Source organism: Corynebacterium sp. MSK041 (assembly GCF_030232265.1).
GTDB lineage: Bacteria > Actinomycetota > Actinomycetes > Mycobacteriales > Mycobacteriaceae > Corynebacterium.
Genome location: NZ_JASPJK010000009.1, coordinates 1 through 57,671, shown reverse-complemented (window position 1 = coordinate 57,671; position 57,671 = coordinate 1). Strand labels below are relative to the sequence as shown.

At 60.6% G+C, this 57,671-nt stretch carries 49 protein-coding genes and 1 riboswitch (1 of these 50 running past the window's edge); of the genes, 26 read left to right on the top strand and 23 right to left on the bottom strand.

The genetic code is table 11. The annotated features are described in order from the left end of the window. The 5 genes from QP968_RS08145 to QP968_RS08125 all read right to left on the bottom strand — a co-directional run. Nucleotides 1-225, bottom strand: the 5' portion of a protein-coding gene (locus QP968_RS08145) for a VanZ family protein (protein ID WP_284855905.1). It extends 309 nt beyond the left edge of the window; the window shows 225 of its 534 coding nt (coding positions 1-225); its start codon is at nucleotides 223-225; the stop codon falls past the left edge of the window. A gap of 16 nt (nucleotides 226-241) precedes the next feature. Continuing rightward, on the bottom strand, nucleotides 242-3,103 hold the full coding sequence (gene leuS, locus QP968_RS08140; RefSeq protein ID WP_284855904.1) for a leucine--tRNA ligase: 2,862 nt from the start codon (nucleotides 3,101-3,103) through the stop codon (nucleotides 242-244). A gap of 96 nt (nucleotides 3,104-3,199) precedes the next feature. Next, nucleotides 3,200-3,724, bottom strand: a complete 525-nt coding sequence (locus QP968_RS08135; RefSeq protein ID WP_257997254.1) for a flavodoxin domain-containing protein — start codon at nucleotides 3,722-3,724, stop codon at nucleotides 3,200-3,202. Nucleotides 3,725-3,735: 11 nt separating this feature from the next. Next, complete coding sequence (locus QP968_RS08130; protein ID WP_284855903.1) at nucleotides 3,736-5,193, bottom strand: DUF5129 domain-containing protein; 1,458 nt, start codon at nucleotides 5,191-5,193, stop codon at nucleotides 3,736-3,738. Nucleotides 5,194-5,279: 86 nt separating this feature from the next. Further along, nucleotides 5,280-6,509, bottom strand: a complete 1,230-nt coding sequence (locus tag QP968_RS08125; protein WP_102723592.1) for a dicarboxylate/amino acid:cation symporter — start codon at nucleotides 6,507-6,509, stop codon at nucleotides 5,280-5,282. 98 nt (nucleotides 6,510-6,607) lie between these two features. Between QP968_RS08125 and QP968_RS08120 the strand changes: the two genes are divergently transcribed. The 9 genes from QP968_RS08120 to QP968_RS08080 all read left to right on the top strand — a co-directional run bounded on the left by QP968_RS08120 (nucleotide 6,608) and on the right by QP968_RS08080 (nucleotide 14,730). Beyond that, nucleotides 6,608-7,045 (top strand): SdpI family protein, encoded by a 438-nt coding sequence (locus QP968_RS08120; RefSeq protein WP_284855902.1) that lies wholly within the window; start codon nucleotides 6,608-6,610, stop codon nucleotides 7,043-7,045. A 30-nt stretch (nucleotides 7,046-7,075) separates the two neighbouring features. Then, on the top strand, nucleotides 7,076-8,620 hold the full coding sequence (locus QP968_RS08115; protein ID WP_284855901.1) for an anthranilate synthase component 1: 1,545 nt from the start codon (nucleotides 7,076-7,078) through the stop codon (nucleotides 8,618-8,620). Then, nucleotides 8,617-9,297, top strand: coding sequence for an anthranilate synthase component II (locus tag QP968_RS08110; protein WP_284855900.1), 681 nt, complete (start codon nucleotides 8,617-8,619; stop codon nucleotides 9,295-9,297). Before QP968_RS08115 ends, QP968_RS08110 begins: the two co-directional genes overlap by 4 nt. Next, nucleotides 9,290-10,318, top strand: a complete 1,029-nt coding sequence (gene trpD, locus QP968_RS08105) for an anthranilate phosphoribosyltransferase (RefSeq protein WP_284855899.1) — start codon at nucleotides 9,290-9,292, stop codon at nucleotides 10,316-10,318. Before QP968_RS08110 ends, trpD begins: the two co-directional genes overlap by 8 nt. Continuing rightward, nucleotides 10,308-11,813, top strand: a complete 1,506-nt coding sequence (gene trpCF / locus QP968_RS08100; RefSeq protein WP_284855898.1) for a bifunctional indole-3-glycerol-phosphate synthase TrpC/phosphoribosylanthranilate isomerase TrpF — start codon at nucleotides 10,308-10,310, stop codon at nucleotides 11,811-11,813. Before trpD ends, trpCF begins: the two co-directional genes overlap by 11 nt. Before the next feature lie 32 nt (nucleotides 11,814-11,845). Further along, the gene (gene trpB, locus QP968_RS08095) at nucleotides 11,846-13,126 is read left to right on the top strand and encodes a tryptophan synthase subunit beta (protein ID WP_284855897.1); all 1,281 of its coding nucleotides are present in this window, start codon (nucleotides 11,846-11,848) and stop codon (nucleotides 13,124-13,126) included. Continuing rightward, entirely contained in the window at nucleotides 13,126-13,968 is an 843-nt protein-coding gene (gene trpA / locus QP968_RS08090) for a tryptophan synthase subunit alpha (protein WP_284855896.1), read from the top strand. Before trpB ends, trpA begins: the two co-directional genes overlap by 1 nt. A gap of 65 nt (nucleotides 13,969-14,033) precedes the next feature. After that, nucleotides 14,034-14,387: a Rieske (2Fe-2S) protein gene (locus tag QP968_RS08085; protein WP_284855940.1), complete on the top strand. Its 354-nt coding sequence runs from the start codon at nucleotides 14,034-14,036 to the stop codon at nucleotides 14,385-14,387. 7 nt (nucleotides 14,388-14,394) lie between these two features. After that, the gene (locus QP968_RS08080; RefSeq protein ID WP_284855895.1) at nucleotides 14,395-14,730 is read left to right on the top strand and encodes a hypothetical protein; all 336 of its coding nucleotides are present in this window, start codon (nucleotides 14,395-14,397) and stop codon (nucleotides 14,728-14,730) included. 12 nt (nucleotides 14,731-14,742) lie between these two features. On the opposite strand, the gene QP968_RS08075 is transcribed toward QP968_RS08080, so the two are convergent. The 7 genes from QP968_RS08075 to QP968_RS08045 form a co-directional block, all read right to left on the bottom strand. Further along, nucleotides 14,743-16,233 (bottom strand): HNH endonuclease signature motif containing protein, encoded by a 1,491-nt coding sequence (locus tag QP968_RS08075; RefSeq protein ID WP_284855894.1) that lies wholly within the window; start codon nucleotides 16,231-16,233, stop codon nucleotides 14,743-14,745. A 162-nt stretch (nucleotides 16,234-16,395) separates the two neighbouring features. Beyond that, nucleotides 16,396-16,728, bottom strand: coding sequence for a hypothetical protein (locus QP968_RS08070; protein ID WP_284855893.1), 333 nt, complete (start codon nucleotides 16,726-16,728; stop codon nucleotides 16,396-16,398). A gap of 220 nt (nucleotides 16,729-16,948) precedes the next feature. Then, nucleotides 16,949-17,314, bottom strand: a complete 366-nt coding sequence (locus QP968_RS08065; protein ID WP_284855892.1) for a hypothetical protein — start codon at nucleotides 17,312-17,314, stop codon at nucleotides 16,949-16,951. A gap of 140 nt (nucleotides 17,315-17,454) precedes the next feature. Further along, a complete protein-coding gene (locus QP968_RS08060; protein ID WP_284855939.1) occupies nucleotides 17,455-17,772 on the bottom strand; it encodes a branched-chain amino acid transporter permease in 318 nt (105 codons plus the stop codon). 38 nt (nucleotides 17,773-17,810) lie between these two features. Then, the gene (locus tag QP968_RS08055) at nucleotides 17,811-18,539 is read right to left on the bottom strand and encodes an AzlC family ABC transporter permease (RefSeq protein WP_284855891.1); all 729 of its coding nucleotides are present in this window, start codon (nucleotides 18,537-18,539) and stop codon (nucleotides 17,811-17,813) included. After that, a complete protein-coding gene (locus tag QP968_RS08050; RefSeq protein WP_284855890.1) occupies nucleotides 18,529-19,137 on the bottom strand; it encodes a YqgE/AlgH family protein in 609 nt (202 codons plus the stop codon). Before QP968_RS08050 ends, QP968_RS08055 begins: the two co-directional genes overlap by 11 nt. Further along, entirely contained in the window at nucleotides 19,130-20,617 is a 1,488-nt protein-coding gene (locus QP968_RS08045) for a CCA tRNA nucleotidyltransferase (RefSeq protein ID WP_502870929.1), read from the bottom strand. Before QP968_RS08045 ends, QP968_RS08050 begins: the two co-directional genes overlap by 8 nt. Before the next feature lie 122 nt (nucleotides 20,618-20,739). Between QP968_RS08045 and QP968_RS08040 the strand changes: the two genes are divergently transcribed. The 7 genes from QP968_RS08040 (at nucleotide 20,740) to QP968_RS08010 (ending at nucleotide 30,558) form a co-directional block, all read left to right on the top strand. Next, complete coding sequence (locus QP968_RS08040; RefSeq protein ID WP_284855889.1) at nucleotides 20,740-21,552, top strand: NUDIX hydrolase; 813 nt, start codon at nucleotides 20,740-20,742, stop codon at nucleotides 21,550-21,552. After that, a complete protein-coding gene (locus QP968_RS08035) occupies nucleotides 21,552-24,071 on the top strand; it encodes a DUF6049 family protein (RefSeq protein ID WP_284855888.1) in 2,520 nt (839 codons plus the stop codon). The genes QP968_RS08040 and QP968_RS08035 overlap by 1 nt, the downstream gene beginning before the upstream one ends. Nucleotides 24,072-24,100: 29 nt before the next feature. Further along, nucleotides 24,101-27,181: a murein biosynthesis integral membrane protein MurJ gene (gene murJ / locus QP968_RS08030; protein WP_284855937.1), complete on the top strand. Its 3,081-nt coding sequence runs from the start codon at nucleotides 24,101-24,103 to the stop codon at nucleotides 27,179-27,181. Between the two features lie 159 nt (nucleotides 27,182-27,340). Continuing rightward, on the top strand, nucleotides 27,341-27,964 hold the full coding sequence (locus QP968_RS08025) for an RNA polymerase sigma factor (RefSeq protein ID WP_284855887.1): 624 nt from the start codon (nucleotides 27,341-27,343) through the stop codon (nucleotides 27,962-27,964). 10 nt (nucleotides 27,965-27,974) lie between these two features. Further along, nucleotides 27,975-28,910, top strand: coding sequence for a thioredoxin-disulfide reductase (trxB, locus tag QP968_RS08020; protein WP_284855886.1), 936 nt, complete (start codon nucleotides 27,975-27,977; stop codon nucleotides 28,908-28,910). 66 nt (nucleotides 28,911-28,976) lie between these two features. Further along, a complete protein-coding gene (gene trxA / locus QP968_RS08015) occupies nucleotides 28,977-29,300 on the top strand; it encodes a thioredoxin (RefSeq protein ID WP_284855885.1) in 324 nt (107 codons plus the stop codon). Between the two features lie 79 nt (nucleotides 29,301-29,379). Beyond that, nucleotides 29,380-30,558 carry an N-acetylmuramoyl-L-alanine amidase gene (locus tag QP968_RS08010; protein ID WP_502870928.1) on the top strand — a complete coding sequence of 393 codons (1,179 nt, stop codon included), beginning with the start codon at nucleotides 29,380-29,382 and terminating at the stop codon, nucleotides 30,556-30,558. A gap of 131 nt (nucleotides 30,559-30,689) precedes the next feature. Here the strand turns inward: QP968_RS08010 and QP968_RS08005 are convergent, their stop codons facing one another. The 7 genes from QP968_RS08005 to rpmH all read right to left on the bottom strand — a co-directional run bounded on the left by QP968_RS08005 (nucleotide 30,690) and on the right by rpmH (nucleotide 35,116). Beyond that, complete coding sequence (locus QP968_RS08005) at nucleotides 30,690-31,760, bottom strand: ParB/RepB/Spo0J family partition protein (protein ID WP_284855884.1); 1,071 nt, start codon at nucleotides 31,758-31,760, stop codon at nucleotides 30,690-30,692. Nucleotide 31,761: 1 nt separating this feature from the next. Continuing rightward, nucleotides 31,762-32,637, bottom strand: coding sequence for a ParA family protein (locus QP968_RS08000; RefSeq protein ID WP_284855883.1), 876 nt, complete (start codon nucleotides 32,635-32,637; stop codon nucleotides 31,762-31,764). Between the two features lie 64 nt (nucleotides 32,638-32,701). Beyond that, nucleotides 32,702-33,343 carry a 16S rRNA (guanine(527)-N(7))-methyltransferase RsmG gene (rsmG, locus tag QP968_RS07995; RefSeq protein WP_284855882.1) on the bottom strand — a complete coding sequence of 214 codons (642 nt, stop codon included), beginning with the start codon at nucleotides 33,341-33,343 and terminating at the stop codon, nucleotides 32,702-32,704. A gap of 7 nt (nucleotides 33,344-33,350) precedes the next feature. Beyond that, nucleotides 33,351-34,367, bottom strand: coding sequence for a membrane protein insertase YidC (gene yidC, locus QP968_RS07990; RefSeq protein ID WP_284855881.1), 1,017 nt, complete (start codon nucleotides 34,365-34,367; stop codon nucleotides 33,351-33,353). 6 nt (nucleotides 34,368-34,373) lie between these two features. Next, nucleotides 34,374-34,616 carry a membrane protein insertion efficiency factor YidD gene (yidD, locus tag QP968_RS07985; protein ID WP_284855880.1) on the bottom strand — a complete coding sequence of 81 codons (243 nt, stop codon included), beginning with the start codon at nucleotides 34,614-34,616 and terminating at the stop codon, nucleotides 34,374-34,376. Beyond that, nucleotides 34,609-34,968: a ribonuclease P protein component gene (gene rnpA, locus QP968_RS07980; RefSeq protein ID WP_284855879.1), complete on the bottom strand. Its 360-nt coding sequence runs from the start codon at nucleotides 34,966-34,968 to the stop codon at nucleotides 34,609-34,611. The genes yidD and rnpA overlap by 8 nt, the downstream gene beginning before the upstream one ends. 10 nt (nucleotides 34,969-34,978) lie before the next feature. Further along, complete coding sequence (gene rpmH, locus QP968_RS07975; RefSeq protein WP_084576676.1) at nucleotides 34,979-35,116, bottom strand: 50S ribosomal protein L34; 138 nt, start codon at nucleotides 35,114-35,116, stop codon at nucleotides 34,979-34,981. An 840-nt stretch (nucleotides 35,117-35,956) separates the two neighbouring features. On the opposite strand from rpmH, the gene dnaA reads away from it, so the two are divergent. The 10 genes from dnaA to QP968_RS07925 all read left to right on the top strand — a co-directional run bounded on the left by dnaA (nucleotide 35,957) and on the right by QP968_RS07925 (nucleotide 54,667). Beyond that, on the top strand, nucleotides 35,957-37,627 hold the full coding sequence (gene dnaA, locus QP968_RS07970) for a chromosomal replication initiator protein DnaA (protein ID WP_284855878.1): 1,671 nt from the start codon (nucleotides 35,957-35,959) through the stop codon (nucleotides 37,625-37,627). A gap of 745 nt (nucleotides 37,628-38,372) precedes the next feature. Further along, complete coding sequence (gene dnaN / locus QP968_RS07965) at nucleotides 38,373-39,563, top strand: DNA polymerase III subunit beta (protein WP_284855877.1); 1,191 nt, start codon at nucleotides 38,373-38,375, stop codon at nucleotides 39,561-39,563. A gap of 43 nt (nucleotides 39,564-39,606) precedes the next feature. Then, entirely contained in the window at nucleotides 39,607-40,791 is a 1,185-nt protein-coding gene (gene recF, locus QP968_RS07960) for a DNA replication/repair protein RecF (protein WP_284855876.1), read from the top strand. After that, complete coding sequence (locus QP968_RS07955) at nucleotides 40,788-41,402, top strand: DciA family protein (RefSeq protein ID WP_284855875.1); 615 nt, start codon at nucleotides 40,788-40,790, stop codon at nucleotides 41,400-41,402. The genes recF and QP968_RS07955 overlap by 4 nt, the downstream gene beginning before the upstream one ends. Nucleotides 41,403-41,496: 94 nt before the next feature. Beyond that, nucleotides 41,497-42,750, top strand: coding sequence for an ATP-binding protein (locus QP968_RS07950; protein ID WP_284855874.1), 1,254 nt, complete (start codon nucleotides 41,497-41,499; stop codon nucleotides 42,748-42,750). 175 nt (nucleotides 42,751-42,925) lie between these two features. Further along, nucleotides 42,926-45,013, top strand: coding sequence for a DNA topoisomerase (ATP-hydrolyzing) subunit B (gene gyrB / locus QP968_RS07945; RefSeq protein WP_284855873.1), 2,088 nt, complete (start codon nucleotides 42,926-42,928; stop codon nucleotides 45,011-45,013). A gap of 82 nt (nucleotides 45,014-45,095) precedes the next feature. Beyond that, a complete protein-coding gene (locus tag QP968_RS07940) occupies nucleotides 45,096-45,974 on the top strand; it encodes an alpha/beta fold hydrolase (RefSeq protein WP_284855872.1) in 879 nt (292 codons plus the stop codon). Between the two features lie 318 nt (nucleotides 45,975-46,292). Next, nucleotides 46,293-52,661, top strand: coding sequence for a G5 domain-containing protein (locus QP968_RS07935; protein ID WP_284855871.1), 6,369 nt, complete (start codon nucleotides 46,293-46,295; stop codon nucleotides 52,659-52,661). 257 nt (nucleotides 52,662-52,918) lie between these two features. After that, the gene (locus tag QP968_RS07930; RefSeq protein ID WP_284855870.1) at nucleotides 52,919-53,695 is read left to right on the top strand and encodes a hypothetical protein; all 777 of its coding nucleotides are present in this window, start codon (nucleotides 52,919-52,921) and stop codon (nucleotides 53,693-53,695) included. Between the two features lie 72 nt (nucleotides 53,696-53,767). Next, the gene (locus tag QP968_RS07925; RefSeq protein WP_284855869.1) at nucleotides 53,768-54,667 is read left to right on the top strand and encodes an alpha/beta fold hydrolase; all 900 of its coding nucleotides are present in this window, start codon (nucleotides 53,768-53,770) and stop codon (nucleotides 54,665-54,667) included. A 5-nt stretch (nucleotides 54,668-54,672) separates the two neighbouring features. On the opposite strand, the gene tenA is transcribed toward QP968_RS07925, so the two are convergent. The 4 genes from tenA to QP968_RS07905 form a co-directional block, all read right to left on the bottom strand. After that, nucleotides 54,673-55,338, bottom strand: a complete 666-nt coding sequence (tenA, locus tag QP968_RS07920) for a thiaminase II (protein WP_284855868.1) — start codon at nucleotides 55,336-55,338, stop codon at nucleotides 54,673-54,675. Between the two features lie 3 nt (nucleotides 55,339-55,341). Continuing rightward, the gene (locus QP968_RS07915; protein WP_284855867.1) at nucleotides 55,342-56,001 is read right to left on the bottom strand and encodes a TenA family protein; all 660 of its coding nucleotides are present in this window, start codon (nucleotides 55,999-56,001) and stop codon (nucleotides 55,342-55,344) included. Next, nucleotides 55,994-56,848: a bifunctional hydroxymethylpyrimidine kinase/phosphomethylpyrimidine kinase gene (gene thiD, locus QP968_RS07910; protein WP_284855866.1), complete on the bottom strand. Its 855-nt coding sequence runs from the start codon at nucleotides 56,846-56,848 to the stop codon at nucleotides 55,994-55,996. The genes QP968_RS07915 and thiD overlap by 8 nt, the downstream gene beginning before the upstream one ends. Next, nucleotides 56,837-56,941: riboswitch (TPP riboswitch) on the bottom strand. It overlaps the preceding gene by 12 nt. Before the next feature lie 59 nt (nucleotides 56,942-57,000). Then, nucleotides 57,001-57,441: a DUF6918 family protein gene (locus QP968_RS07905; protein WP_284855865.1), complete on the bottom strand. Its 441-nt coding sequence runs from the start codon at nucleotides 57,439-57,441 to the stop codon at nucleotides 57,001-57,003. Nucleotides 57,442-57,671 lie beyond the last annotated feature (230 nt).

Below are 57,671 nucleotides of genomic sequence, written 5' to 3'. Positions count from 1 at the left end.
GGGCACGAAGAATGCGATATTCCCGCCGTACTCAAAGACGGGCCCGAACCATGAGCTGGCATTGATCAGGTCATCGAACGGGGCGAGGGAGAGTCCCCGCCGCATTTGGTTGGCGGGGTCCCACAGGTAGCCGATGCGATAAAAGGCTTTTAGCATGGTCAGGGCGATGACCACGCCCGAATAGCCAACGAGGGCGCCAATCGTGGCAGTGCACTGCTTCGACATCGACGCCCTTTCCAACCTACTTGACCACCAAGTTGACCATGCGGCCTGGCACCACGATGGTCTTCACCACGTTCTTGCCTTCGATGAGGCTAGTGACACGGTCGTCGGCAAGCGCGATCTGTTCGATCTCGTCCTTGGACGCCTCGGTCGGTACGTCCACACGCGCGCGAACCTTGCCGTTGATCTGGACGGGGATTTCCACCGTGTCGTCCACAAGCAAGCTCTCGTCGAAGGTCGGGAACGGCTCGAACGTGATGGTGCCTTCATGGCCGAGGCGCATCCACAGCTCTTCGGCGATGTGCGGCGCAACGGGGGAGACCATCTGCACGAGCGGTTCCACTGTTTCACGTGAAACATTGCCGGTCGCCTCGCGGGTCTTGGTCAGGTAGTTCACGAACTCGATGAGCTTGGCCACGACGGTGTTGTCGCGGAGGTGCTCGTAGTCCTCACGCACACCAGCGATGGTGCGGTGCAGCTGCTTCGCATCCTCCTCACTCATCGGCTCGTCGCTGACGGTGACCTCACCGGTCTCCTCGTCGACGACCAGGCGCCACAGGCGCTGAAGGAAGCGGTGGGAGCCCACAACGTCCTTGGTCGCCCATGGACGCGAGGTGTCCAGCGGTCCCATGGACATCTCATAAACACGCAGCGTATCGGCACCAAAGTCCCGTGCGATGTCATCCGGAGCAACGGCATTCTTCAGGGACTTGCCCATCTTGCCGTACTCCTGGTTGACCTCTTCGCCGTTGTAGTAGAACTTGCCGTCCTTCTCCTCAACCTCAGCGGCCGGCACGTACACACCACGGGAATCGGTGTAGGCGTACGCCTGGATGTAGCCCTGGTTGTACAGGCGACGGTACGGCTCCTTGGAGCTGACGTGCCCCAGGTCAAAGAGCACCTTGTGCCAGAAACGTGCATAGAGCAGGTGCAGCACCGCGTGCTCAACACCACCGACGTAGAGGTCCACACCGCCCGGGTCATTCGCGCCGTGCTTGTCCGGTTGCGGTCCGGTCCAGTAGCGCTCATTTTCCAGGTCGCAGAACTTGTCCGCATTCGTCGGATCGATGTAGCGCAGCTGGTACCAGGACGATCCTGCCCACTGCGGCATGACGTTGGTGTCGCGGGTGTACTGCTTCTCACCATCGCCAAGATCCAGCGTCACGTTCACCCAATCGGTGGCCTTCGCCAGAGGGGGAGCGGGCTCGGAGTCAGCATCCTCCGGATCGAAGGAGACCGGGTTGTAGTCCTCCACATCCGGCAGCTCGACCGGCAGCATGGACTCAGGCAGCGCGTGCGCCACACCGTTCTCGTCGTACACGATCGGGAAAGGCTCACCCCAGTAGCGCTGACGCGCAAACAGCCAATCGCGCAGCTTGTACTGAATACGCTCCTCACCAGCCCCTTCGCTGACTAGCCAGGCGATGGCCTTCTCAATGCCCTCGTCCTTGCCCAGACCATTGATGTCCAGGCCACGGTCATTCGCGGAGTTGATGTGCGGGCCGTCCTCAGTAAAGGCCTCTTCCTCGATGTTCGCGCCGTCGAGCACCGGCACGATCGGCAGACCAAAAACGGAAGCGAACTCGTAGTCACGCTCATCGTGCGCCGGCACCGCCATGATCGCGCCCGTGCCGTAGCCCATGAGCACGTAGTCCGCAATGAACACCGGCACCTTCTCGCCGCTCACCGGGTTCACGGCATACGAGCCCAAGAAAACACCGGTCTTTTCCTTATTCTCCTGTCGCTCCACGTCAGACTTCGCCGCGATCGCGCGCTTATATGCGGCCACAGCGTCCTTCGGCGTCGCTTCGCCAAAGGTCCATCGCTTATCGACGTCCCCCGCATACTCCCCAGCCACCAACTCATCCACGAGCTCATGCTCCGGCGCGAGCACCATGTAGGTGGCACCAAACAGGGTGTCTGGGCGGGTGGTGAAGACGTCGATGCCGAATTCCTGACCTGCCGGGCCCTGGGCACGGAAGGTCACTTCCGCACCACGGGAACGCCCGATCCAGTTGCGCTGCATTGCCTTGACCTTGTCGGGCCAGTCGAGCAGCTCCAAGTCGTCTAGAAGCCTGTCCGAGTACGCGGTGATGCGCATCATCCACTGGCGTAGACGCTTGCGGAAGACCGGGAAGTTGCCACGCTCCGAGCGACCATCAGCGGTGACCTCCTCGTTTGCCAGCACCGTGCCCAGGCCCGGGCACCAGTTGACCATGGAGTCAGACAGGTAAACGAGGCGGAATTCGTCGATAGCCTTCTGCTTCTCCGTCGTGTCGAGCTCGGCGTACACGCGGCCATCCTTGGTGGTACGGGTACCTGCCTCAAGCTCGCTAACAAGCTCCGCGATCGGGCGTGCCTTCTGCTGATCCTCATCGAACCATGCGTTGAAGATCTGCAGGAAGATCCACTGCGTCCACTTGTAAAACTCCGGGTCCGTGGTGGCCACCGAACGGCGCCGGTCGTGGCCCAGACCCAGCGCGTCCAGCTGACGCGTCATGTTCTCAATATTCGCCATCGTGGTCGTGCGCGGGTGCGTACCCGTCTGGATGGCGTACTGCTCCGCTGGCAGACCAAATGCGTCGTAGCCGAGCGTGTGCAACACGTTCTTGCCCAGCATGCGGTTGTAGCGTGCGAAGACATCCGTCGCGATGTAACCCAGCGGGTGCCCCACGTGCAGGCCCGCGCCGGAGGGGTAGGGGAACATGTCCTGGACATTGAGCTTGTCAGCCGGCAGCTCGCCCTCACCCGTAGCTAGATCGCCCACCGGGTTCGGGGCATTAAACGTCCCGTTGTCGATCCAGTACTTCTGCCACTTCTGCTCAATCTCATTAGCAATACCCGCCGTGTAGCGGTACGCCGGTCCAGTCGCGTTAGTCATGGTTAGCCAGTGTAATAGGTCACCCCCACCAGCACAGCGCCCGGACGCCTCTAGCGATGTTTCACGTGAAACATCGGGGTGCGAATGACCAAACCTCTACTTTTTCGCCCACTCCACGATCGCGTCGAGCCTACCCAGGTCGACGCGATCAGTGTTTGTGCCGTAGGTATCAATCATCATGCGCTCGTTCTCGGTTTTGCCGGGCTTGAGCTTCAACATCGTGATCAGGCCTTTCATGATGTTGCGATGTTTGGGGCTCAGCTCGGAGTAGTTGAGCCGGCCGGGCAGGTAGAAGCGCTCGACATCCCCAGCCAGGTCGCCGAGCAGCGCACGAGCCGGGTCCTGCGCCTCCACCACGTGGTCGAGAGTCATGCCGACTGTCACGAGGGCTACTTTTCGCTTCTCGACGCCCTCCTGACCCACCTCCTTCACCACCTTCACGCCGGGATGGGATGGCCCGTGAATAGGGGAGAGGATGATCAGGGGTTCATCAGATGCGCGGATAGTAGACGCGCTGCCCTCGGTGATCTCCTCGGCAGTGGTACCGAGGCGCGTGGCGAGTTCCTCAGCGTATTGCTTGGTGGAGCCATAGAAGCTGGCGTAGTAGATAGCGGCGGTCAAGATGTCTCTCCCTAGAACGATGAGGAGCTACCCGAGGCGCTGAAGCCGGAGGAGGAAACGCCGGGGCTGGTACTGGAGGACTGGGCCTGTTCGTGGGCGCGAACGTTGCTGTCGTGCCAGCTGCTCATGGATGCGTAGGTGACGTAGCCGGGGAAGTAGTAGTAATCGCGGTCGTAGACGGCAGGGCGACGGAGTGGCTCGTATTCCTTCACGTCGGAGAACTCTTCCTTCTTAACCTGCTCGAGGAGCAGCCGGTAATCCCCCAGCACACGGACGAATTCGTCCATGAAGTTCGGGGCCGTCGGGTTGGCATCGAGCCAGTTGATGCTCTCTAGCAGCTGGCCGAGCTCGTAGTTCAGCTGGTTATTCTTCACGCCGACGCGGGCGGCCATGACATCCTCGCGCAAGTCCGTGAGGCTGGTGCGGCGGGTGGCGGCGTCGCCATTGTCGATGTTGAACATCCGGTTGATGTTGTTCTCGGCGTTGGAGACATGCTCGACGGACTCAGCGGCCTGGCGTAGCTTCTTGCTGTTCTTCAGCACCTGCTTGTCATTGGTCATGTCAATGTCCCCGATCCCGCCGGCACCGCTGACGGTCTCGTGGTAGCCAAGGAAGTGATCACGGACCTCAGCCCACTGTTTGCGCATCTCCGCATCGGCGAAGGCGGAAGACAGGGAGTTGGCGCGAATGTCCACTTCGTCGAGGCGGCCAGAGAGCGCCGCGTACTCACCTGTCACGGCCTTGTAGTCCTCATGTGCTTGCTCTAGTTTCCGGCGGCGGCTCCACCGGGAGACGCCGGTGCCAACAGCGATGAAAGTGCCAACACCAACAGCACCCATGCCGCCACCAATAGCAAGGCCGTCCCGGTCACCCTTTGCTTGGTCGAAGCCATATTCCTCGGCGGCTTCAACGTCGAAAGCGGTCTTGGCAGCTGCGAAGAGGCCGGCCGGGATGTTGCCGTCACGGACGCCGGGCTTCATGGCGTCGAGCACCTCTTCATCGCGCTGGCCGTAATCGACCTGGAGCTGCGCGGCTACGTCATCACCGTAGTAGGCGAAGGCTTGGCGGGGATCAAGGCCAACGCCGATGATGGCGGTGCCATCGGCGAAACGGGCATCGTCGTTAGACGCATTGCCAATGAGCTCCGGGTAGGTGTCACGCACGTACTCCTCCACAGAGTCGAGAACATTCTCGTGGTTCGTGGCGAAGACGAGGTAGTGGAGTTCCTTCACCACGGCGGGGTGGTCTAGACGCTCCGCGTCGCGAAGCATACGGGCTTCGTCCTCTGGGGAGAGGACGTCCTGGGGGTCGTCGATAGTCACGGTGGGTGCCTGGCCAACCTCAACAACGAACTGCGCCGGGTCGGGCGCGTCCGTCAAAGCGTAGGTCAGTCCGGCACCGCCAGCCCCGGCGAGGGCGACGACGCTGAGTGCGCCGAGGGTGAACTTCTTTGTTGATCCCAAAGCCATGCGCCCCATCCTAGGCGCACAAAGAAAAACCGATGTTTCACGTGAAACATCGGTTTTGGCTAAAGCCAAAAGGGGATTAGACGGTGCTACGCGCTTTCGTCGATAAGCTCCTGCTTCTCAGCATCCTCTGTGGAGGTGCGCTCCATCTTGCCGGCGGCGAAACGGTTGACCACAAGCGCAATCGCGCCGTCGCCGGTGACGTTGGCGGCGGTGCCGAAGGAGTCGATGACGATGTAGGCGGCGATCATGAGGGCGACCATGTCGTCGTTGAAGCCGAGCATAGAAGCGAGCAGACCGGTTGCCGCCATGATGGCGCCACCGGGGACACCCGGCGCGGCGATCATCATGATGCCGAGCAGGAGGATGAAGCCGAGGGAGAGACCCCAGGAGATGTCCATACCCGCCATGTAGATGACGGCGAAGGCGTAGAGGCCGATCTTCATCATGGAGCCGGACAGGTGGATCGTTGCGCACAGCGGGACGACGAAGCCGGCGACGTTCTCATCCACCTTGTTATTCAGCGTGGACTTGAGGGTCACCGGGATGGTTGCTGCAGACGACGAGGTACCCAGGGCGGTGAAGTAGGCCGGCAGCATGTTGCGCAGGGCGGTCACCGGGTTGACGCCAGCGATGGCGCCGGCAATGAGGTACTGGAGGATGAGCAGCAGGATAGTCATGATGACGGCCAGGGCTAGCACCTTGCCAAAGGCGGTGAGGGTGGCGCCCATGTTGTCGTTCATACCCAGGTTGAGGAACATGCCGAAGATAAACAGCGGCAGCAGCGGGATAACAAAGGACGTAACCACCTTCATAATCACGCCCTCAAACTCGGTGGCCAACTTGTACATCGTGTCGGACTTCACGGCGGTCATAGCAATACCCACGCAGAAGGCGAGCACCAGGGCAGTCATGACAGCGAACGGCGGATCAATCTCCACGGAGAAGAAGGGGGACAGGGCGCCCTCCTCCACGTCATCCACAGCCGTGATGAGCTTCTGGTCACCCAACAGCCACGGGTACAGCGCCACGGAGAGACCCCAGGCGATGAGACCGGAGATGATGGTGGAGCCGTAGGCGATACCGGCGGTGAGGCCGAGCCACTTGCCGGCACCCTTGCCCAGACCGGCGATGGCCGGGGTGATCAACGCGAAGATGAGCACCGGGACGAAGAAGCCCAGGAAGTTAGAAAACAGACCGTTGAAGGTGATGAAGATGCGGGCGAGCCACGTGGGGAAGAAGAAGCTGCATGCGATGCCGAGGACTATCGCCACGACGATCCAGAACAGCAGCGACCGGGTGATCGGCTTAGAGTTCATAGTTGAAACCTTTGTACGGGAATTGACATGTACTCCTGCATTGTCCAACACGGAACCCCGCAATACGAAACTGTCGCCCTATCGGTAGACTTCCAGGCATGACTGCTGGCGCCATCATCGGAACTATTTTCATCGTTTGTGCTCTTGCTTTGCTGGTTCCCGGCGCGCTCGCCACCGCGGGTCGCCTGCCGGGTAACAGCATCGTGGGTTTGCGCGTGCCGGAGGTGCGTAAGGATGAAGGTATTTGGGTGCAGGCTCACCGCGTTGTGGGCCCGTACTTGATCTTCGGGGGTGCCGCGCTGGCATTCGGTGGCGCGTTTTCATTCATCGCGTCCGGGTGGCTGTGGGTTGCGCCCGTCCTGCTCGCGGTGCTTGCGGTAGTCGCATGTGCGCTCGGCGGGAACATGGGCGCGCGTGCTGCACGGCTTATCGACGATGCGCAGGCTGCCAACGCCACCACTGCCGACGAGGCCCCGGCTCCCGCGGTGAACCTGGATGCGCTCCGCAATGCAGCGCGTGAGGCGGATCAGAATTAAATGGCTACCCACCGGCCTAAGCTTGACGGCATGACCAATCCTGCACCCCGTGTTCAACACAGGGACGTGGCGTATCACGCTGATGCCTCCGCATTGTTCGCGCAGCTTGGCGGGACCTCGCTCACGGATACGGTTCTGTTGGAATCGGCGGACATCACCACGAAGTCTGGTTTGCAGTCCGTGGCCGTGCTCGGCGCGTCCGTGCGTTTGACGTGTAGTGGCCACGAGGTTGTGGCGGAGCCACTGAGCCCGGCGGGGGAGCAGATCATTGCGCGTCTGACGGAGCAGCTCGCTTCCTACCTCACCTCACGCGAGCCGGTCACGTTCAGCTTCCCACCGTCCACGGCCGCGGATGAGCGTGAGCGCCTCACCGCCCCAAGCACCGTCGAGGTGCTGCGCGCTCTCACCCGCGATGCGGGTTACACCGACTCCGAGGACATCCTCCCCATGGTCGTGGGCGGTTTCGCGTTTGATTACCTGGCCACGTTCGAGAATCTCCCCGATGTCGCCGAAAGCACGAACACGTACCCGGATTTCCAGTTCATCCTCGCCGAGATCGTGCTCACCATTGATCACCGCGCGTCGACGGCGCGGTTGTCGGGGGTTGATTGGGGGGCGGGGGACGTCGATAAGCGAATGCTTGAGCTTGCTGAGCTGATCCGCACCGCACACACCCCCACGCCCGCAACCCCGCAGGGCGAGGGCACGTTGCGCGTGGAGGCGAGCTTGGCGGATGATGAGTTCCGCCGCGATGTAGACAAGCTGAAAGACAATATTTATAACGGCGATATTTATCAGGTCGTCCCGGCGCGTGCGTTCACGACCGAGTGCCCGGATGCTTTTGCGGCGTACCAGCAGCTGCGCGATTCTAATCCGTCGCCATACATGTTTTATGTGCGAGGGCTCGATCGGGCGGGGGAGCCGTACGAGCTTTTCGGTGCCTCACCGGAATCTAACTTGAAGTTCTCCGCCGCCACCCGCGAGGTGCAGCTCTATCCCATCGCTGGCACCCGCCCGCGTGGTGCGACCCATGAGTTGGACACGCGCATGGAGCTGGAACTGCGCACGGATGCCAAGGAGATCGCCGAGCACACCATGCTCGTGGACTTGGCACGCAATGACATGGCCCGTGTGGCTCGCCCCGGCACCCGCCAGGTGCGTGAGCTACTGCAGGTGGACCGCTACTCCCGCGTCATGCACCTAGTCTCCCGGGTGACCGCAACGCTTGCGGACGACCTGGATGCCCTCGACGCCTACCGCGCCTCTATGAACATGGGCACCCTGACCGGCGCCCCGAAGCTGCGCGCCACCGAACTCATCCGCGAACTCGAAGGCACCCGCCGTGGCTCCTACGGTGGGGCAGTAGGGTACCTGCGTGGCAACGGCGAATTCGATACATGCATTGTCATCCGCTCCGCCTTCGTCCGCGCCGGGATGGCCACCGTGCAGGCCGGCGCCGGTGTTGTCCGTGACTCTAACCCTCAGGCCGAAGCTGATGAGACCCTGCACAAGGCCTACGCTGTTCTTAATGCCATTGCGATGGCGCAGGCCAAGACCGTGGAGGTCATCCGATGAACTCGCCCGCCCGTGTTGTCCTGCTGGATAACCAAGATTCCTTTGTGTACAACCTCGTGGACGCTCTGGCCACCATCACCGAGCCTGCCATCGAGTTCACCGTGTTCCGCAACACCGTCTCCGTCGACCAAGTGCTTGCCGCCGAGCCCGACGTGATCATCCTCTCGCCCGGCCCCGGCTATCCCGCGGACGCCGGCTGCATGATGGACCTCATCCACGCAGCCCAGGGCCGCATCCCCATCCTCGGCATTTGCCTTGGCTACCAGGCGCTCATCGAGCACTTCGGTGGCAAGGTCAGCCCCTGCGGCCCGGTCCATGGTGTCAGTGAAGCAATGACGCTTAGCGACGTTGGCGTGGCCAGCCCCCTCTTCACCGGCCTGACCATCGACAGTGGCCCCGAACACGGCGACACCCCGGGACGCCTCGTTCCCGTGGCGCGCTACCACTCCTTGGGCACCGTCGATGTCCCCGCTGGCATCGAGGTTCTCGCCCGCACCGAGACCAAAGTCGGCGATGTGGTCATGGCCGCGCAGACCACCGATGGCATGTCCATCGGCCTCCAGTTCCACCCCGAGTCCATCCTGACCCCGGCTGGGCCCGTGCTGCTGGAGCGCTGCGTGAAGGAATTATTAGAGAAGAAAGACTCCGTGAAAGTTAAGGTGAGCAACAATGGCTAGTGAAAAATCCCTCGAAATCCTCCGTCGTTTCCTGGATAACAAGAACCCCTCGCTAGAGGAGGCCATCGAGGCGTTCACCCCGCTCACCGTGGGCGATTATGACGATGTCCACATCGCCGCCCTCCTTGCCACCGTGCGTACCCGCGGTGAAACCTTCGCCGATATCGCCGGTGCCGCCAAGGCCTTCCTGGCCGCTGGCCGTCCGTTCCCCATCACTGGTGAGGGCCTCATGGACACCGCCGGCACGGGTGGTGACGGCAAGAACACCATCAACATCACCACCGCCGCCTCCCTCGTTGCTGCCGCTGGGGGAGTGAAGATGATCAAGTGCGGTAACCGTTCCGTCTCCTCCAAGTCCGGCTCCGCTGACGTGTTGGAAGCCCTGAACATCCCACTCGACCTGGACCCAGAGCGTGCCGTCCGACAGTTCGAGGCATCCAACTTCACCTTCCTTTTCGCCCCCGCCTACAACCCGGCGATCGCCCACGTGCAGCCGGTGCGTAAGTCCCTGGGCGTATCCACCCTGTTCAACACCCTTGGCCCGCTGCTCGCCCCGGGGCGCCCCGAGTACCAGATCATGGGTATTGCCAACCCTGCTCTTGGCCAGACCATCGCTGAGACCATGCGTGAACTTGGCCGTGGTCGCGCCCTTATCGTTCACGGCGCTGGCACCGACGAGATCGCCGTCCACGGCCCCACCGAAGTCTGGGAGCTGGACCGCGAAGGCAACATCGAGCACTACACCATCACCCCGGAGGACCTCGGCCTGCCTACCTACACCCTCGAGGAGTTGGAAGGCGGCAACGGCGAAGAGAACGCCGCCGCGATCCGCGCCACCTTCGAGGGCACCGGCCCCGACGCCCACCGCGATGCCGTCGCCGCCACCGCCGGTGTGATGTTCTACCTCTACGCCATGGCGGACACGATGGCCGAAGGCGTAACCAAGGCCACCGAGCTTCTGGCTAACGGCACCGTCCGCGAATGGTTGGCCAAGCACGAGGGAGCGAATTATGGCGCATAATCTTACCCCCTCTGATTTTACCCCCTCTGACCAGGGCAAATCCGCTGTGCGCCCTTCTGAGGGCCTGCCAACAGTTTTGGAGGGTATTGTTCAGAGCCGATTTCGTCACCTTGACGAAATTCGCGCCCGCATCTCCCACGTGGACCCACTGACCCTGCCGCGCTCCGAGCGTTCCCTCTACGATTCGCTCGCGCGCCCCGGCACGCGCTTCATCATGGAGTGCAAGTCCTCCTCGCCATCACTCGGCATGATCCGCGAGCACTACGAGCCCGGCGCCATCGCGTCCATCTACTCCCGCTACGCCGCCGGCATCTCCGTCCTCTGCGAGCCCAACCGCTTCGGGGGAGACTACGACCACTTGGCCACCGTCGCATCCACCACCCACCTCCCAGTGTTGTGCAAGGACTTCATCATCGACGAGTGCCAGATCCACGCCGCGCGCTACTTCGGCGCCGACGCCATCTTGCTCATGCTGAGCGTGCTTGACGACGCCACCTATACCCGCCTCCACTCCGAAGCCGACCGCCTCGGCCTCGACGTCCTCACCGAAGTCATCGATGAAGAGGAGGCCGCCCGCGCCACCAAACTTGGCGCCAAGATCTTCGGCGTTAACCACCGCAACCTGCACGATCTGTCCATTGACCTGGACCGATCCGCACGCCTTGCACCGCTTGCTCCCGAAGGCGCCCTCATCGTCTCCGAGTCCGGCATCAGCGATGTGGAGACCGTCCGCCGTCTCGGCGGCCACTCCGACGGCTTCCTCGTCGGCTCCCAACTCACCGGCACCCCGGACATCGACTGGGCCGCCCGCATGCTGGTCTACGGCCCCAATAAAGTCTGCGGCCTCACCTCCTGGTCCGCCGCCCAAGCCGCCCGCGCCGCCGGCGTCGTCTACGGTGGCCTCATCTTCGAGGACTCCAGCCCGCGCAATGTTTCACGTGAAACATCGAAAAACATCATGGCGCACGAGCCCGGCCTTCACTACGTTGCCGTCAGTCGTCGCACCGAAGGTTGGGCCGACCTCATCGCCAGTATCGACGGCCCGATCCACGCCGTACAGATTCACGCTCCCTACCAGGGGAGCCTCAACGCCGAGCAGGAGCTTATTCGCGCCATTCGCGCCGACCTTGCAACTCTTCCCGACACCATCCCGGCACCTGAGGTCTGGCGCGCCGTCTCCATGTCGCACCCCGATGGGGCGGAGGTTGCGCGGGGGCTGGCGGGAGACGTCGATAAGCTTGTGCTTGATGCGAAGGACGGCGGTTCCGGCTCCAAATTCGACTGGAGCACCATCCCCGACGAGGTCCGCGCGCACAGCCTCCTCGCGGGCGGCATCGGCGCCGACCACCTCGACGCCGCGCTGTCTGTCGGCTGCCTCGGCGTTGACCTCAACTCCGGCGTGGAATACCCCGCCGAAGCAGGGGAGTGGGCCGGCCAGAAGGACGCGGGCGCGCTGCGTGCCGTGTTTGAGCGGATCCGAAACTTTCACTACTAACTTGAACTCATCATTTTCACGGAGGAATCCACATGACTGACTCCACCCATTCACGCGACGGCGGCCGGACCATCCTTCCCGCATACTTCGGAGAGTTCGGCGGGCAGTTCGTCGCGGAGTCACTACTTCCCGCGCTTGACCAGCTTGAACAGGCTTTTGTCGACGCTTGGAACGACGAAGAGTTCATGTCCGAATACCGCCGTCTCCTCCGTGATTACCTCGGCCGCCCGACCCCGCTGTGGGAGGCGAAGAACCTCACGCGCGACAATGATTACGCCCGGATCTTCCTCAAGCGCGAGGACCTCGTGCATGGTGGTGCCCACAAAACCAACCAGGTGATTGGCCAGGCACTTCTGGCCAAGAAGATGGGCAAGACCCGCATCATTGCGGAGACCGGCGCCGGCCAGCACGGCACCGCCACCGCCCTGGCTTGTGCCCTCATGGACCTTGACTGCGTGATCTACATGGGCGCCAAGGATATGGAGCGCCAAGCCCCGAACGTGTACCGCATGCGCCTCATGGGCGCTGAGGTCGTCGGCGTGGATTCCGGTTCCGGCACCCTCAAGGATGCAGTCAATGAAGCGCTGCGCGATTGGACCGCCACCTTCCACAATTCCCACTACCTCCTTGGCACCGCTGCTGGCCCGCACCCGTTCCCCACGATCGTGCGCGAGTTCCACAAGGTCATCTCCGTCGAGGCGAAGGCCCAGATGCTGGAACAGACAGGGGCGCTGCCGGACATCGTCGTCGCCTGCATCGGCGGTGGCTCCAACGCCATTGGCATGTTCGCGGACTTCATCGACGACGAATCCGTCGAGCTCGTCGGCGCTGAGCCCGGCGGCCACGGCGTGAACTCCGGCCAGCACGGCGCCGCTATTTACGCTGGCACGATGGGTATTCTGCACGGCACGAAGTCCTACCTCATGCGTGATCCAGACGGCCAGGTGGAAGAGTCTTATTCCATTTCCGCCGGCCTGGACTACCCGGCGGTCGGCCCCCAACATGCCCACCTGGCTAAGACAGGCCGCGCGAAGTATGTGCCCGTCACCGACGAAGAAGCCCTGCGCGCTTTCCAAAACCTGTCGCGCCACGAGGGCATCATCCCCGCCCTCGAATCCTCCCACGCTCTGGCCTACGCCCTGCAGCGCGCGGAGGAGGCCCGTGAGTCCCAGACCCCGGCCACCATCCTCGTGTCCCTGTCCGGCCGCGGCGACAAGGACATCGCCCACGTCCGCAAGACCCTGGAAGAGCACCCGGAATACCTGGTCACTGACGACACTGACGACACTGATGAAGAGAAGGGAACCAACTAATGTCCCGTTTCACCGCGCTGTTTGAAGCCCTCGAAGCAAAAAATGAGGGGGCTTTTGTCCCATTCGTCATGCTCGGCGACCCATCAGCCGACGATGCGGTGGAGATCATCTCTACGCTTATTAGCGCCGGGGCCGACGCCCTCGAACTCGGCATCCCCTTCTCCGATCCCGTCGCTGACGGCCCCACCATCCAGAAGGCCCACCTCCGCGCCCTCGACGGCGGCGCCACCGTAGATTCCTGCCTGGAGCAGATCCGTGAGATCCGCCGCCGCCACCCGGACACCCCGATCGGCATGCTGGTCTACGCCAACGTGCCGTATGTCCGTGGCCTGGAGAAGTTCTACGCGGAACTCCACGAAGCCGGTGCCGACGCAGTCCTCGTCCCCGACGCCCCAGTACGCGAGGGCGCCCCCTTCGTTGAGGCCGCCACCGCCGTTGGCATTGATCCTGTCTTCATCGCCCCTGCTCAGGCTCGTCCTGAGGTCCTCGAAGGTGTTGCCACTCATTCTCGCGGCTACATCTACGCCATCTCCCGCGACGGCGTGACAGGCACCGAGCACGAGTCGCAGACGACAGGGCTTTCGGACGTCGTCGCCAACATCACCTCCTACGGCGGCGCCCCCGTCCTCCTCGGCTTCGGCATCTCCACCCCGCAGCACGTGGCCGACGCCATCGCCGCCGGGGCGTCGGGAGCCATCACTGGCTCCGCCATCGCGAAGATCATCGACACTCACGTGGACTACACCCACCCCAACCCGGGCACCATCCGCGACATGGACGCCCTGAAATCCGAACTCGTTTCCTACGTCACCGCGATGAAGCGCGCTACCCTGAAACCATGACAGCCCAGAACCCAGCAGCAAACCCAGCAGCCCAGAACCCTTCCGGCCCCGTCTGCTCCCGTCGCATGTTCATCCTCGGCACCGCCACTACCTTTGCCGGCGCCTTCCTCGCCGCCTGCGGCAAGCCCGCTCCCGCCGAGGTCGCCGCAACCCAGGTTCCAGTAGGCAGCGCCGTTATCGTGGACAAGTTCATCATCGCCCAGCCAACTGAGGGCAATTTTGTGGCGTACTCCACCACCTGCCCACACCAAGGCAGCCCGATCACACAGGTCAACGGCAACACGGTGCGTTGCCCGTCCCATGGATCCGTCTTCGACATCGCCACCGGCGCGGTTGTGGATGGCCCCTCCCAGTCCGGCATGGTTCCCGCCCCCGTCACTCAGGATGGCGGCACGGTCATCGCCGGCGAGCAGGAGTAGCGGCGCAGTGAGTGACGCACAGTCCGAACCAAAAACCCCGGGACTTTTTGTCCGCACCACGCTGACGATCCCCGGCGCCGGTTCCGTAGTCAACATCGCCGAACTCGTCGAGATCAGCCCACACGAATGCCGCATGGTGCGCATGATTGAACTCACCCCAGACCACGCCATTACGGGGGCGTTTATCGACGGCCACGTCATCGGCAACGCCAACCGCCCCCTCGACACCGTCCCACACCCGGACACCTACGACCAGTTCGAAGGCATCGAGGCTGAGCGCGTCACCGCCGACCATTTTGAGGGACTCTGGGCCGAAGCCCGCGCGAAGTTCCCGGAGCTTTAGAGCTTTAGGCACCTAGGCACCCACCTCCTCCTCCTCAACCTCGTCGTCCTCCGGCGGTGGCTCGTAGTCCGGATCAGGCTCCTGAACTGGCGGTTCAGGGGCGAAGGGGAACTTGAGGCCGTATTCTTGTTCGAGTTTCTCCAGCGCTTCGATGGTGGTGGGGTAGGGGGTGCCGGCCTCGTAGCCGTCGATAAGCTTGTGTGCTTTTGCGTAAAAGTGGGCGACTTTTTGCTTGTGGCGGCGGACTTGGCTGAGCGTAGAGACCCAGCGCGGTGCTGTTGGTGTGACCTGGTCGCCGACGAAGCCCGCGGGTTTAGTGATGGCGTAGGTGCCGTCCGCGAAGAGCCACACGATGTCGCCAGTGAAGGGATCGGGCAGGTAGAAGGCCCTTTTATCGGTTTTTACGTTGTGGTGTTTTTGGCACAGGCAGTAGAGGTTTGAGGCGGTGGTGGGGCCGCCTTCTTCGAAGGGGATGCGGTGGTCGAGCTGGCAGCGGCGGGCGGGGACCGTGCAGCCGGGGAAGATGCAGTGGCCGTCGCGCATGCGCACGAATTCTTTGACCTTCTCCGGCGCATCGTGGCCGTTGACGGTGTGCGTTGCGGTGGACTCGAGGTCCACAAAAGTGGCGGGGTTTTTGGTCTCAAACCCGTTCAGCCCAGCCAGCGAGTGGAACTTCTCCGTGCCCACCGCGTTGGTCCAGCCGAAGCCGGGGAAGAACACGGACTTGGTCAGATCCACCGAACCGTCAGGTCCTTTGGGCGCGTACACGCTCACGGTGGCGTTGCCCGTCGGGGTGATCTCCCCTGTGAGGAGCTTGAGCACCGTCTCTTCGAGGGTGAGGCCGTGGGCGCGCGCTGTTACGTCGATAATCGCTCTCGTCATTGCCATCGTGGCAATGTCGCCCATCACGGTCATCCCGCTGGCATGAGCGCCCACGCGGCCGTTGTGGAAGGTGACTTCACATGAGCCCGGCGGGATTTCTTTGGGGCGCTCCTCGCGCTCCTTGCGGTTCTCGGGGCAGAACGCCGCCGCGTTGTCGAAGTCCGCGATGAGCTTGTTGATTCTCCTTTTGATGGTGCTCACCGTAGGCAGCGCGGCGTTGTGTCGGTTCGGGGTGAAGATCTCCACCATCACCTCATCTACCGCGGCGTAGACCTCCGGCGAGGCATTCTCCCCGAAGCTGTCCATCGCGTCGCTCAAAGCCTTCAATCGAGGCAGGTCCAAGCGCTGATACTCGCGTTGCAGTTCCCGCAAGCGCGGTAGCTCTCGCAGCGCCATGTAGGCCATGACGGCGCTATCTACCTGCCACTTTGGCATGCCAGTGGACTTGGATAACCGCGCGTACTCCTGGTCGAAATCGCGGCTATCCACCAGCTCAACATCCCCCTCGGCGTACTCCTTGAACAGCTCATACTCGGCTTTGCGTAGTGCCCAATGCGCTTGCGCGACCGGATCGGACGGGTTCTCCGTCGCAAAACTTGGCGTTTTTACCGGTGCACTCATGTCGCCCCCTTTCCCAAGCGAAGTCGTTGCCATGCACTCACCTTGAGCACATACGCACATACTTTCACATGGGTGCGACACGTCCCTTGCCAAAAGGCTTTAAATACCCCTCTTTTCGAACACTTATCCACAACCCCGAGGTCAGCGCACGTGAAATTCTGTCTACAAGCATCCCCTAAGCCCGACCCAAGACCACCTACAGCCAGCCTTAGAACAACCCCTGCAACTGCGGCAACTGCTCAAAAGCACCACTAGCGAATGCCGCAGCACCTCATTCGCCGTCGGCTTCGCCTCAAACTTGCCCTCATTCGCCGCCTGGTACTCCTGCGAGGTGACGTCCCCAATCTCAAGGTCGTAGATCTTCTCAATCGTGGGGGAGAAGAACCCCATGGGCACGGCCTCATCCCACTTGGTTTTCAGCTGCTCATCCGTGGCAAAAGACCGGTACTGCGAGCTATTCCCCGCCGAGCACACATACAGCCAACGCGACAGCAATAAAACGGGACTTCATCGGTACTCCTTAAGCTAGTTTCAAGCACGCACAGCTTAGGGCCGATCCACCAATCAAGCAGCGCATTCATAGAATGTTCACCGCAGCTAAAGGAGCTATTTGCTTATCGACGCCCCCCAACAAACCAAAACCCCAGCCGCCCCCTCCGCACTCTTTTCGAGCATGGAGAAGTGGTTGGGGTTAGTTCAAAAAGTCCCAGAGTTTTTAGAACGGGAGCTTGATCAGGCCCTGCTGGAACGCAACGCCACCGAGGATGGCAAGAAGCGCAGCGACAACACCGGTGCCAAGCAGAATGTCAAAGGTAGTGCCGTACTTGTAGCCCTTCGCTCTGTCATTCTTAATGGAACCGTCCATATTGTCGCGTGCCTCATAGATCTCCTTTTGGATGCGGCCTACCTCGGCGAAATCGCCCCTATTCCAAGCTTGACCCATCCGCTTAGACGAGGCGCCGTTTTGGCCGAAGAAGTCGTTGTACGACGACGTCATGTTGTTCTGGGCCTGCGCCGGAGCAACGGAAAAGGACAGGGCGGTAGCTGCAGCGAGGCCGGCAGCAATGAAACGACGCTTCATGGGAGCTCCTTGAGTGGAAAGCAGTACGTGAGACAGCAACTGCAGATTAACGCCGGCAAAGAGCGCTGAACAGCTTGTTCACCAAAAGTTTGCCAAGAATTCAGTTTGGTAACAGAACCACCCGGGGATTAAACTACCGACTAAAACACCAGGTTGACCAACACCATGTAGGCGGCGGTGCCGGCGAGGATGGAAAGGCCGGCTCGGCGCTTCCAGGCGTGGAGAGCAAGCGTGAGGGCACCGGCGATGAGGGCAGCGGGCAGGCCGTGGGGGACGGAAGGGTCGTGGGCGATGGTGGAGAAGGTGTAGACGACCAGGACCGTCATCACGCCGACGGGCATGGTGGCTCCGAGGAAGTCAATGAACGGGCTGCCTTTGAGGAGGCGGAGGAAAGAGAAGGGGAGGGCGCGCAGTAAAACGGTGACGATGGCCACGGGGATGAGTACCGCGGCGACCATAGATAAGGTGACGCCCTCAGGCAGACCAAAAACCCCCACTACTTTTCACCACCCGAAGAAGCACGGCCGACGCGGAGCTCAAGAGACCGGTCGACGCCAGGCCGGGCATAACGAAGGATGAGCACGAGGAAGTAGGCGCTCAACCCGGCCATGAGGAGCCAGCTGGGAGCGAGCACGGCAAGAAGCGCGGCGATCGCGGTGGCGGTCAGCGGCAGGGAGAAATCCGGGTTCGCGCGGAAAGCCTCGTAGGCCAGAACAATGAAGAGTGCGGTCAGTGCGTAATCGACGCCAATGACTGAGGACGGAATCGTCGCCCCCAACAACGCCCCCACGATGCCCGGCAGCACCCACATCAACTGGCACAGGATCTGAATGGTCAGGACACGGGCACCAGAGTTGGGGGCGGTTGGGGGGCGGGAGGAAGAGATGGCGTAGGACTCGTCGGTAAGCGCATAAGTGCTGTACGCGCGGCCGAGCGGTGAAGAAATGAGGTGGCGGGGGAACGTGAGGCCGTAGAAAATGTGGCGAAAGTTGACCATGAAGCCGGTGATGGCGGCAGACAGTGGGCCGACGCCGGTGGAGACGAGTTGGACGGCGAGGAATTCCATCGAGCCGGCGTAGATGATGATGGAGAAGATCGGTGTCCACCACCACGCGAAGCCAGCTTGGACCATGACCAAGCCGAAGGCGAGGCCGAGTGGGATGAGGCCAAGGCCGACGAGCCAGGTGTCGCGGATGCCGCCGCGGATTTCGGATCTAGTTGTCATCAATATCCGCCGGGAACGTCGAGAACAGTGGCAGGGGCATGGGCTGGCGGCGCATGATGTCGCTGTACAGGTCGGTGCCGGCCGGGGCGATGACGTCGGAGGGCAGGGCGGGGGCGACGTACCAGTCGCCGCGCTCAATCTCCTCGTCGAGCTGGCCGGGCTCCCATTCGGCGTAACCGGCGAAGATGCGCACGCCTTCGAGCAGGCCGTCGAGGGTGGTGGGATCGGTGCGTAGGTCCACGTGGACGAGGCGGTTGGCCAGACGGGTGAACTCCGGATGCTCCTCGAGCACAGTGCCGGCGGTGGTCACGCCAACACCGATAGCGGCCTGGGGGCCAAGCGGCCCGCCAAGGTAGAGCGCCTGAGGTTTGGCAACGTAGTCGAGCCATTCGGTGAGAACATTGGCCACGGCGATCTCACTGCGGCGGTTGAGCACAACGCCGAGGGTGTGCTCCAGGTTGTGTTCGATGATGAGGACGACGGTGCGCGCGAATTCGTCGCTAAGCATGCCCGGCGCGGCGAGCATGAGCATGCCCGGGGCAGGCTCCTCGCGCTCAAGCGCGGTGAAGAGGCGGTCAGCGTAGAAGAACTCAGCCATGGTTGGCCTCCCACCAGGCCTTGAGCTCAGCGACGGCCTCGTCGTGGTCCAGCTCGCCGCGCTCCAAACGGAGTTCCTTCATGTACTTCCAGGCCTTACCCACCTCGGGGCCGGGCTTAAGGCCAAGGATCTGCATGATCTCGTTGCCGTCCAAGTCCGGGCGGACACGGGCGAGGTCCTCCTTGGCGGAGAGGTCCGCGATGCGTTCTTCCAGGTGGTCATAGGTGCGGCGCAGGCGAGCGGCCTTCTTGGGGTTGCGCGTGGTGCAGTCGGCGCGCACGAGTTTGTTCAGGCGCGGGAGCAGTTCACCGGCATCGGTGACATAGCGGCGGACAGCGGAATCGGTCCACTGGCCTTCGCCGAAACCGTAGAAGCGCATGTGCAGGTACACCAGCTGGCTGACATCAGCGATGACGTGCTTGGGGTACTTCAACTTGCGCATACGCTTGCGGGCCAGCTTCGCGCCCACGACCTCGTGGTGGTGGAAAGACACACGACCACCGTCATGGAGTTCACGCGTGTCCGGCTTACCAATGTCGTGGAGCAGCGCCGCCCACCGCAGCACCAGGTCAGGGCCCTCTTCCGGGTCCTCGAGCTCCGTCGCCTGGCGCAGCACGGTCAGTGAATGGGCGTAGACGTCCTTGTGCTGCATGTGCTCATCGCGCTCCAGTTTCAGCGCGGGAATCTCCGGCAGAACGTGGTCCGCCAGGCCGGTTTCCACGAGCAGGTCAATGCCCGCCCACGGCTGGATGCCCAGCATGAGTTTGTCCAGCTCAGCCTGCACGCGCTCAACAGTGATGCGGTTAATCTCATCCGCCATATCCGTCATCGCCTGCTTCACGCGCGGGCTCACCGTGAAGCCAAGCTGCGACACAAACCGTGCCGCGCGCAGCATCCGCAGCGGGTCGTCGCGGAAGCTCACCTCCGGCTCCTGCGGGGTGTCCAGAACATGGTTGAGCAGGTCTTTCAGGCCGTCGCAGGGGTCGTGGAAGTCTAATTCGAGCCCAGAGCTCGAAGAACCAGAAGACTCAGACGCCAGCTCAATCGCCATCGCATTCACGCGGAAATCACGGCGCACGAGGTCGCCTTCGACGGTGTCGCCGAAGGTGACTTCCGGGTTGCGCGTCACGCCGTCATACAGGTCAGCGCGGAATGTGGTGATTTCCACCTGCTGGCCATCCTTCGTCGCGGACACCGTGCCAAACTCAATGCCGGTGTCCCAGACGGCCTCGCCCCACTCGTCGAGAATTTCGTGGATGACCTCTGGCCGCGCGGAAGTGGTGAAGTCCAGGTCATTGCCCAGTCGCCCCAACATCGCATCACGCACAGGCCCGCCCACCAGGTACAACGACTCACCGCGCGCATGAAAAGCACGCGCCAGCGGGGCCAGCAGGCCATCAAGCTTTCCGACGGCCCCCTCCGCCCGCGCCAACAACCCAATAAACGCAGTCGAGTCCCCCTTCTCCGGCAGATTAAACAGTCCGGCGGGATCAACCGGATTAGTCGGAGTATTCGCCGAAGTATTGGTCGGAGTATTCACCCGCCTTACCTTACAGGCCTCAAGTTCCCTATATATGAGCCCGCCGGATACGATCGGACACAATGACTGAGAACACCCCGCCGCAGGGCCAAGGACAGCGGAGGCGTCGCCGGCGCCGCCGCGGATCTGGCCATGCACAAAATAAACAGAGCCCAGACAAGCAGGGCTCAGGGGAAAAGAGTTCAGAGAAGCAGAACCCTAACAAGCACCGCAAGCGGGGCAACCAACGGGGTGGCCAGCACAGCAAGCACAGCAAGCGCGGGAATCAGCGGGGTAACCAGCGCAACAACAAGCGTGGCGGGAAGAATTACTATAGGCGGCCGAATTCGTCGACAAGCGGTGCGAAGCGCACGTACACGCCGTCGCACACGATGGAGACGCGGGATGAGACGAGCGCGGGTGGGCTCGTTGTATCCGGCATGGCGGAGGCGGTGCGTAAGGACGGGTCGGTGAATCTGGCGCGGATTTATGTGGCGCTGATTGGCCGTATTGATCGGCGTGGGCGACTGCTGTGGTCCATGCCGAAGGGGCATGTGGAGCCGGGGGAGGATCAGTGGGATACCTCGCGCCGTGAGGTGTGGGAAGAAACCGGGATTTACGGGGAGCCGTTTGAGGAGCTCGGTGTCATTGACTACTGGTTTGTCTCTGATGGCGTGCGGATACATAAGACGGTGCACCACAATTTGTTGCGCTATGTCGATGGGGTGCTGAATAACGACGACCCGGAGGTCACCGAAGTCGCGTGGGTGCCCATCAGTGAGCTGATTGAGCATTTGGCGTATGCGGATGAGCGGAAGTTGGCGCGTATTGCGATTGATCGGATGCCGGATTTGGCGCGCGCGGAGCGTGATGCGGGGCGGGTGACTCCGCGGTGATGTCGCGGGGCAAGCAGGGCAAGCGCAGTGCGGCGGTTGCTGCTGTGGCGTGTGCTGCTGGGATGCCGTTCGCCGCGGCGCAGTCGATTCCGGTGCCGCTCGCACCGGATAATCCCACGGTGGCGGACCAGTGGGTGAATTCGCAGATCAGACTAGGTGAAGGCACCCAGGGGTTAAGCATTTCGCTTATCGACGCCCCCGCCACCACCCCCAGCAACGACACCATTCGTGCGACAGTACGGGTGCACAACGATGGTGCAGAACCCGCTGATGGTCTGATGCTGACCCCGCGCCGGGGACCGGTGTCCGGATCCTTGACGGATGCGCGGGCAGCAACCGTGGCGCAGGTGGGGGAGTACACGGTGGCTGGTGCGCAAGTGACAGTACCCACGGTGCCGCCGGATGGGCACGTGGACGTTGAGGTGACCTTTGATGCGGAAGACCACCCTGTCACGGTGACGCAGCCAGTGATGATGGTGCTGGAGAATGCCGGTGCCGTCGTAGACACGGAGCGCTGGCACATGACGGTGCGGGGTTCGGCGCCAGAAACTGCGGCGAACACAGAAATTGAGCGCACACCCGCCGGCATGTCCGTGCTGTACCCCATTACCGCGCCGGTGGACATCGTCCCAGGGGAGACGGGCGAGGCACCCAACCGGCCACCACTGATTCTGTCCTCAGAGCAGCTAGCGGGGCAGATCGCGCCGGGTGGCCGGCTGGATCAGCTGGTGGATATTTATGGCGAGTTGGGTGCCGGGGATGAAACCTGCCTGGCGGTGGACCCAGCGCTGTTGGACACCGTGGACCGGATGGCGGGCGGCTACACCGTGAATGATGACAGGCCAGCCCCGGCCGAGAAACGCCGGCGCCTGCGTGATTCCTGGGGCAACTCGGACACCGGCAAGGATTCCACCGAGGGGACCGGGGCTGATGATGCCGCGGCGTGGCTGGACAAGATCCGGGCAGTGGCAAAAAACAAGTGCGTGCTTGCTATGCCCTGGGCCAACACGGACTTGGAGGCCGTCGCACGCACGGGTAACCGCTGGCTCATGCGTGAGGCACTGGAACGAGGGCCGTTCACCGCGGAGCGCGTCCTGGGCACCCCGGTCATGCGCAACGTGGTTCTGCCGGGGTCGGGCTACCTCACCGACACGACTCTGCCGGGCATGGGTTGGGCTGATCACAGCCGGTCCCGCGTGACGGAAGTAGGAATGCAGGGGGCGTGGGAGGAGCAGACGAGCACCACCACGGAAACCGCAGACCGTGAGCCGGATGGGCGCGTGGAAGGTGAGCAGCAGACCACACTGGATGATCCGGCAATGCCCAATGCCGCGGGGATTGCTGCACCGCAGCCCGCGCAACCGGTGAGGGTGTTGGTGGCGGACAATACGACGTCGATAAGCGTTACGCCCAGTCGTTTCACGGACCTACGCCCCGGCGTGGTGGGTGTGGGCTTTGATTATGAGCTCGCGTCGATCCTGGCAGCCACCGGGCCGAACCCGGAGACCACAGGTTTTTCCGATGATCACTTGCGCTTTGATTACACGCGGGACTCGCAGGTGGCGCGGGATAACACCGCGGCCACGGCGGTGCGCACCGCAGCGACCTCGCACGTGGTGGTGGGGGAGAGCACCAAAGCGCCGGAGCCTGTCCTCGTAGCACCGCCAGCCGCGTGGGAACCGAAGACCGCGCGGGCAGTGATGGAAACGGTCAGCGAGCTCTTCCGCGAGCACACGAGCGTGCCCATGAGCCTGGCGGACTACACCCGCATGCCGGATGACCCGGCACAGCTCATCCCCGGCGAGCCAAGCCTGTGGGAGGCTGATCCGACGGTCTACTCCGACACGGAAGTGCTCAATGCGTCGCAGCAGGGGGCGTTTATCGACGATCTCACGTCCCTCCTCGGCAGCGAACCCGCCATCGCACTGACCCGCTACGGCTACACCTTGCCCCTGCGCCAGGATCTGCTCACCGCCCTGACAGTGACAGGCCGACGGTCCTACACCGGCTACATGGAGGCGCAGGAACGCACCCGGCAGCGGCTCAACGGCAACCGCGATGCGCTGGCTGGCCTGCGCGCCGCCATCACCTTAATCCCACCGGGCAATGTGTACACCCGTGCTTCGGAGTCCTCCCCGCTGCTCATCGTGGCGCAGAACGGGCTGCCCCTGCCGGTGGATGCATCGATCCTGTACAAGGGCCCCGAAGGCGCGCACCTGAACACACCTTCTGAGTTCCGCATCCCCGCGCGCGGCTCGCTGACCCTGCAGATGACGGCGGACTTGGAAGAAAGCGACGAGCAGACGAAACTACAGCTCTACCTGGCCACACCGGAGGGCCAGCCGATCTCCCAGCCGGTAGACATTGCTGTTCAAACCGCAGGTGGTGCGGTGCAGAATTGGATCATCATTGCGGGTGCCAGCGCCCTGTTTGTTTTCGCGTTGATGTTCCAGCGTGGGAAGCGGCGGGGTGATCAGCGTGAGTCTCGCGGCGTGAAACGTGTGGCGCAGGAGGGCTAACATACCCATAGTCCTATGGCAGCTCTGCCATATCTATCTTTGACCCCTTTGGAGAACCTGTGACGCAGCTTGAACGGAAGCCCGCGAGCGACAGTTCTGTCGTGCGCTCAACCGGCTCGATGGCTGTGGCGACGTTGATGTCGCGCATCACCGGGTTCATCCGCACGGTGATGATCACCTCCGCGCTTGGCGGTGCGGTGGCCTCCGCTTTCAATACCGCGAACACTCTGCCGAACATGATCACGGAGATCGTGCTCGGCTCGGTTCTCACCGCCTTGGTGGTGCCGGTGCTCGTGCGCGCGGAGAAGGAAGACGCGGACCAGGGTGCTGCGTTTATCCGGCGGCTGTTCACACTGACATTGACGTTGGTCACCGTAGTCACGGTGATCACGGTGATAGCGGCACCGCTACTCACGCGCGTGATGTTGGACGCGGACGGTGAAGTCAATGTGGTGCAATCCACCTCCTTCGCCTATCTACTCTTGCCGCAGATCATGTTCTACGGGCTGTTCTCCCTATTCATGGCGGTGCTGAACACGAAGGAAGTGTTCCGGCCCGGCGCGTGGGCGCCGGTGGTGAACAACTTGGTGTCCATCGCGGTGCTGGCCTTGTACATGCTGCTGCCGGGCAGTATTGAAAAGGATGACCTCACCGGTGTGATGGACCCGCACGTGCTGTTGCTGGGTTTGGGCACCACGCTTGGTGTGGTGGTGCAGTGCCTGATCATGGTGCCGGCGCTGCGGCGCCTCAACATTGATCTGCGGCCACTATGGGGGTTGGATGACCGGCTGAAGCAGTTCGGTGGCATGGCCGTGGCCATTGTCACGTACGTGGCTATTTCGCAGCTCGGCTACATCATTAACAACCGCATCGCGTCAGAGGCCTACAGTTCCGCCCCGGCGATTTACATGCAGCACTGGCTGCTGTTACAGGTGCCGTACGGCATCATCGGCGTGACTCTTCTCACCGCGATCATGCCTCGCCTGTCCCGCAATGCGGCGGATGGTGATGATGCCGCGGTGGTGCGCGATCTGACCTTGGGCACGAAGCTCACGTTCATCGCGCTCATTCCCATCATCATCTTCATGACGGCGCTGGGCCCCGACATCGGTGTCGCCCTGTTCCACTACGGCCAGTTCACCGAAACGGATGCGCGCACACTGGGTATGACGCTGAGTTTCTCCGCGTTCACGCTTATCCCGTACGCTCTGGTGATGCTGCACCTGCGCGTGTTTTACGCGCGGGAAGAAGCCTGGACACCCACGTTCATCATCGCCGGCATCACGGTGACCAAGGTGGTGCTGGCCATGCTCGCCCCATCCGTGGCGGCAAGCCCCGACCAAGTGGTGGTGCTGCTCGGCGCGGCCAACGGTTTCGGTTTCGTGGCCGGCGCGATCGTTGGTGCGTTTTTGCTGCACCGCAAGTTGGGCAACCTGGGCTTCAAGGACGTATTGCACACCGCAGTGTGGGCGGCAGCAGCTGGCCTGGTTGGCATCGCCGCAGCGGTAATGACCCGCTTCTTCCTCGACATCCTGCCCCCGCTGATTCCGGGTTCGGTGGGCCTCCTGGTGGAAGTCGCGGTGCTGGGCATCATCTTCGTCATTGTCACCGGCATCGTCCTATCCTTCTCTGACCTCACCGAAGTGCGCAGCCTCGGCGCCGCGCTGGCCAAGATCCCAGGCCTGAACAAGATCATTCGGACCACGCCCGCCGCCAGCGTTGCGGCCGAGGATGTTCCGGTTCAATTTCTTGTCGACGACACCTTCAACACCTCCCCCGTCCCACCCCCCATGTCCGCTGGTGTTGTGCGCGGACCACGGCTGGTGCCCGGCGCGGCAGTCTCCGACGGGCGTTTCCGTCTCCTACGCGACCACGGTTCCGCCGGGAGTGCGCGCTTCTGGCAAGCCACGGAGTTGCGTACCGGCCGGACGGTGGCGCTGACCTTCGTGGATACGTGTGGTGCCGCGCCACTGGCTCCCGTGCCACCGCGCCAGGCTGCGCTTGATGCTGCTGGGGTGGCGCACCGCACCCGGGAGATCGCAGCACTACACCTGCCCGCAGTCGCCCCGATCCTGGATGTCATTTCCTACCGCACCGGCTGCCTCGTTGTGGCGGAGTGGATCAGCGGGTCCTCCCTGCAGGCCGTGGCCGAATCCACCACACCGCTGGTGGAAGACGCCGTCCATGCCGCAATGGTGCCACTGACCGAGTCCATCCACGCCGCCCATGAGCGTGGCCTGGCGCTGGGTCTGGATAACCGCAACCGCATGCGCGTGACCCAGGACGGCATTGTTGTCCTCGCCTTCCCCACGGTGCTGGCCACCGCGAGCGCTGAGGCCGATGAAGCTGCCTGCGATTCCGCACGTGAGGTCCTCATGGCAGCAACGCAGCCAGACGCCACGCTGGATAACACCCTGGAAGCACCCCAGCCGACACCCCAGCCCGCCCCGGAAACTGAACCGCAGCCGGCACGCGTCGCTGGTTTTGGTGCACGTGGTGTGGGCACCATTGGCGCAACCGCGCTGGTGTCGGTGGCCATCGTGGCTGTTGTCGCGATTGCTGCGCTGACCGTCTTCATCATCAGCCAGTTCAGCAAGAACCCCGATGCGCCGGTGACCAAGGACTCGGTGGAACAGGTGGAACAGGCTGAGAAGGACTCCACCGATTCACCCTCGCCCGCCGTGATCATTTCTTCCCGCGCCGCCGATCCTGCCTTTGATGCGCTGACGGATGGAGATACCGCCACCACCGCAACCGTGTCACCCGGCGACCGGATTGTGCTCACCCCACAGGAGCGCGCCGGCAGCACGACGTTCACCGCGCGCAACATCATCCTCAACAGTGAGACCGGTGGGCTCGACTACACCATCTATGCCCTCCCGCGCGAGGCTCGAGATACTGCAGACACCGACTTGCCCGTCCTCACTACCGGCACATTGACGGGCGAGCGTTTTTCCATCAAGGTCCCGCAGCAGCCGGAACTTGCCGCGCTTGAAGGCATTGTCATTGCTATTAGTGCCCCTGCTGATAACGCCAACTGGTCCGGGGAACCAGCGGTGATCCGGGAGATCACCATCGTGGGCACCCGCATGCGTGAGTTGGTTGACTAAAAAGTCCCCGACTTTTTGCCGTTCCCCTGATTTTCCCCAATGTCCACTTAAGTGGACACTTTTTGCTGGCACAGCCCCAATTCGCATGCCACAATGAAGGCACATCAAGGAACATAAAGGCACATATTCGGGGAATGGGGATTGTCTGGGGGGACAACCATGAACAAGTTAGAGCGCAGAAAAGCGCGGAGAACACAGCGCACACAGCGAACTCAGCAATTACAGCGCGCATGGTCGGATGAGGCGTTGGCGGCGGAGTATTTGAAGGGGGATGTGAAGGCGTTTGAGGCGATCGTCGATAGGCATACTCCGCGGCTGATTGCTGTGGCCCGCAAGAATGCGCGCAACCTCGATGATGCGCAGGACATTGTGCAGGAAGCGCTGTTGAAGGCGTCGCTGAACATGCACACCTTCCGCTCGGAGGCCGCTCTGGCCACGTGGCTGTACCGTCTGGTGCGCAACGCAGGGTATGACCACGCGAAACGCGCGGACAACAAGCGCCGCCACCTGAGTTTGGATGATGAGGACACGATGGTGCCCGCCATGATCACCGCCGCGGCGTACGCGCCGTTGCAGAATTTCGATCGGATCATGACACTGCGGCAGATCCTGGCCAAGATGCCGTCGGCGAACCGCAGGGCACTCATGCTTATCGACGTCCAAGGGCTCACCGTCACCACCGCCGCCCGCGAACTCGGCGTGGCACCCGGAACCGTGAAGTCCCGGCGCCATCGGGCGCGCGAGATGATCGTGGACTACTTCACGGAGGAGGTGGCGCGTTAGACTGGCACGCATGACCGAACCGAATGAAACTCACGATGTCATCGTCATTGGCTCCGGCCCCGCTGGTTACACAGCGGCGCTGTACACCGCGCGCGCAAACCTGAAACCGCTGGTGTTTGAAGGTTTTGAATTTGGTGGTGAGTTGATGAATACCACCGAGGTGGAAAACTACCCCGGTTTTGAGAAGGGCATTATGGGCCCGGACCTCATGATGGAGATGCGTGCGCAGGCGGAGCGTTTCGGCGCGGACCTGCGCGCGGAGATGGTGGACAGCGTTGAGCTGGATGGCGATATTAAGAAGGTGCACGTCGGCGATGAGATGTTCACTGCCCGCGCTGTCATCCTGGCCACCGGTGCGGCACCGCGCCACCTGGGTATCCCGGGCGAGCAGGAGATGACCGGTCGTGGTGTGTCCACGTGTGCGACCTGTGACGGCTTCTTCTTCAAGGACCAGCACATTGCCGTTGTTGGCGGTGGCGATTCGGCGATGGAGGAAGCCACCTTCCTCAGCCGTTTCGGTTCCAAGATCACGCTTATTCACCGCCGTGAGGAGTTCCGCGCCTCCCAGATCATGCTGGACCGTGCGCGGGCGAATGAGAAGATTGAGATCCTCACCAACACCGTGGTGGAGGAAGTCCTCGAAGACGGCGGCAAGGTTGCTGGCCTGCGTCTGAAAAACACGGTGACGGGCGAGCAGTCCGAGCTGGACGCAACCGCCATGTTCGTGGCTATCGGCCACGATCCGCGTTCCGGCTTCCTCGACGGCCAGGTAGCCACGGATGCGGAGGGCTATGTCACCGTGGAGCACCCAAGCACGAAGACCTCCATCCCGGGTGTCTTCGCTGCTGGTGATCTGGTAGACAACTACTACCGCCAGGCAATTACCGCAGCGGGATCTGGTTGCCGGGCAGCCATTGATGCGGAGCACTACTTGGAGTCGCTCTAAAAACCGCGACTTTTAACCACAAGCTCAACCACAACCACCCTTAACTAAGGAAGTAAGGAGCACTCAATGTCAGGTTCTATCGAAGCTACACAGGCCACGTTCAAGCAGGAAGTCATTGACGCCGATGTGCCGGTGCTCGTGGATTTCTGGGCTGAGTGGTGCGGTCCCTGCCACAGGCTGGCACCTGCACTCGAAGAGGTGGCCGAGGAGCTGGCGGGCCGCGCGAAGGTGGTCAAGGTCAACGTGGACCAGGAGCGCATGCTCGCCGCGACGTACCAGGTGATGTCCATCCCGAACCTGCTCGTTTTCAAAGATGGGGAAGTGGTGGAGAACTTCGTCGGCGTGGAGCCGAAGGAGAGCATTATCGCTCGCCTTGAGGCACATATCTAGATAGAGGCGGACCATCGCCGGTTTCTTCCGCATGGTCAGTAAGATTGTTGCGGTACGTGTCCATGAAGAAAGGTGAGCAGTGATAGGACGTCTTGCGGTCGGGGATTCAAGCCCGCGCGTCGCTGAGGTCCGCTCGACGCTTGCGCGGCTCGGCCTGCTCACCGGTTTTGAGGGGGATGTGGGGGAGTGGAGTCGCCGTAAGTTCTCGCCGGAAGAAATGCTTTTCGACGACGCCTTGGCCAACACCCTCAAAGCCTTCCAACAGTCCCGCGGAATCTTGCCTTCCGGTGAGATTGATGATTTGACGTTGCGTGAACTGCGTCAGGCTTCTTACACCCTTGGCGCGCGTGTGCTGAGCTACCAGCCAAACCAGATCATGGTGGGCGATGACGTGAGCCAGCTGCAGAAGCAGCTCCAAGAGCTGGGCTTTTACTCGGGCCGTATTGATGGTCACTTTGGCCCGGATACGCATGAGGCACTGTCCAATTACCAGCTGAATTACGGCATCCAGGATGACGGGATGTGTGGGCCGGAAACGCTCCACGCCTTGAGCCTGCTTGGCCGCCGGATCACAGGTGGCTCTACCCAGGCGATCCGTGAGCGCGAGGTGGTCCGCCTAGCCGGCCCGCGCCTGACGGGTAAGCGCGTGGTGATTGACCCGAACATTGACATGTCCAACACCATGGATGTCACCGGCCGGCATGGGCAGATTTCCGAGGAGGAAATCCTGTGGGATCTGGCTTCCCGCGTGGAGGCCCGCATGATCGCCGCTGGTATGGAGACGATCATGTCCCGCCCGCGCGGTGATCACCCCTCGCCGAAGGCGCGTGCCGATATGGCCAATGGGTTTGATGCGGATCTGCTCATCTCTTTGCAGCTGGACCGCTACCACAATGACAAGGCCAACGGCGTGGCCACGTTCTACTTTGGTTCGGAACAGGGTGCGTCCTCCATGACGGGGGAGACCCTCTCCGGTTTCATCCAGCGTGAAATTGTTGCGCGCACCAACCTGGGCAACTGCTACACCCACGGCCGCACGTGGGAGCTGCTCCGCATGACGGAGATGCCGTCCGTTGAAGTGGTGCTGGGCTATCTAACCAACCCGCATGACGTGTCCATTGTCACGGACCCCACCCAGCGCGATGCTATCGCCGAGGCCATCGTTGTCGCCGTGAAGCGCCTGTACCTCCTAGACCAGGACAACCAGCCGACGGGCACCTACTCCTTCAAGGAGCTCCTGCAGGAGGAACGGGACTAACCTCGTGGCCGGTGAAAGAGTCCGCACCGCACACCCATTTTCTAAACCCCCTGGTCAGGGGGTTTTGGTGTTTTTGGGCTGGCGGTGACGCTCAGTTCTTCACGGTCCAAGTTAGTCGCGTTTAGTCGCGTTTATTCTCTGCCCTCAATCAAGGCCAGGATGCGCTCAAAGTCCTCGCGGTCCCCGAATTCCACGACGATCTTGCCTTTGCGCTTGCCCATGGTGACGGAGACTTTGGTGTCCCATTCATCGGCAAGACGGTCAGCGGCTTGGGTGAGGAACTCTGGCTGCGGGGTGGGCTGGCGCTTGGGTTTCTCCGGCAGCGCGCCCGAGCGGTTGAGCAGGGTCACGGCTTCCTCGGTGGCGCGGACACTTAAGCCCTCGGCCACGATGCGATCCGCCAGCTGCTCCTGGGCCTCCGCACCTGCCTTGACGGCCAGCAATGCGCGGGCGTGCCCGGCGCTCAACACACCAGCGGCGACGCGGCGCTGCACAGGGACAGGCAAGTTGAGCAGGCGAATCGTGTTCGTAATCGTGGGGCGGGACCGGCCAAGGCGGTCGGCGAGTTCTTCTTGGGTGACACCGAACTCCTCAAGCAGCTGCTGGTAGGCAGCGCCTTCTTCGAGGGGATTGAGCTGGACGCGGTGGATGTTCTCCAACAGTGCGTCGCGCAGCATGTCCTCATCAGAGGTGTCACGCACGATGGCGGGGATGTGTTTCAGGCCTGCCTTGGAGGATGCACGCCAACGGCGCTCACCCATGATGAGCTCATAGCCATCCTTGGCGGGGCGCACAACGATGGGCTGCAGCAGACCAAATTCCTTGACGGAGTGAACCAGTTCAGCGAGCTCATCCTCATCAAATTCCGTACGCGGCTGCTTGGCATTGGGGAAGATGTCCCCGATGGGAATCTCCTGGTAGGTGGCACCAAAGGAATCCGCACTCGCCATTGCGGCAGGCACGGTACCAGCACGAGAGCCAGCACCAGTAGAACCACCGATCACTGGTGCGCCAGGAATCGACGGCGCCGAAGAACCCGAATCACGAGAAGACCCAGAAGACTCCCGTGCGCCCTTGGCCCCACCGATGATGACGTCGGCGGCGCTGTCACCCAGCGGGCCGGTTTTCTGGTGGTGGTCCGGGTTGGACGGGATGAGGGCGGCGAGGCCACGGCCTAGTCCGCCTTTACGCTGTTGCGCCATGTTAGTTGTCCTCCTGACCAAGTTGGGCGGCGATCTCGGGGCTCACGCCGATGGGCCCTGTTGTTGGGTGCGGCTGATAGTCGCCGCGGGTTGCTAGTTCTCTGGCTGCATCGAAGTAAGCCATAGCTCCGGTGGAGACGGGGTCATAGTCGATGACGGTTTGGCCGTATCCAGGGGCTTCGGACACTTTGATGGAGCGTGGGATGACGTTGCGCAGCACCACGTCACCGAACTGGCCGCGGACTTCGCTGGCCACTTGCTCGGAGAGTTTGGTGCGGCCATCGTACATGGTCAGCAGCACGGCGGAGATGTGCAGATTCGGGTTGAGGGCCTGCCGGATCATACTGATGTTGTTCAACAGTTGGCCCACGCCTTCAAGGGCGTAGTACTCGCACTGAATGGGAATGAGAACTTCATCCACCGCATTCATCGCGTTAATGGTCAGCAAACCCAGCGAAGGCGGGCAGTCCACGAAGACGTAGTCGAACTCGTGGTGCTTTAAAAAGCCGCGGCGCAGCGCATCGGCCAGACGATACTCGCGGCGCACCAAGCTGACTAGTTCAATTTCCGCCCCAGCCAGGTCGATGGTGGCGGGAATGCAGTACAAGTTGGGGCCGGATTGTTGGAGGGCTTCCTCCGCGGTGGCAGCACCGATGAGGACCTCGTAGGAGGAAGTTTCCCCGTCGCGGTGTGCAGCACCGAGTGCGGTGGAGGCGTTGCCCTGGGGATCAAGGTCAATCACCAGCACCTTGCACCCGAGTTTGGCCAAAGATGCAGCCAGGTTGACGGAGGTGGTGGTTTTGCCCACCCCGCCTTTTTGATTAGCCACGGTGATCACGCGGGGCTCTTCAGGTTTGGGCACGGTGTCCTGACCCACGTTGCCTCCCGTTGAATAAATGAACTGTTACAGACAGACTCTAATAAACGCCCGCGACATCCGTTTAGCCCGCCCGTGTGATGCGGATCAGGGTGGTGGGTTGTTCCAGTACATCCGCACCAACCGCGAAAATTTCGGCATCCACACCGCCGGCTTTTGCGATGACTTTCGCGTCGCGTTCAAGCTCTTCGCTTACGGACACCCCCTTCATCGCCACCATCGCCCCACCCGGCCGCACCAATGGCAATGACCAGACGGCGAGTTTTCCAAGGGGGGCGACGGCGCGGGAGGTGACGACGTCGAAAAGCATCTTCTTTTGCTCCTCCGCACGGCCACGAATGACGGTGACGTTGTCTAGGCCGAGTTCTGCTTTGACTTCGCCGAGGTAGGTGGAGCGCTTCAGCAGAGGCTCGATGAGCGTGACCGAGAGGTCCGGGCGTGCAATGGCCAGCGGGATTCCGGGCAGCCCCGCGCCGGAGCCAATGTCAGCGACGGACTGGCCTTCCGTGAACGCCTCTGAAATCACGGCGCAGTTGAGAATGTGGCGGCTCCACAGGCGGGAGACCTCTTTCGGGCCGATGAATCCACGTTCCGCGGCCGTTGTGGCCAGAGAATCGTGGTAGGCCTGAGCGAGCTCCAGCCGGTCGCCGAAGACGGTGCTGGCGGCGGCGGGGGCGGGCTCGCAGTGGGAAAGGTTGTCCGTCATGGGGGATCTACTTCTGCTTCTTCGCGTCAGCCTGACGCTGCTTCTTGGTGCGGTTATCCACCTTGCGGGCACCCGGCAGCGGAGCAGAGGCGCGCTTTGCTTCGCGGCGGGCCTCTTCTTCAGCGGCTTCTTCGCGGTCCATCTTGTCAAAGACGATCATGGACTGGATGAAGGTCCACACGTTGTTGGTCACCATGTAGGTGAGCAGACCGATGTGCCAGAACACACCGGTGATCAGCAGTGTTGCCGGGAGGAACCACAGCATCATGCCGTTCATGGTCTTCATCTGCGTTTCCATCATCTCCGCAGACATCGGACCATTGTTAGCCGGCTTCTTGCCCTTTGCTGCCTCATCGGCCTTGCGCTTAGCCATGCGCTCGCGCTGACGCTTCATGGATAGGCGGGCGTTGAAGTGGGTCATGACCACGCTGATGAGGATCAGCGGGACGGCGACCATGATGATGTTCATCTTGGTGAAGTCGACGGGAGCGAACGCTGCGTACTGCTCCTGCGGCATGGAGATGTAGGAGGACAGCGGCACGCCGAACACACGGGCGTCCAGGAAGGACTGCACATCTTCGGGGGAGAAGATGTAGTTCGCAGTATTGCGGTTCTGCTCCACGCTCAGGCCCAGGCCACCGGCACCAGTACCGGTGCGGTTGAAGGAGCGCAGCACGTGGAACAGACCAAGGAATACCGGCAGCTGAGCCAGCGGCACGATGCAGCTGGCCAGCGGGTTCATGTTGGCTTCTTTGTACAGCTTCTGGGTTTCCGCGGCCATCTTGGCCTGGTCCTTGCCGTACTTGGCGCGAAGCTCAGCCAGCTGGGGCTGCAGCTCCTGCATCTTCCGGCCGGCGCGCAGCTGGTTGACCATCGGCTTGACCAGGAACACGCGGATGGTGAACGTAAGGAAGATGATGGCCAGGATCCAGGAGGCACCCGAATCGGGGGAGAAGATGTAGCCGAAGACCTTGTGCCAGAACCAGAGGATGGCAGAGATCGGCCAGTAGATGAAATTCAGCACTGGGGTCTAACTCCTGACTTGTGGTACGGGGTCGTATCCGCCGGGATGCCAAGGCCCACATTTGCAGAGGCGGGCGGCGGTGAGCCAACTACCTTTCCATGCGCCATGCTCTGACACAGCTGTGAGAGCGTAGGCGCTACATGTGGGCTCGAAGCGACATGTTGGTCCCATTTTAAGGGGTGAAAGATATTTTTGGTAAAGGTGCACGAGCGCCAGGATGGCGCGCTGGGCGGGTTTAGCGTTACTCATGGTTGTGTTTCGCTGATGCTCGTTTCAGGGCATTGGCCAGATCCTTGCGCAAATCCTCCGAAGAGGTGTGCGCGCTCGCGGGCAGTGCGCGCAGGACAATGTCAGTTTCGCGCGGAAGCTTATCGACGAATCCCAGGCACACATGCCGCAACTGCCTACTCACCCGGTGCCGGACAACAGCGTTACCCACCTGCTTAGACACAACTAACCCGAACCGTGGGCCACCGGTGATGATGGGTTCGGTTCGGGTGTAGTAGTGCACCACGATGGTGCGGGTGCCAGCACGTCCACCTTGACGCATCGCGCGGCGGAAGTCCGCCGAGGATGTGAGCTTATGGGGGCGTGGTAGCACTACAAAGCACTTACGCGGTGAGGCTCTTGCGGCCCTTCTTGCGGCGCGCGGAAACGATAGCGCGGCCAGCGCGGGTGCTCATACGGGTACGGAAGCCGTGCTTGCGGGCACGACGACGGTTATTGGGCTGAAAAGTCCGCTTAGGCACGGTGACTCCTTGACGTCATGGCAGCCTACGGCGGTACTCCACTGCTCCATCGTTGGTGCGGTGGTGCACGCGCCTTCCGGGGTTAAGGCAACCGGAAAACATTTTCGGTGAGATTGCTCTAAGCGGCTTGAGGCCTCACTCGACTCTCAAGCCAGTGGCATGCGTTATCCGAGCTGACTCGCTTCCCATCAATCCCACGACCTGGGGTATCGGTGGGCGGCGGCCCGGTGCTCGGCGCAGATAACGCTCTCACGCACACCCTGTGACAGGTGTGACAGACCACGACAGAATACGGCAGCGTTGGCCCAGCTGACAAATCGACGCGCGGGGGAGCCACGCTGCTCATCCCACTACCCCCGAAATTACAAGCGTGTGTTTTTCCGCAGGTCATCGGCGACACGCCGAGGCAACCTGCGAGAGACCTGTCAATCAACGCGCCACTGCGAATCACCGCCGAGTTCACCATCCCCCCGACGCCATGAAAACGTACCGCAGAAAACACCGATTTCTAGACAGTCCGACCATTTCCAGAGTAGAAAGTTTCTATCACCACAACTTCACAAAGAATCAACTATCCCCGTTGTGGATAAACCTCAACTATCACTTGAGGTTTATGTGCGATCTAGTACAAAAGCACAGTTCACAGCGGGTTTTTGAGTGTTAATTGTTTTTCCACAGATAGAGGCCTATCTTGTGGATAAACTCTGCGACTCAAAAACTCACACCTGTGGATAAAGTTGTGGACTACAAGGTGAGAGCGGAAATTACATCCCGTCGAAGATGTGGATAGCCCCGTGGACAACCGCGAGACTGGGTTCCTGAAAAATTAGTAGGAGAAGCATGGCAAACGAAGAGCAGGGGCTTGACGCCCTGTGGCACGAGATCGTTGCCGAACTCCTGGTTCTTTCTGAGCGCCCGAATTCCAGTGTTCCTACTTTCACCCCCGGCGACCGCGCCTACTTGCAGCTGTGTCGCCCCGCCGTGCTGGGGGAGGGCTACTGCATTCTGTCCGCCCCGCATGAGGCAGCCAAGAATGTGGTGGAAACACGTCTTGCCTCCCATATCAGTGAGTTGCTTAGCCAGCGCATGGGCATGCCGTGCACCCTCGCTGTGACAATTTCTTCCCATGAGCAAGCTCCACAACATGAGCAGGCTCCCGAACCGCCGGCACCTGCCCCAGCACCATCTCCCATTCCAACTCCAGCCCCGAGCCAGCCCGCCCGCCAGTGGTACTCCACCTACTCGCAGTCCGCGGAGGAGGAAGCTGCGGCTACAGAGTCAACAGCGCCGGCACCACCAGCTACGCCGCTTATCGGTGAGCAGCTGCCCATGGGGCTTGATGAGCTCGCGCGGATTCACTCCCAGCAGCAGGAGAACCTGGTGGAAGAGTCTTCGCGCCAGCAGTCAGCGCATCCGATCGTGCCGGCGCCTCAACGTATTCCACGTGAGAAGCCGGCGGTGGATCCGAACCGTGAGACCTCGCTGAATCCGAAGTACACGTTTGAGAATTTTGTTATTGGTTCTTCCAACCGTTTTGCCAACGGTGCGGCCGTCGCCGTGGCGGAAAACCCCGCCCGTGCTTACAACCCTTTGTTCATTTGGGGTGGTTCCGGCCTGGGCAAGACGCACCTGCTTCACGCCGCCGGCAATTACGCCCGGGTGCTGCAGCCGGACCTGCGCATTAGGTATGTGTCCTCGGAAGAGTTCACCAATGACTACATCAACTCAGTGCGCGATGACCGGCAGGAATCCTTCAAGCGCCGTTACCGTGACTTGGACATCCTCATGGTGGATGACATCCAGTTCTTGGAGGGTAAGGAAGGTACTCAGGAGGAGTTCTTCCACACCTTCAACGCGCTGCACCAGGCGAACAAGCAGATCATTTTGTCCTCTGACAGGCCACCGCGTCAGCTGACCACGCTGGAAGATCGCCTGCGCACCCGCTTTGAGGGCGGGCTGATCACGGATATTCAGCCGCCGGATTTGGAAACGCGCATTGCCATTCTGATGAAGAAGGCGGCCGCCGATGGCACCCAGGTCAGTGATGATGTGCTGACCCTCATCGCGTCCCAGTTCGAGTCCTCCATCCGTGAGCTCGAAGGCGCCCTGATCAGGGTCTCGGCGTACTCCTCCTTGATCAATGAGCCGATCACGCTCGATGTCGCCCAAGTTGCCCTGCGCGACATCCTTCCGGATGAAGGCGATGTCACCATCACTGCCGCCACCATCAAGGAGGTGGCCGCGGAGTACTTCCGTATCTCCATGGATCGCCTCACCGGTTCCGGCAAGACACGTACGGTTGCGCACGCCCGTCAGCTGGCCATGTACCTGTGTCGCGAACTGACGGATCTCTCCCTGCCCAAGATCGGCCAGGAGTTCGGCGGCAAGGACCACACCACGGTCATGTACGCCAACCGCAAGATCCGCAAGGAAATGACGGAGAACCGGGAGACCTACGACGAGATCCAGGAACTCACCCAGATCATCAAAAACCGCGTCCGCGCACGCTAACTCGATTCACATTAAGGACCGCTCGCGCGTGGGGCGGTCTTTTTTGCTTTTCGACGTCTCCCTCCGTGTGTAAAAACTTACAACGCAAAAAACCGGCCCGGATGAAACCCCTGGTAAAAAATTTCTACTATTTGATAGTTACCAATGCAATGTAAAGTTTTACACCGAGATCTGTTGTTCAGCAGGCCTTGGCACTTAACCCACGTCTCCCTCTCACCCCTCCCGCCGAGTTATCCACAGAGTTATTCACACCTGTGTAATTCCACTATTGTCATTAAATGAGATTAGTCACAGTTTTGGTTATCCACAGTCCCTCGTCTGCATCGTCCCTGATTCCACATGGTGTGCCTAAGGCTGTGAATGAGGGGTGGATAACTCACCTTCGGCTGTGAGGAATGGGAATAGGAATCTGAAATTCCACAGAGGATCTGAGTTATCCACAGGTTATCCACACCCACAGCTCACAACCGAAAAACACGATTACCGTGCACCGGAACCGCGATCTCCACAGAGTACACAGGACTTACTGTTCTTACCGGTTCTTTTTCTAGTATTAATCTCAAGAGAAATAGAGCGTGGGGAGAACCTCGGCGGCCCGTGTGCCACGACGGGGGAACCACAAGTGGTGCGTGTCGCACCCACTGCCTAGGGTGGAGCGCAGAACTTGTAATCTTGGGCAGATGTGGGGCCAATGCCGTTGAGCAGTCATGGGCTCCCGCCTCTTCCGACCATCAAGGAGCCGATCATGGACGACATCAACGTGTCATTCCGCGTGCATAAGGATGACCTGACTGACGCTGTCGCGTGGGTCGCCCGCAACCTGCCTACGAAGAACACGCAGCCGGTGCTGCGCGCGGTAGTCATCACTGCGGATGACAACGGTTTGGAATTCGCGGGCTTTGACTACGAAGTGTCCACGCGAGTGCGCATCGGCGCCGAGGTGGATGAGCCCGGTCGCGTTGCTGTGGCGGGCAAGCTCATGGCGGACATTGTGTCCAACATGCCGGCAAAACCGGTTGAGGTTTCCGTGGTTGATGGGAAGCGTCTGCTGCTGCAGGGCGGGTCTGCTCGTTTTGAGCTGCCGCTCATGCCGCTGGATGATTACCCGCAGCTGCCCACGCTCCCGGAGGTCACCGGCACGCTGTCTACCTCGACTTTCGTGGATGCTATCACCCAGGTTGCTTCCGCTGCTGGCCGCGACGACACGTTGCCGATGCTCACGGGTGTGCACATGGAAGTCTCCGGTAACCGCGTTCAGCTCGCGGCGACGGACCGTTTCCGTTTGGCACTGCGTTCCTTGGAATGGCAGCCGGTGAGCCCGGACGTGGAGGCGAAGCTGCTCATCCCGGCTAAGACGCTGTTGGATAACGCGCGCACGCTGGATACGCACCTGGAAGAGCCGGTGGAAATCGCTGTTGGTACTGGTGACAACGTGGGTGGGGAAGGCCTGTTTGGTCTGCACTCCGCTAACCGCGAAACCACAACCCGCCTGCTGGATGCGGATTTCCCGAATATTCAGCCGCTGCTGCCGAAGACGCACACGTCGATGGCAAGTGTTGAAATTGCTCCGCTGGTGGAAGCTATTCGTCGCGTGAGCTTGGTCGCTGACCGTAATGCGCAACTGCGCATGCACTTCAAGCCAGGCGAGGTCACTCTCTTTGCCTCCGGTGCGGATTCCGGTGAGGCGAGCGAGTCCCTGCAGTGTGCGTTCACGGGTGATGATGAGCTGCTCATTGCCTTCAACTCTGGCTACCTGCGAGATGGTTTGTCGGTGATTCCTACGGACCGTGTGGTCTTTGGTTTCACGGAATCTTCCCGCCCGGCGATCATGATCCCGGAACCGGAGGAGATGCCGGAGGCAAATGCGGACGGAAGCTTTGACACTCCTGCCACCAACTTCACCTACCTGCTCATGCCGGTGCGTCTGCCGGGCTAAAACGCCAGGTAAATAGCTGTAATTAAAAAACCCCGGGGTTTTTGTGTATCTCCGCGAACTCGATCTGCGTGACTTCCGCTCATGGCCTGAGCTGTCGTTGTCGCTCGAGCCGGGGGTCACGGTGTTTTCGGGCCGCAATGGTCACGGCAAAACCAACATCGTGGAATCGGTGATTTACTCAGCCACGTTGGCCAGTCACCGGGTGTCGTCGGATGTTCCACTCGTGCGGGCCGGTGCCGCGAATGCGAGGATCTCCGCCACCACAGTCAATGAGGGCCGGGAGCTAACCACGCATCTGCTCATCAGCCCGCGGGAGGCGAACCAGGCGCAGATCAACCGGACACGGTTGAAGTCACCACGCGAAATCCTTGGGGTGTTGCGCACCGTGGTGTTTGCGCCGGAGGACCTCGCTCTCGTGGTGGGAGAGCCAGCAGAACGCCGACGGTTCTTGGATGGGTTGGCCGCTATTCGCGCGCCGCGTTTCGGTGGGGCGAAGGCGGATTATGACAAGGTGTTGCGGCAGCGCAACGCCCTGTTGCGCAATTCCAACATGGCGCTACGCAGGGGATACAGCGATGATTCGGGTGCCAGTGCGCTGAGCACTCTCGACGCATGGGACTTGCAGCTAGCCCGCCTCGGTGCCCAGGTAGTAGCCGGCCGGATGAAGCTGACCAGTGAGTTGGCTCCGAATGTGCACGTAGCGTATGCGTCGGTCGCGCCGGAATCGCGTCCAGCGCAGATAAGCTATTCCTCCACGCTGGACCGCGCGGTGACGGAACTGGCTGGCAATGGAGAGATCACGGCGGAGATCCTCGAAGCCGCTTTCCTCACGGAACTGTCCCGTCGTCGCCGTGAGGAGATTGATCGTGGTACTACGCTCGTGGGCCCGCACCGCGATGACCTCGTGCTCATGCTCGGCGATCAGCCGGCGAAGGGCTACGCTAGCCACGGCGAGACCTGGTCTTTCGCACTGTCTCTGCACCTCGCGGAGTATGCGTTGCTGTCGGCGGATGGTTCGGCGCCGGTGCTTATTCTCGACGATGTCTTTGCGGAGCTTGATGCTAAACGACGCCAAAGGCTCGTCGCCGTCGCCGAAGAAGCCGAGCAAGTGCTCATTACCGCTGCTGTCGGCGATGACCTGCCGGAAAACCTCGACGACCATGTGTCCGCGCGCTACTCCGTGGAGATGGTCGATGGGATCTCCCGCATCGCGGAGGCCACCGAATGACCGAGCAAATCCCACCACAAGACCTAGTCGCGTCCACGTTTGAGAACCTGCGCGCCACCGCGAAGCGTCGTGGCGGCAAACTGCCAAACCTGAACCGGCAGGGCGCCAACGTCATCCCGCGGCGTAGCACGGGCAAGGGCAACACAGCAGTGGAAGGACTGAAGGTTCCGGGCTTGGACCTCACTCCGGAGGAGACAAAAACTCGGCCACTTTTTGGTCGGCCGACGGGTGCGGATGGCCGGGCGCTGCGTCGTGGCTATGACGTGAAGGGTTTTGGCTCCTTGGTGAAAAACGAGATTGCACAGCGGGACTGGACGGAGTCCATCGCGCACGGCTGGGTCATGGGGAACTGGGAGTCCTTGGTGGGGGAGAAGATCGCTCAGCACACTGAGGTGACCATGATCAAAAACGGGGAGGTTTTTATATCCTGCGACCAGACTGCCTGGGCCACAAACTTGAAGTACATGCAGTCCACGGTGTTGTCCAAGATCGCGGAGAAGATCGGCCCCGGCGTGATTACAAAGCTGCACGTCTACCCACCGAAGACAAAGAACTGGCGGTACGGGCCCCTGCACGTCAAGGGCCGGGGGCCGCGGGATACATATGGGTAATTGCAAATCGGGTCATGAAATTGTTGCAAAAAGGGTTATAAAAACATTGCACATCAGGTCATGAAATCGTTGCAATTCAGGTTATGATGGTCCTATGCAGTATAAAGGTCGGGCTATAGACTCCGTTCTCACCGAGCTTCTAGAGGCCATGGGCGCAGTTTTGATTGAGGGGCCTCGCGGCTGCGGAAAAACATCCACAGCTCTTGCCAAGGCTGCTAGTCATGTCCGGCTGGATAAATCTCCGAGCATGGTGCAGCTAGCGGAATTGAATCCCTCAGAAATTTTGAAAGGCGATACTCCGCGGCTGATCGACGAATGGCAATTAGCTCCGTCAATCTGGAATGCCATTAGGCATGAGATCGATTACCGGCAACAACGAGGACAATTCATATTGTCCGGGTCATCATCACCAACCATGGATGAAAGCCGACATTCGGGTGCAGGGCGTATTGCTCGGCTACGTATGCGTCCCATGGCTTTAGTCGAAAGCGGTGCTTCCTCGGGTTCAATTTCTTTGAATCAACTGGGGACGGAGGAGAGTGTTAGTGCGACCTCAGAATTGGGTTACAAGGATTTAGCGGAACAAGCTGTTCGTGGGGGATGGCCCGGACTGTTGGAAATCGGGACACGACAAGCGATAGCTTTCAACCGTTCTTACTGTGAGAATATCTACGAGTCTGAACTTGAAGCAGCGGTAGGCGTGAGGCATAACCCAGATGCCGTACGAAGATTGATGTCATCCGTCGCTCGAAATATCTCGAGCGAGGCAACGCTCCAAAATATCGCTAAAGATATCGCTCCAGCGGGTAGCTCAGTGGAACCGAAAACTGTCGCAGGCTACATCGATGCTTTGAACCAGGTCTTTGCGTTAGAGGAGCTCCCAGCTTGGAGTGTGTCGCTCCGATCGCGATCGCGTCTGCGAACCTCGTCAAAACTTCATTTGGCTGATCCGAGTCTTGCGTGTGCAGCTCTTGGGGTCGGGGTCGATCGGCTGGCTAGCGACCCGGAGTATTTCGGTCAAGTCTTCGAGTCGATGGTGATAAGAGATTTGAGAACTCTTGCCAGTGCTGAGTTTGGCAGGGTTTATCACTACCGCGATAACACAGGCCTAGAAGTAGACGCGATCATTGAATATCCCGAGGATTCAAAGTGGGCTGCCTGCGAGGTAAAGCTAGGTTCAAGCAGGATTAATGAAGCGGAAAAAAATCTGCTGAAACTTGCAAATGATCGAGTTGATTTAGACAAAGTAGGAAAGCCAGCATTTTTGGCCGTCATTACAGGAACTGAGTATGCCTACACGCTTCCGAGCGGGGTCCACGTGGTGCCCTTAGGTGTGCTTGGATACTGAGCTTGAAACAGTGGAATCCTGTTCAAATACTTTGGTGGATTTGGTAAGTGCGGGTAAATCGCGCGAGAAACGCGCTCTCGCTGGCGCTGGCGGTGCGGCTGTGGGGAACCACAAGCGTGTAAGATGGCACGGGTTAGAGACGTAATGAACGCCGTGACAGGAGAGTTTCGGGAAAGTGGCTGAGCAACAACCGCATTATGATGCGTCATCGATCACCATCCTTGAGGGGTTGGAAGCGGTGCGTAAGCGCCCCGGCATGTACATCGGTTCGACCGGTGCGCGCGGCCTGCACCACTTGGTGTGGGAGGTCGTGGATAACTCCGTCGATGAGGCGATGGCTGGTTACGCGGACAAGGTCGAGGTGACCCTGCTCGCGGATGGTGGTGTCCAGGTGGTGGACAACGGCCGTGGTATTCCGGTGGAGATGCACCCGTCGGGCGCGCCGACGGTGCAGGTTGTGATGACGCAGCTGCACGCGGGCGGCAAGTTTGACTCGGAGTCCTATGCGGTTTCGGGTGGTCTGCATGGTGTGGGTATTTCCGTCGTTAATGCTTTGTCCACTCGTGTAGAGGCGGATATTAAGCGCGACGGTAAGCACTGGCTGCAGAATTTCAAGAATGCGGTGCCGGATGAGCTCATTGAGGGCGATAACGCGCGTGGCACGGGTACGACGATTCGTTTCTGGCCGGACGCCGAGATTTTTGAGACGGTCGATTTTGATTACGACACGATTGCGCGCCGCCTGCAGGAGATGGCCTTCCTGAACAAGGGCCTGACTATCACACTGAAGGATGAGCGTGTCTCCGATGAGGAGCTGGAGCTTGAGGCGATCGCCGAGGAAGGCGATACGGCACAGGCTCTCGATGGCGACTCCTTCGATGACGCAGAAGCAGATGCCGATGCTGACACGGAGAAGACCGAGGACAGCAATGATGAGACGGGTGTCGCCCCGGCCACGAAGAAGAAGCGTGAGAAGAAGGTCACGTACTTCTACCCGGACGGCCTGGTGGATTACGTCAATTACCTGAACCGTACGAAGACGGCGATTCACCCGTCGATCGTTGGGTTTGAGGCGAAGGGCGAGGAGCATGAGCTTGAGATCGCCATGCAGTGGAACAGTGGCTTCAAGGAGTCGGTGCACACCTTTGCCAACACGATTAATACGCATGAGGGCGGTACGCACGAGGAAGGTTTCCGTGCAGCGCTGACCTCGCTGATGAACCGCTATGCGCGTGAGCACAAGCTGATTAAGGATAAGGATCCGAATCTAACGGGCGATGACTGCCGTGAGGGTCTGGCCGCGGTGATCTCTGTGCGCGTGGCGGACCCGCAGTTTGAGGGTCAGACGAAGACGAAGCTGGGCAACTCCGAGATCAAGGGTTTTGTGCAGCGTTCTGTCAATGAGCATTTGAATGACTGGTTTGATGCGAACCCGGCTGAGGCCAAGGTAATCATCAAGAAGGCAGTGTCTTCCTCACAGGCGCGTGAGGCGGCGCGTAAGGCGCGTGAGTCTGTGCGCCGTAAGTCCGCGACGGACCTGGGTGGTCTGCCGGGCAAGCTGGCGGATTGCCGTTCGAAGGACCCGGTTGTGTCCGAGCTGTTCATCGTGGAGGGTGACTCCGCTGGTGGTTCGGCGAAGCAGGGACGTGACTCGATGTACCAGGCGATTCTGCCGTTGCGCGGCAAGATCCTGAACGTGGAAAAGGCTCGTCTTGATCGTGTGCTGAATAACAATGAGGTTCAGGCGATCATCACGGCGCTGGGCACGGGCATCAATGATGAGTTTGATATTTCGAAGCTGCGCTACCACAAGATCGTGCTCATGGCCGATGCGGATGTGGATGGTCAGCACATTGCAACGCTGCTGCTCACGCTGCTGTACCGCCTGATGCCGGAGCTGATTGCTAACGGTCACGTGTATCTGGCTAATCCGCCGTTGTACAAGTTGAAGTGGCAGAAGGGTGAGCCGGGTTACGCGTATTCAGATGCGGAGCGTGACGCGGAGCTGGAGGCCGGCTTGGCTGAGGGCCGCAAGATCAACACTGATGACGGCATTCAGCGCTACAAGGGTCTGGGTGAGATGAATCCGGGCGAGTTGTGGGAGACCACGCTGGATAAGGAGCACCGTGTGCTGCGCCGCGTTGAGCTGGAGGATGCGCAGCGTGCGGATGAGCTCTTCTCCATCCTCATGGGCGATGATGTGGCGGCGCGCCGTTCCTTCATCACCCGCAAGGCGAAGGATGTGCGCTTCCTCGACGTGTAGTGCGCAGTGAGGTTGCCCGGGGTCGCGGATAATTTAGCTTATCGACGCACCCCGGTTGCCTTTTGTTGGCACAATATTCCTCATGTCTGTGACTGAGCGTTATACCTTGTCGTACTTGCCGGATCATTCGGTGAGCACCGTGTATTGCTTTGATCCGGAGGATCTGGCCGATGGTGCTCCTTTGGTGATGATGTGGCCGGGCTTTGGCATGGGGGCGCGTTATTACCGGCCGTTGGCGCGTGAGTTGGCGGCGCGTGGCTACTACGTGGCTATTGGGGAGCTGCGCGGGCAGGGCACGAATTCCACGAAGGCGCTGCCGGATAATCAGTGGGGCTACCACAATCTTGCGTCGGAGGATTATCCGCGGGCGATTGAGGCGGCCAAGCAGGAGCTGGGTTTGCCGCGGGATCACCCCACGTTTATGTTGACGCACTCAATGGGCGGCCAGGTGGGCTCGATGTTCCTTGCCCGCCCGGAGGCCAAGGAGCTCAACCTGAAAGGTTTGATGGGCGTGGGCACGGGCAGTCCCTATTACCGCGGGTTCCAGGGTCGCGCGTTTGTTCGCGCTTTGTTGGGCGGGCAGCTCATGGGGCAGGTAGCTAAGTTGCGTGGTTTTTGGCCGGGTGGCGCATTAGATATTGCCGGCTACGGCCGCCAGTCCGGCCGGCATGTGTACGAGTGGTCGTTGTTCAACCGGACTAACTCGATTGCGAACTTGGCGGGGCAGGACATTGATTATGCGGCGGCGATTAAGAAGGTCGACGTACCGGTCCTGCTCACACGGTTCACCAATGACGATGAATGCACCCTCGCCTCCTGCGAGTATCTCCTTACGCACCTGACCAAGGCACCGCGCAAAGCCGAGGAACTCTCTGGCGGCTTGGGGCATAACCGTTGGGCGCGGGAGCCACAGATCATCGCGGACCGTTTTGAACAATTCGTGGCAGAAACCACCAATTAACCGTGTCCGGGGCACTGGACGGGGGGGGGAAGCTTTTTCGCGCACCGTAGTTCATTGACGCCGTATTAGTCAGATGTGGTGGACCTCATACATAAGTTTCGTTTGATGCGTGTCTCAGGAGATATGGCGTGTACCAGCACTTATTGGTCGTGCTGGGATCCAGACACTGTGATCTGGGAGCGAAGCTGCCCCTATATAGGTCTATCTGGTGTTTTATAACATTTTTTGTTGGCTAAACGAGCAGATATTTGGCACAGTAACTATGGATACCTGTCTGGGCTTCCCATTCATAGTGCACAAAAGTCTGAAGGAGTAATTGTGGCTACATCAACTCGGCGTCAGCGAACGTCTACCCGTACAGGGATAGCTATTGCATCGGTCGTTTCACTGGCGTTGGGTGCGGTTGCTGTTGTCGGTCCTGGCGCTGTGAATACTCAGGCCACGGCAGCAGAGTTCACCGGCGGCCTCCGCGGCGATGATGGCCAAGGTGCGGTGGAGAAACAGGACCAGAAGGCCTCGGACCTGGATACGGGTGGGAATAAGTGTACTGTTTTTGTTTCTTCCCCCAAGCCTGGTGGTGGCAGCCAGGCTGGTTTTACATGGCACACGCTGGAGCCGACCCAGCAAAGTAAGGACAAGACGCAGTGGGGCTTGAGTGTCGCTTTTGACAACTCAAAGGACCGTACGTTTGCGGATTGGAGCTTTTCCAACTCGGGAAACTTCGGCGCCTCCCTCAATATCGGTACGGTTCCGGCGATGGCTCCCGGCCAGACTCTTCCGTCTGACAATGGGCCTGTTACGGCCAAAGCTGATGAGTCCATCGACATCACCGCGAGCCGCACACAAAGGAACCTGAATCTTGCTGCTGACCTGACTGAAGATGAGGTCAAGCAGTTCGCGCAGGCTGGTGCTGATAACCCAGTGCGTTATGCGTGGCAGGGCAACTACACGAAGGACAACATTCTCAGTCCTTTCGCTACGCGGGGAGACAACGCTGCTTTCACCGCGGTTGTGAACCCGTGGCCCAGTGAGAACATGGAGTGCAATCCCATCACGGTGAACTGGGAGAGCTTTGACAAGCACGTGATCGTTGAGGGAGAAGAGACCAAGGTCGGTCACATTAATATTCCGGCGTTGGATGAAGATAGCCAAGGCCAAGACGACTCGTTGTCGCGCATGGTGGTAGAGGCCTATGACGACAACGGCAAGTTCATCGGCACTTCAAATGCCAAGGAGTCTGGTGGTTCGCAGCGTCTGCGCGTGGATGAGAAGGGTGATATTTACTCCACGTGGCCCAAATACCGTGGCACGGATCTGGCGGCGGATAAGAATGTGAACTTCTCCGTTATTGCGTTGCCGCGCAGTGTGGATCAGCTTAAGGCCGCAGTGGAGAACAACAATGGGTACGGCGATGCGTTTGACAGCTCTAACTCACTGACGCGCTACAACAAGCCGAATGTCATCGATTCGAAGGGCTTCAGGCTGGATGACACGGAGGACCACACTCCGCGGTATGACCAGAATGAGAAGAAGATCATCTCGGGTGTGGATGGGCCGAGGGGTCCGGTGAACACTGGGCGCCAGACAGTGACTTTCACCCAGGTGCCGGACCTGCTCAAGGAACTGGCTAAGAAGAAGGCTGACGGTGGCTTTGAGGCCACAGTCGAACTGGATGACACGTACGTCCTGGAGGGCTGGGACGTAGAGATGGACGAGGACTACAACGTCACCGTCACATCCCCGGAGAATCCGATGCCGAATACATTTGCACGCCCGAAGATCACGGTGGAGTACTCAAACGGTTCCACCGATGAGATTCAGCTTTTCGTGCTCGTGGACCCGAATAACACACAGGTCACCGATCTGGTGCGCCCGGCTGTGGCAAAGGGTCTGCCGAATCAGGAGATCACCTCCCAGATTGGCACCAAGCCCATCATGAGGGGCCGTAAGCCCGTTTTCCCAGAGAAGTTTGAGGTCGATCAATCTACTGTTCCAGAGGGCTGGACTGTCACGGTTGATCCGACTGGCAAGGTCACTGCAGTGGCGGCTTATAACGACGTTCCCTTGGGCACGACCATCTCCCCGACGGTGAAGGCCACCTACCCGGACCAGACGACAGATGAGGTGGAAGTCCGCTTCCAGGTCATCGCTGAAATTAAGATTCCTGACTATGACAGGGTGACGGATAGGCCGGGCAAGGCTGTGACTCTCACACCAACCCTTCCGGAGAAGGGTTTGAGCGGTAGTGAGACAGACCAGCCGCCTTACCGTTACAGCTTCGCCAATGAAGAGCTCGAGTACACGGTTGAGGATGACAGTGGCACGTGGCACCTCACGATCGATGAGGATACTGGTGAAATCACCACCACGATCCCGCGCACCGCACCTGAGGGTTACATCCTGGACGTTCCGGTCCATACGTTCTATCGGGTCGGGGAAACGAAAATGGTGCCGGTCACGGCCACCATCACGGTTCTGCGCAGCGACATTGTTCCTGTTTATCCTGTGGAATCCACCGGCCCGAATGAACCGGTGGAGCACAAGGTGAAGGATGCCCCGAGGGGCTCTACGTTCTCCTTCGGCGACCTGGATGGCCAACCGCTCCTGACCAAGGAAGAAGACGGCTGGACGTACTCCATCGACCCGAAGACCGGTGTTGTCACGGCCACTCCGCCGGCCGATGCTAAGCCGGGTGATAAAAAGACGATCACCGTCAAGGTGGCAACGCCGGATGGATCGACCCCGGAGGTGCCTGTCACGACCGTGGTGAAGTTGAGCAACAGCTGGGAAGCTGAGCCAACGTACCAGGCTGAAACGGTGTATCCGGGTGAGACGGCGACCTTGCCGGTGGACTTTGATAACCCAGACAACGCCAAGCTGGCCAAGGACAAGCCGTTCAAGCTCGGCGATATTCCTGCTGGGTGGACCGTCAGCATTGATGACGATGGCACGATCACCGCAACCGCACCCAAGGGGGCGAAAATTGGTGACGCGATCGACATTCCTGTCACGGTGACCTACGAGGATGGCACCACGGACACCACGAAGGCAAAGGTGACGGTCATTGACGTCCTGGAGCGGGAGATTCCGTTCAACACTGTGTACAAGTACGACCCGACGGTGAACCAGGGCACCTACAAGGTGGAGACCGAAGGTAAGCCGGGTAAGGAGACTTTGAACAAAGACCGCACGTGGAAGCGTGTGGAGGACCCGGTCGATGAAGTTGTGGTCATTGGCACGAAGCCGATGAGTGAGAAGGTGGAGTGGACAGAGCCGATCCCGTACTCCACGGTCATCCGCGAGAACCCGAATCTCGCGCCGGGTGAAGTGAAGGTTGTTCAGGAAGGCTCGAACGGTGAGGCTTCCTACGCCGCCGTCTTCAATGGTGTCAACGGTGAAGCAACGGTCACGGAGACTAAGGCTCGCACCGAACCGACAGATCGCATTGTTGAGCACGGTCCGCGCCTAAAGGATCAGGAGCTGGTCACGGAGACCACGCGCAAGATCCCGTTTGAGACCACGATCGTCTTCGATGACACGTTGGCCGCGGGTGAGCAGGTCGTCGATAAGCAAGGTGTCGTCGGCGAGGAGAAGGTGACAAGCACGCAGAAGCTTGTCGACGGCAAACCCTCCGGCGACCCCGTCGTTCAGACGACAACGGTGACCGAGAAGCAGGACGCTGTCATCCGCGTGGGTACCAAGACCACGGGTACGAACACTGAGACCGTTAAGTCTGAGGTCCCGTTCGGTGTGAAGATCGAGTTCGATCCGAATATGGCGGCTGGCACCTCCGAGGTGACCACGCCGGGTGTTCCGGGTGAGAAGACGGTGACGATCAAGCGCGACATCACCAACTCCCAGCCGGGTGACCCGCAGATCACCGAGGAGATCACCAAACAGCCTGTTGATCAGGTGATCAAGGTGGGTACGAAGCCGTCTGAGGCTTCCTCGAAGGTCACGTGGACTGCTCAGGTTCCGTTTGAGGTAGAGACCCGCCCGAATCCGGAACTCAAGCCTGGTGAGATCAAGGTTGTTCAGAAGGGTGTTCCGGGTGAGAAGACCTACACCGCTGATTTCACCGCCACCGGTGACCAGGCAACGGTGACCCCTGAGGAGAAGCAGACGAAGGATCCGGTCAACGAGATCATTGAGTATGGCCCGAAGGCTGATGACACCTCTGTGGTGACAAAGACTGAGAAGCCGGTTCCGTTTGAGACGGAGATTGTCTTTGATGACACGCTTGCCGCTGGTGAGCAGAAGGTTGATCAGCAGGGCGAGAACGGTACTGAGGTTGTGACGTCGACCCAGAAGATCGTCGACGGTAAGCCGTCTGGTGATCCTGAGGTGACTACCGAGCGCACCAAGGAACCGGTCAAGCAGATCATCCGCGTGGGCACCAAGACCACCGGTACGAACACCGAGACTGTTGAGACTGAGGTTCCATTCGGTGTGAAGATCGAGCTTGATCCGGAGATGCCTGCTGGTGAGTCCAAGGTGACCCAGGAAGGTAAGCCGGGCAAGAAGAAGGTGACCATTACGCGCGATATCACCAACTCGCAGCCGGGTGATCCGCAGATCTCTGAGGAGATCATTGAGGAGCCTGTTGATCAGGTGATCAAGGTGGGTACCAAGCAGGCGACTGCGACGGACAAGGTGACGTGGTCGGTGCCAATTCCGTTTAGCACCGTCTTGCGCCCGAACTCGGAGCTCGCGCCGGGTGAGACAAAGGTTGTCCAAGAGGGCGCCGATGGCCAGGCGACCTACGAGGCCACCTTCACCGGTGTCAATGGTGAAGCGAAGGTGACGGGTGTTGTCTCTCGCCTCGAACCGGAGGACCGCATCATCGAGTACGGCCCGCAGGCTGAGGTTGAGGACACCGAGGTGGTGACCAAGACCGAGAAGCCGGTTCTGTTCGAGACGAAGATCATCTTTGATGACACCCTTGAGGCCGGCAAGCAGGTCGTCGATAAGCAAGGCGAGCTTGGCACAGAGGTTGTGACGTCGACTCAGAAGATCAAGGGCGGTAAGCCTGACGGGGAGCCGACCGTGACGACGGAGCGCACGAAGGAGCCGGTTGCGGCTGAGATTCGTGTGGGCACGAAGACTGAAGGCACTTACACCACTGAGTCTGAGGTGGACGTGCCGTTTGAGACCGAGATCATCTTCGATGACGCCCTTGAGGCCGGCAAGCAGGAAACTGTTCAGGAAGGTAAGCCGGGCAAGGACAAGGTGACTACGACCCAGACCATCGTGAACTCGCAGGTCACGGGTACGAACACCGAGACTGAGCGTGTGGCTGAGCCAGTGAACAAGATCATCAAGGTGGGCACCAAGGGCAAACCTGCGTCCACGAAGATTGAGTGGACGGAGACCACTCCGTTTGAGGTTGAAATTCGCCCGAATCCTGAGCTGAAGCCTGGTGAAACCAAGGTTGCCCAGGAGGGCAAGCCTGGTGAGGTCAAGCACACCGTCACGGTGAATGCTGAAAACGGTGAGGCCACCACCGAGGATTCCGTTGAGAAGATCAGCGACCCGGTGACACACATCATCGAGGTTGGTCCTGCCAAGGACCAGGAAACCGAACTGACGGATAAGAGCACACAGCAGATTCCGTTTGAAACCATGGTTGAATACGACCCGAACCTCGAAGTAGGCCAGGTCATTGAGGACCAGGCCGGTGCCTTCGGTGAAAAGGAAACCACCAAGACCTGGAAGCTCGTGAACGGCCAGCCTGTCGGCGAGCCGGAAACCACCGAGCAGACCATCAAGGAGCCGACGCCGCGCAAGATTCGCGTGGGCACCAAGTGCAAGTGTGAAGGTTCGACGGAGACGTCTACTGTGACGTCGCCGACGAAGCCGACGAAGCCGACGGAGCCTGGTGAGCCTTCCGAGCCGTCTGAGCCGGGCGAGCCGGGTGAGCCGGGTGAACCTGGTGATTCGTCGACAACCCCGACGAAGCCGACTGAGCCCACTAAGCCGACTGAACCGACTGAGCCGTCTGATCCGGGCGAGCCGGGTGAACCTGGTGATTCATCGACAACCCCAACAAAGCCGACTGAGCCCACTAAGCCAAGCGAGCCGACTCCGGTTCCGCCGACAACGCCTGGTGGTTCGTCTGGTTCTTCAGACCCGTCTGGTTCTGGTTCCAGTGGAGCTGTTGCGGAGCGTTGTTTTGGTAATGCTGTGCGTTCGCCGATTCTATGGTTGCTGCCGATTGGTTTGCTGGCCTCGCTTGGTGGCAAGTTGATTCAGCCGTACTTGGGTCAGGTGCAAGGTCAGTTGGATGGTTTGAATGCGCAGATTAATGCTCGTGTTCAAGAAGAGATGCGTCGTCATGGACATGATTTTGATGATCATGGTCTTGGTGGTCGTGTTGGTCAGCAGCATGACCGGTTGAAAGAGCAGTATGGCGATCAGTTTGGTGAGATTGGTCGTCGTGTCAGTGAGGCCAATGCGCAGTTGCAGGGTTTTGTGAATGATCCGATGGTGCAGAAGTTGGGTCAGGCTGCTGGTCTGATTCTGGCGTTGGTTGCTGCTGGGGCTGTTCTGTACGACTGGTGTGGTAGTCCGGTCGGTCAGGCGAAGACCTCTATTAAGGGTGGTGGTTCGTCTACCCCTGGTGGCAAGGAGCCGTCCCCGGCACCGTCGCCATCGCCGTCGCCGCAGGATAGTGTCGAGCCTCTCTAGGCACTAGGCGAGGCGGGATTTGTTCCCGCCTCGCGGCACTGTGTTGCTCCCCGCTGGTTGGTCTGAGAAATCAGACGCTGACCAACGGGGAGCTTCTCATTGGGTGCTGGGGTGCCGCGGGCGCTGCAGCAATGGGTTTGTTTGAACCTGTGAAACATTTAATTCTGGCTTATCTTGCTCTTATTTGGCACAGTAATAAATAGGTATTTGCAATGGGGGATCCCATTTTTAGTGCATAACAGTTATAAGGAGTATTTATGATCACACCAAACCGGCGTACGCGTAGGACGTCCCGTGCAGGGATCGCAGCTGTATCTGCTGTTTCTTTGGCTTTGGGGGCGGCTGCTGTTGTCGGCCCTGGGCCGCTCACATTGGAGGCCGCGGCCACGCCACTGACTAATGAGGAATGTGGTGCCTGTGGTGCCAACAATGAGGCAGGGCAGCCAAAACCCGAGCCTGAGGATCCGGCGTCATCGGGTCCGGCACAGTCGGGATTGTCGGCTGCCAGTGGTGCTGTTGCAGAGCGTTGTTTTGGTAATGCTGTGCGTTCGCCGATTCTGTGGTTGTTGCCGGTTGTTCTGTTGGCACAGACTGGCGGCAAGTTGATCGAGCCGTACTTGGGTCAGCTGCAGGGTCAGTTGGATGGTCTGAACGCGCAGATTGGTGCGCGTGTTCAAGAGGCGAGCCGCGGTCAAGCGCAAAGCTCTGACGACGATGTGCCGTTCGGCCGTACAGGAAACAAGCACAACTGGGTGTTTGAGCAGCATGGTGAGCAGTTTGGTGGAATCGGGGCTCGCCTGGATGAGGTGAATGGGCAGCTGCAGGGCTTCCTGAATGACCCGAACGTGAAGCAGGCGGGTGAGGTCGCTGGCGCGATTCTGGCTTTGGTTGCTGCAGGGTTCATCTTGTACGACTGGTGCAGCACCCCGTCGGGTGATGCGAACAGCTCCATCAAGATTGAAGGATCGTCCAGCGGTAGTTCTTCTGAAGAGGTTCCGCCGCGCAACCCTGAAGGGAACGTCGAGCCCTTCTAAGCCCTGACCAGTGAGGCGGTTTCGCACGGGCCTTTTGCCTTATCGACGAATGTGATCTGGCACACTATCCGCATGAGCGAAACCAGTCAGTCGAAGGACTATATCTTCGTTGATGCCCCTGTAGTACTACCCGATGGAACGATGTCACCGGTGTATGTCTTCCCACCACAACGTGCGGTGGGGCAGGGGCCCAAGCCGTTGGTGGCTATTTGGCCGGGCTTTGGCATGGGGGCGCGGTACTTCCGGCCGACGGCACAGGAGTTGGCTAATCGGGGTTACCCGGTGGTGATTGGGGAGCTCCGCGGGCAGGGGAGGAGTAATGCCAAGGCGACGCGGCGGTCGCGTTGGGGTTACCACGACACCGCGTCGGAGGATTACCCGATAACCATCAGGGCAGCGAAGGAAGCACTGAACCTGCCGGAGGACTATCCGACGTTGCTGCTGGTTCACTCCATGGGCGGCCAGGTGGGCTCGCTGTTCCTGGCCCGCCCGGAGGCGAAGGAACTCAACGTGGTGGGCATGATGGGCGTGGGTTCCGGCAGCCCATACGTGGAAGGCTTCGTGGGGGCGGATCGACGCCGTGTGGCCTACGGCAGCTTGTTCATGTCGGCGGTATCCAGGATCTTTGGGTTCTGGCCAGCCGGCCGGGTGGATCTGCCCGGCTATGGCCGCCAGTCCGATGTTCACGTGCGGGAGTGGAAAAGGTTCTGCCACCGGAACTCGTTGGCTAACCTGCGGGGCCAGGACATGGATTATGAGGCACGGATGAAAGAAGTCACCGTGCCCATCCTGCTCACCCGGTTCACGGATGATGAGGACTGCACCCTAGCCTCCGCCGCATGGCTGGCCGAAAAGTTCAACCCGGACCTTGTGCACGTTGAACAGATCAACGGCGGTCTTGGCCACACGCGGTGGGCCCGCAAACCGGAGCGGGTTGCGGACCGGTTAGACCGCTTCGTGGAGGCTCTGTAGAGGCTTTACTGGGAGTCGAGGGCCTGCTGCCAGAAGTCCGCTTCCAGGCGGGTAGCGGTGCGGAAGATGTCCAAGAGGCGCTCGTAACGCTTCGTGCCCGCGATGTCGGTGGCGGGGACGGCCAAGAGATCGTCGAGAAGCGAAGTCATGTACTTAGCCTGATTCTGAAAGGCATCGCCGGAGTACTCCTGGATCCACTCGGCGTATGGGTGATCCGGGTTGGACGTGAGCTGTGGCTCCAGGTTGGTGCCAATTTCGGCGTACCCGATCTGGCAAGGGGCCAGGGCGATCTGCAGCTCCAGCAAATCCCCAGCCATCCCGGTGTCCAGCACGTAGCGGGTGTAAGCAACGGTGGCCTGCTTCTCCGGGGCGGTGTCGAGTTCCTCGCTGGTGATGCCCCAGCGCTCCGTCAGGCGGCGGTGCAGATTCGTCTCATGGATGGTGGCGGACAGGCCCTGCGCGGCTGCTTCCACCTCACCAAGGGTGCGCGCTTTGTAGGCGGCCAGCGCGTTGGCGCGGGCGTACTGCACGAGGAAGAGATAATCCTGCACCAGGTAATCCTGGAAGATCGGCAACGGCAGCGTGCCCTGGCCGAGATCCTCCACGAACTTGTGGTGAATGTACGCATCCCACTCGGGGGCGTCCTGCTTGAGAAGCTCCAGAAGATTCATGTTCTACACCTCTAGTGGTTGCTCGTAGGAATTGTTGAAGAAGTCCAGCTCAAGTGCCACGGCACGGCCGAAGTACTCGGTGATGATGCGGCGGTCTTCTTCGCTGCGCTCACCCAGGCGGTCCACCTCACTGCGCAGGAACGCCACCAGGTCGTGGAACTCTGGGTAATCGTGCAGCTCAATCCACTCGTTGTGGACGAAGCTTGCCGGGCGCTTCTCTGGTGCCTTGATAGCCCAGTCGAGGTAGAGCCACTCGGCGACGACAAGCACGCCGAGGGCTGCGGCGTAGGAGCGAGTCTGCGCTGCCTCACGCATGAGGCCGGTAAAGCCCGTGCAGGCGGGGGAGTCCGGGGTGTTGGCGCGCAGCTCCTCGGTCACACCGAGTTCTTCGAAGGAGCGCAGGAAGTACGTGTTCTCATCCCCGGCGACCTCGCCGATGAACTGGGACAGGCGCAGACGCGGTTCCAGATCATCCGCCGTGGACATCGCTGCGCCGAGCAACTGCAGGAAACTGTCCAGGAAGCGGTAGTCCTGCACCAGGTATCCGGCCATGACGTTGTTGGGAATTGAGCCGCTGAAAAGCTCCTTCACAAACCTGTGATTGACGGCGGCGTCCCATGTTTCGCGGTGGGCGTCGCGCAATTCCTCGGTAAACCTAGGCATTGTTCCCCCAAAGATTGTGGAAGTGGTGGACCGGGCCATGGCCGTGGCCCACATTGAGCTGGTCAGCGTGCTTGAGCGCTGCCGTGAGGTACTCCTTCGCCTCACGGACCGCGGACTCCATGTCCATGCGCGGCAAACGCGCAGCGATAGCGGCGGACAGGGTGCAGCCCGTGCCGTGATCATTCGTCGTGGCAATGCGTGGAGCGGTCAGCTCAATGCGCGTATCCGGGCCGATGAGAATGTCCGTGCTCAGCTCGCTCGTGTGGCCCTCCAGGTGGCCTCCCTTGAGCAGCACCCAATCGCAGCCGAGTTTAAGCAGATCGTCTGCGTGCTCCTGCATCTGATCCAGTTTGCTCATCTCCTCGTCCAAACCGAGGAGCACCGACGCTTCCGGCAGATTCGGCGTAATCAGCGTGGACCGGGGCACCAGCTGATCGCGCAGCGCGCCCTCCGTATCCGCGTCCAGCAGGCTATCCCCGCTCTTAGCCACCATCACCGGATCAAGCACCACCGGGCACGTTGCCTTATCTGTGTACTGGTCCAGGGCTTTTGTGATCGCCTCGATGATGCCGGCGTTGGCCACCATGCCAATCTTCACCGCATCAACCTGTACGTCCTCAAATACCGCCGCCGCCTGGTCGAAGACGAAGTCTGGGTCTAATGCCTGAAACGCCCGCACCCCCTGGGTGTTTTGCGCAACCACAGCGGTGATCACGCTCATGCCATAAGCGCCAGCGGCTGAAAACGCCTTCAGATCAGCTTGGATGCCGGCGCCGCCTGATGGGTCCGTGCCGGCGATGGTGAGCACATTGGGTATGCGTTTATTGGGTACGCGAATGTCACTCATAGACAATTCCTCCGCGAATACTAATTCGATCAGGTTCAACGGGTGTGATCTCAGCCAGCTCGTTTATGCGCGCCGGCACCCCGTGTCTTACACCGCTTGAGGCTACCAAAGTTCCTGGCGGTGCTGAGTTGGTTTTGGGTGGTGTTGTGGTGCTACTGCGCGTGCTTCTCCAGGATCTCCCCGAACTCCGGCAAGGCTGGTGCCACGATGCCGGAGATCTTTCCGCGCATGGAGGAGTACACCTTGCTCACGGCCGCAGGCGCCTTGTCTGCAAAAGCATCGCCCACCTTTAGCACAGAATCAGCCACTTCATCCTCATGCGCTGCGAGGTAGGCGCCGAAACTGTTCTGGCTGGCATCGCCCTTGTAGGCAGCCCAGTGCGGGTTGAGTTCCTTCAGGATGCTGGGCAACACCCGATCGACCCCTTTCGACACTGCATCTGCGTCAGCCTTCTTCGCGGCGCCCAGCGCCGACTTCACAGCCATACCGGTGAGCCCAGACAGGTTAGCGGTGGTCTTATCCACCAGGGCAACGAGATCGTTCACGGCCTGCGCGCGGGCGGGGCCTTCAAGGAGAGTGTTCAAGTCAGTCATGCGGTTAACTCTAGGAACTTCCCGTTAGGGAGGGAGAGTGAGGGCGGTTTGGGGGTGTGCTTCCGGGCGTGTGGGGCCCGAACTCCCGGAAATCGCGCACAACCCCTTGTAAAAGACCAGGACTGCACTCAGCTCTCCGGAGTTGAGAGCAACGGCTTAAGGGACATTTCGTGTGGATAAACCGATACGGATTCCCGGGGCAGCCTGGGATAATGCGGTGATCTTGATTT

Excerpts from the sequence above, each read along its gene's own strand:
- QP968_RS08050 (WP_284855890.1), bottom strand. The coding sequence starts at position 19,137 with ATGGCTGAGTTCTTCTACGCTGACCGCCTCTTCACCGCGCTTGAGCGC.
- QP968_RS08075 (WP_284855894.1), bottom strand. The coding sequence starts at position 16,233 with ATGAGTGCACCGGTAAAAACGCCAAGTTTTGCGACGGAGAACCCGTCC.
- trpB (WP_284855897.1), top strand. The coding sequence starts at position 11,846 with ATGACTGACTCCACCCATTCACGCGACGGCGGCCGGACCATCCTTCCC.
- leuS (WP_284855904.1), bottom strand. The coding sequence starts at position 3,103 with ATGACTAACGCGACTGGACCGGCGTACCGCTACACGGCGGGTATTGCT.
- trpCF (WP_284855898.1), top strand. The coding sequence starts at position 10,308 with ATGGCGCATAATCTTACCCCCTCTGATTTTACCCCCTCTGACCAGGGC.
- QP968_RS08115 (WP_284855901.1), top strand. The coding sequence starts at position 7,076 with ATGACCAATCCTGCACCCCGTGTTCAACACAGGGACGTGGCGTATCAC.
- trpD (WP_284855899.1), top strand. The coding sequence starts at position 9,290 with ATGGCTAGTGAAAAATCCCTCGAAATCCTCCGTCGTTTCCTGGATAAC.
- trxA (WP_284855885.1), top strand. The coding sequence starts at position 28,977 with ATGTCAGGTTCTATCGAAGCTACACAGGCCACGTTCAAGCAGGAAGTC.
- QP968_RS07915 (WP_284855867.1), bottom strand. The coding sequence starts at position 56,001 with ATGCCTAGGTTTACCGAGGAATTGCGCGACGCCCACCGCGAAACATGG.
- dnaA (WP_284855878.1), top strand. The coding sequence starts at position 35,957 with ATGGCAAACGAAGAGCAGGGGCTTGACGCCCTGTGGCACGAGATCGTT.
- QP968_RS08035 (WP_284855888.1), top strand. The coding sequence starts at position 21,552 with ATGTCGCGGGGCAAGCAGGGCAAGCGCAGTGCGGCGGTTGCTGCTGTG.
- dnaN (WP_284855877.1), top strand. The coding sequence starts at position 38,373 with ATGGACGACATCAACGTGTCATTCCGCGTGCATAAGGATGACCTGACT.
- trpA (WP_284855896.1), top strand. The coding sequence starts at position 13,126 with ATGTCCCGTTTCACCGCGCTGTTTGAAGCCCTCGAAGCAAAAAATGAG.
- trxB (WP_284855886.1), top strand. The coding sequence starts at position 27,975 with ATGACCGAACCGAATGAAACTCACGATGTCATCGTCATTGGCTCCGGC.
- tenA (WP_284855868.1), bottom strand. The coding sequence starts at position 55,338 with ATGAATCTTCTGGAGCTTCTCAAGCAGGACGCCCCCGAGTGGGATGCG.
- QP968_RS07955 (WP_284855875.1), top strand. The coding sequence starts at position 40,788 with ATGACCGAGCAAATCCCACCACAAGACCTAGTCGCGTCCACGTTTGAG.
- QP968_RS08055 (WP_284855891.1), bottom strand. The coding sequence starts at position 18,539 with ATGACAACTAGATCCGAAATCCGCGGCGGCATCCGCGACACCTGGCTC.
- QP968_RS08085 (WP_284855940.1), top strand. The coding sequence starts at position 14,034 with ATGTTCATCCTCGGCACCGCCACTACCTTTGCCGGCGCCTTCCTCGCC.
- yidD (WP_284855880.1), bottom strand. The coding sequence starts at position 34,616 with ATGAGTAACGCTAAACCCGCCCAGCGCGCCATCCTGGCGCTCGTGCAC.
- QP968_RS08065 (WP_284855892.1), bottom strand. The coding sequence starts at position 17,314 with ATGAAGCGTCGTTTCATTGCTGCCGGCCTCGCTGCAGCTACCGCCCTG.
- QP968_RS08060 (WP_284855939.1), bottom strand. The coding sequence starts at position 17,772 with ATGGTCGCCGCGGTACTCATCCCCGTGGCCATCGTCACCGTTTTACTG.
- QP968_RS08120 (WP_284855902.1), top strand. The coding sequence starts at position 6,608 with ATGACTGCTGGCGCCATCATCGGAACTATTTTCATCGTTTGTGCTCTT.
- QP968_RS07905 (WP_284855865.1), bottom strand. The coding sequence starts at position 57,441 with ATGACTGACTTGAACACTCTCCTTGAAGGCCCCGCCCGCGCGCAGGCC.
- QP968_RS07930 (WP_284855870.1), top strand. The coding sequence starts at position 52,919 with ATGATCACACCAAACCGGCGTACGCGTAGGACGTCCCGTGCAGGGATC.
- QP968_RS08125 (WP_102723592.1), bottom strand. The coding sequence starts at position 6,509 with ATGAACTCTAAGCCGATCACCCGGTCGCTGCTGTTCTGGATCGTCGTG.
- QP968_RS08110 (WP_284855900.1), top strand. The coding sequence starts at position 8,617 with ATGAACTCGCCCGCCCGTGTTGTCCTGCTGGATAACCAAGATTCCTTT.
- QP968_RS07940 (WP_284855872.1), top strand. The coding sequence starts at position 45,096 with ATGTCTGTGACTGAGCGTTATACCTTGTCGTACTTGCCGGATCATTCG.
- QP968_RS07925 (WP_284855869.1), top strand. The coding sequence starts at position 53,768 with ATGAGCGAAACCAGTCAGTCGAAGGACTATATCTTCGTTGATGCCCCT.
- QP968_RS08005 (WP_284855884.1), bottom strand. The coding sequence starts at position 31,760 with ATGGCGCAACAGCGTAAAGGCGGACTAGGCCGTGGCCTCGCCGCCCTC.
- QP968_RS08130 (WP_284855903.1), bottom strand. The coding sequence starts at position 5,193 with ATGGCTTTGGGATCAACAAAGAAGTTCACCCTCGGCGCACTCAGCGTC.
- QP968_RS08040 (WP_284855889.1), top strand. The coding sequence starts at position 20,740 with ATGACTGAGAACACCCCGCCGCAGGGCCAAGGACAGCGGAGGCGTCGC.
- QP968_RS08025 (WP_284855887.1), top strand. The coding sequence starts at position 27,341 with ATGAACAAGTTAGAGCGCAGAAAAGCGCGGAGAACACAGCGCACACAG.
- thiD (WP_284855866.1), bottom strand. The coding sequence starts at position 56,848 with ATGAGTGACATTCGCGTACCCAATAAACGCATACCCAATGTGCTCACC.
- rsmG (WP_284855882.1), bottom strand. The coding sequence starts at position 33,343 with ATGACGGACAACCTTTCCCACTGCGAGCCCGCCCCCGCCGCCGCCAGC.
- QP968_RS07950 (WP_284855874.1), top strand. The coding sequence starts at position 41,497 with ATGCAGTATAAAGGTCGGGCTATAGACTCCGTTCTCACCGAGCTTCTA.